Origin of the sequence: Lentilactobacillus sunkii DSM 19904 (assembly GCF_001435575.1) — a bacterium.
Lineage (GTDB): Bacteria > Bacillota > Bacilli > Lactobacillales > Lactobacillaceae > Lentilactobacillus > Lentilactobacillus sunkii.
Genome location: NZ_AZEA01000002.1, coordinates 230,685 through 274,422, shown reverse-complemented (window position 1 = coordinate 274,422; position 43,738 = coordinate 230,685). Strand labels below are relative to the sequence as shown.

The window sequence follows — 43,738 nt, the reverse complement described above, 5'->3', positions numbered from 1 at the left end:
TCTTTGTCTAACTTTTCTGTTGCACTTCATTCTGGAATGATTGATTTGGGCTCTTAAATGTCCGGGATCAGCCGATTATTGCACGTTTCACCTAAATAATGGGGAAGCGCAAAAAAGAAGGAAGTGTGCCAAAAGGCGATTTTGCTTCCGTGGCATAACCTAGGATAACTTTTTGAGCTGAAAGCTCAGGAAGTTATTCGTAGTTGTGCATAGGAAGCGGCCTTTTGGCACACGTTATGACTGTATAACAGGAGAAATTCAAAGGGGCTGTGAGCAAAACGTTCGTTTTGTCACAGCCCCATCATCTTGAGGGTAATAAAAAGGATCCAGCTAAAACTGAAATTCAAACAGTTTTAACTGGATCTAATCTTAAATTGTTTCATGATTATTTACTTTCGACCTTCATTAAATGATTCAAGACCCTCACTGGCAATAAAGTATACCAAGATTAGGGCAAAGACCGAATCAGCCCACCACCAGTTGAACAGGGCGGTTAATAATCCACCGACCAGAACGGTTCCGGCCATGTATGCACAGGTGATGTTACACATACCGTCTTCAACCAGTGCATCGGAATGAAGTGCCTTACCCAAAGAGCGTTTTCTAAGGGTTAGCATTGGCATCAAAATGATTGACGCAATGGCAATGGCAATCCCGGAATAACTGGTATCAGCCGCCGAATGGGTGAACAGGTTGAACACGGAAACGCCAGTCACGTAAACTGACAAGAGCAGCAGGACGGACCCGACGATCAACGATGAGCGTTTTTCTGCCCGTTCAATTTCGTCGGAGCTTGCACCATTATTCTCCTTACGCAGCCGCCAGATCAGCGTACTGCCGGAAATGATTTCCAAGAAACTGTCCAGACCAAATGCAATTAAAAGGATTGAACCGGCTTTGAGCCCTGAATAAAGGCCAACGGCAAATTCAAAGGCCATCCAAGCAGTTGAAAAATATTCAGTACGTAAGCTGCGATCGATTAATATTTGTGAACTTGTGTTACTGGCCATGCTTTTTACCTCGGATAACGTGATCGGCATGCTCGAGCATTTCATTGATAACATCGAGAATGTGGGGATCGTCTAATTGATAGTAGTTGGATTTACCTTCGCGGTGGGATGACACTAGCTGATGCTTCCTTAATAATGCAAGTTGGTGGGAAACGTAAGATTGTTCCAGGCTCAATAAATTGCCGATTTGAGTGACGTTTAATTCCTGCTGTTCCAAAATCTGCAGCATCTGCAGACGGTTGGGATTGCTCAACAGCTTAAAAATGCGTTCTGATTCTGCTAAATGTTTATCGTCAATCAACGTAATTGATCTTTGAGAAAGTGGCGAGTCAACCATGTATGTCATTCCTTTCATATGAATATAATAACATATGTTTCTCAAAATACAAAAAACTGGAACTCGGATTCGAGTTCCAGCTGGATCGTCATTCTTGAATTTAAAGTGATGGATCAATCATAATCTTAACTTGCGATTTATCAGTTGAAAGTGCCTTGATTCCTTCTTCAAGGGCATTGTCCAGGCTGACTTTCTTAGTGACAACTTTTGCAAAGAGGTCTTTGTTGTTGTCGATAATTCCCAAAACGTTAGGGAATGAGTTGTTGTAGCAAAGGGTTGTGATAACGTCTTTACCCTGCATAATCAAGTCGTCGGTCATGTTCATGGTAACTGGCTTTGCATAGAGGGCAACGACTTGGATGATACCTGTCCGTTTGGTTACCTTGAGAGCTGAATCAAAGGTTGCCTGAACTCCAGCGCAGTCAAAGGTAATATCAACGCCATTTGGCAAATCTTTCTTGATGATTGCTTCAACGTCGTCTTTAGATGGATCCAAAACGTTTTCAATGCCGAGTTCCTTGGCTTTAGCTAAACGAACCTTTGAAACATCAACGATATAAACGTGGTTGGCACCAGCAATTTTTGCTAAAACAGCTTGGAGCAATCCGATTGGGCCGGCACCCATAACAGCAACGTTTTGGCCTTCACGTAAATGACTCTTCTTGATAGCTTCATAAACAACTGCTGTAGGTTCAGCCAATGCACCCAATTCAAAGTCCATGTCATCGGGCATCTTGTGGGCAAATACACCTTGAACATTGGCAAATTCGGCCATTCCGCCATCTTCTGAGAAGCCGAGGAAGTTTCCAGCACCATCGGTTGAAACAGCTCTGTTACAGAAGTTGTAGTTCCCTGCGCGACAGTTTTCACATTTTCCACAGGCAAGAAGTGGTTCTACAGCTACGTGGTCACCAACTTTGAGGTCATCAACGTCTTTTCCGACTTTGACAACTTCACCTGAGAACTCATGACCTAAAGTGATTGGAACAGTCTTACCGGTTAGTGGATAAGGAACGGTTGGTAAGCCCCAGCCTTCAAGGTAGGCGTGTAAATCACTCCCACAAATTCCACAATATTTAACTTTTAATTGAACTTGATCATCCTTTGGTTCTGGGATCTCTACATCTTCAACACGGATATCTTTTTCACCATAAATACGTACTGCTTTCATGTTATGACCTCCTAGAATGTAAATCTAATATCATCAACACCATTAGTTTACACCGTTATGAAATCGCTTACAATCCTAAAAGAAAAAAATTAAAATTTAGTTCACAAGCCAGACAACTGGGCATGAAAATGCTTGCCATTCTGGGGATGAAAAGGGTATCATTATATGTGTATATTATATAACAAGGCGCTAAAAATCCGTTTGTTTGGAGGATATTATGATCGAAACAATTAAGTGTGCAGACACCAGGTCAATTCACGAGAGTTACGTGTTCCCAGCTCAATTGAATAACAGTCAAATTCAGTTTGGCGGCGAAACTCTGCGGATTTTGGATGCCAATGCCGGCTTGGCAGGGGTGAAATTTCTTCCAGGAAATTTATCCTTTGTGACTGCTGGGTATGATCACGTGCAGTTCCTGTCACCGGCACAACCCAATGACATATTAACCTGCATTTCGTATGTGACCGGAAGCAGCCAACGGGCAGTCGAAGTCTTCACCAAATTTCTGACCACGGACACCAAGACAAAAGAGGTCAAAGTCGCCTTTTTGGCTTTCTGTACTTTGATCGTTACCGATAAAATTGATGAAATTCATTTTCCAAAGTTGATTGCGGAATCCGATGAAGAAAAGTATCTCTTGGAAACTTATGAAGAGCGTCTAAAGGCCCGTCATTCAGAGTTGGCTGATAACAAGACGATTTTGGGCCATTTGAATTTGAAATAGCCTCTCAGGACTAGATTCATGTATATTCATTCACACAATGGTAAGATAAAATTGGATAGATAATTATGGAGGTGTTGGATATGTATGAAACAATTTTGGTACCTGTTGATGGTAGTGATAACGCAAAGAAAGCTGTTGAAGAAGCAGCTAATCTGGCCAAGGCCTTTGACTCCACTCTACAGATTGTGTCAGTGGCAAGTGATCAACGCTATGTTCAGTACGGCGTCACTTTGGGCCAGGACGTCATGGAATCATTCCGTGATCGAGCTGAAGAAATCTTAAGTGATGCAAAAGATATTGCAGAGAAAAAGGACGTCAAGGCAGAAACCCACTTCGTAGTCGGCGTTCCCAAAATTCAAATTTCAAAGGAACTTCCTGAGAAGTATGGTGCTTCGTTAATCGTAATCGGAAAATCAGGAGTAAACGGCATATCCAGGGCAATCCTGGGATCTACCACCGCTTATGTTGTACGACATTCGACGGTGAATGTGATGGTGGTATAGTGTGCGACGAGGCTCGGGTGATCCTGGAGTCCTAACTGAAAAGATCTGGTAGGGAACGATCCTGGGTTCCCTGCCAGATCTTTTTGGTTAGGTGCAAGGATCAGAGCCGTCGGAGCATAGCTCAAAAGCCGAAGGGAGCTGTAAGTAAGATAACAATCACAATCCCTGTAGCATCAATACAAATGAACATGCGGTTGTCATTATACTTTTCCCAGGTTAACAACGATTTCAGAATGTTTGTTCTGATACTCTAATCAGCCATAAAAGCCAATAGTATTCATGCCGGTTAATTGATAAAGCGCTTACGTTATTATACAATTAACTTGTACTTATAGATAAGTGTTTTGGATTTTAGGGGAAAGGAAGATAACAATGACTGATTTATTAAAGGGCAAAGTCGCAATCGTCACTGGAGCAGGTTCTGGAATGGGGCGTCAGATTTCAGAATTATTTGTAAGTGAAGGTGCCAAAGTCATGTTGGCTGATATCAATCCGGATGGTTTGAAGGAAACTGCTGATCAAATTGACCCTTCTGGAAATTCGACCAGTTCCGTAATCTGTAACGTTGCCAAAGAAGCAGATATTGTTAACATGGTGAAAGAAACCATTGATATTTATTCAAAAATTGATGTACTTGTTAACAATGCAGGAATTGTCGACAACATCAAGACGGTTGAGAATATGACTGATGATATGTGGGACAGGGTCCTTGCAATCAATTTGACCGGACCATTCAAAGCTTCCCGGGAAGTCATTAAGTATATGAAGGACCAAAAAGATGGTGGAAATATTATTAATATGGCATCCGTTGGTGGCTTGTTTGGCTCTCGAGGTGGAGCTGCCTACACTGCAACTAAACACGGTATTATCGGCTTAACTAAGAACATTGCGGCAACCTACGGAATTTATCATAATATCCGTGCTAATGCGATTGCGCCGGGAAATATCGCAACCAACATCCAAAAGACAATCAACGACCCAGATGAATTAGGGATGAAAGCAATGAGTGCTGTTGGTGGAATGACTGCACCAGTCGGTAAGCCAGAACAAATTGCCCGAGTTGCATTGTTCCTGGCATCAGATCAATCGAATTTCATTAATGGAGCAGTTATTACTGCCGATGGTGGTTGGACATCCATGTAACAATCTTTGAAATTTCGGAAAAATGAATATTGTTAATGTTGAGCTGAAATTCATATGGTGGCTCAGCATTTTTTTGGGCACAAATCGGAGCCAGTAGGCAGATCTTCTCTTGAACCTTTCACTTTCCTAACGATTGAAGCAAAATCCATAATTCCATTTCCACAAATGTTACAATAATTCTAAAATTAATCTGAAAAGATGTGCGATATGGACACTAAATTGAGGAGTAAAATGACTTGGCTTCAGATTTTGCTGGTGGTGGCCTTTTGTTTCTTGGCCGCCTTTTTCTGCCAACACAACGATGCTTTGTATCATCAAACAATTTATCGGGTGGACCGGGTTCAAAATGGTAAGGCTGTCAAGATGACCGACGAATTTCAAAACGTTGACCATTACCACAATCAAAAGTTGTTCGGCACAATTACCAACGGCAAACATGCTGGGGACAAGTTACAAATTAAAAATTCATACTCTGATTCCCACGCGATGGATCACCAATATACCAAAGGACAAAAATTATTCATTACACTGCATACCCAGCCAAAACTCCACGCAACGGTGAAGGATATTAAACGGGATGCGCCAATTGCTTTTCTATTCGCAATCGCAATCAGTCTGCTTTTTGTGATTCTCAAGCTAAGGGGAGTCACAGTTATTTCCAGTATTTTGATCAACACAATTCTGTTTTGGATTGCCGTCAAGATTGATCATGCGAATAATGGTGCGGCAGTTATCTGGATTTTTAGTGTGTTGGCAGTTATTTTTTGCTTTGTTACACTACTGTTGGTTATGGGATGGAGCAAAAAGATGCTGGTTACCTTATCGGCGGTGCTCTGCGCAACGGCTGCGACAATTCTAATTACCCTAATTGTCTTCGGTCTTACAAATGAACGGGGTATTTATTATGAATCAATGCAGTACGTGACCCAGTTACCCAAGCCGTTATTCATTGCTGAGGTCCTGATTGGGGTTCTTGGTGCTGTTATGGATGAGGCTACCGACATTGTGGCTTCCCTGGCGACTTTGAAGCAGGAGCGACCACAGTTGAGCCGGATGGACATTTTCAAATCCGGCCGCCAAATTGGTAAATCGATTATGGGACCGCTGATTAACGTCTTGTTCTTTATTTTTATGGCCGAAACTTTGGCAATGACCTTACTGTATTTGAAAAATGGCAATACCTGGCACTATTCATTTTCGATGAATATGTCTTTGGGGATGACGTCCAGCCTGATTAGCGGGATTGGAATTGTCCTGACGGTTATTTTGTCGAGTGTCTTTGCCGGACTTTGGATTAAAGGGGATGAACGCTAATGGGTTCAATTACCGCACTTGGGTTGGTTCTTCTTGTGTTGATGATTATTGTTGGCGGCAGGCAGGGAATTACTTCGTTTTTGAGTCTGGTCGTTAATTTTGGCATTCTTTTCTTTACGATTGTGTTGATTGCCTTTCATCTGCCGCCAATTATCGTCACAATTGTTTCCAGTGTTATTTTATTATCGATTACGATCTTTTGGAGCAGTGCCAGTGACAATGCTTCAACGACGGCTTTTCAGGCATCGGTTATCGTTTTAATCCTGATTGTGATTATCATTATCCCGATTGAATACTGGGCGCAAGTTGGGGGCTTTGGCCTGGAAGACAGTGAAGAACTCGAAGGCTTATCAACCTATGTGGGCATTAACTTCACAAAGATTGCCATTGCCACCGCCATTTTGAGTTCTCTGGGAGCTGTCGCGGAAGCTTCGATTGCGATTGCGTCGGGGCTTGATGAAATTGTCTCGCAACACACGGAAATTAAAAGCAGTCAGTTATTTATTGACGGGACAGTGATTGGCAAACAAATCATTGGAACAGCCGTCAATACACTGTTTTTCGGCTTCTTTGGCAGTTCTTTAGCGCTGTTTATCTGGTTCTACGGCCTTGATTATTCATTTGGCGAAATTTTAAATGACAAAGTTTTTGCGGCTGAATTGATTGCCATTGTGGTTTCCTTGATCGGCGTGGTCACGACTATTCCGATTACCACATGGATCATGAGTTTTAGGTTGAAACGTCTCCATAAATCCCAACTAAAGGAATAAGTTGTGTTAACTTGTCAAAATGATTATATTTAAACCACCAGGTATTTCATGAGGTGATTACTAATGATTGAATTTTCCAACGTCACGAAAAAATTTGACGGCCAGTTTGCCTTAAAAGACTTAAATCTCACTATTGATGATGGTGAGTTTTTTGTGTTGGTCGGACCTTCAGGAAGTGGAAAAACAACCCTTTTGAAGACGATTAACCGATTGGTTGTACCGACTAGCGGGACGGTCAAAATCGACGGCCAGGACGTTGCTGACAGCCATCTGCAGAAGCTGCGGCGACATATCGGGTATGTGCTGCAAACCGGTGCGTTATTTCCCAATATGACAATCGAGCAGAATGCATCAATCCAATTGGATAATTTGGGTTGGGAACCTCAGAAAAAACACGAGCGGATTGCTGAATTGATGGCCAAAGTTAATTTGGACCCGGATCAGTTTTTAAACCGCATGCCCAGTGAATTGTCGGGTGGGGAAGCGCAACGAGTCGGCATTGTTCGCGCGTTGGCAGCCAGACCCAAATTGGTGTTGATGGATGAACCATTCAGCGCACTGGATCCCGTATCTCGACGTCAATTACAAAAAATTATTTTAAATCTCCATAAACAAATCGATACTACGATTGTCTTTGTGACCCATGATATGCACGAAGCATTTTTGCTGGCAGACCGACTGGCAGTGATTCACAATGGGGTTATCCTCCAAGAGGGTGAGCCGGATTATATGATGGCCAACCCTGCAGATGACTTCGTGAAGCGGTTCTTTGACGTGGATAATTCGAGTACCCGTTTATTAAAACAGGTCCTCACATCCGGTCTTGGTCGCCGTTTAACCAAGAATGACCAAGTGATCCGACTTCAGAATAGTCAAACGGTCTATGAGTGGGCCGGCCTTTTAGAGAAAAATCCGACTCAGCTCATCGCTGTTGACGGCGAAGTTTTAAGCCAAAGCGACCTGATTTCCTACGTTGCTGATCTGGGGAAGGAGTCGTCATATGATTGATTCTGTTATGGCATATGCCAGTAAAAATGCCGGCGCAATCATGCAGGCCCTCTGGCAGCATGTGGAAATATCATTAATTGCCATTATTATTACGATTATCATTGCGATTCCACTTGCGATTGCCCTGGTCAACCGCCCAAAGATTGGTGAGCTGATTTCACAGCTTGCCGGGATTATTCAAACCATCCCAAGCTTGGCTGTTTTGGGTATTTTGATTCCATTTGTCGGCATCGGCACAGTTCCAGCCATTATTGCGCTGGTGCTGTACGCAATCATGCCAATCTTTCAGAATACATATGCGGGGTTAACCAATATTGATCCGGTACTGCTGGAGGCGGCTGATGCTCTGGGCGTTACTTATCGGTTCAAATTATTTCGAATTGAGCTGCCGCTTGCGATGCCGATGATTCTGTCTGGAATCCGGATTGCGACGGTATTAGTCATCGGAACTGCCACTTTGGCAGCCTTGATTGGTGGCGGTGGCCTTGGAACCTATATCTTGTTGGGAATTCAAACCAACAATAACGATGCTCTGGTTGTCGGAGCTGTGCTCTCAGCCGTGCTAGCATTGCTGGCCAGTTGGCTGATCAAAGTCCTTTCCAAAGTTTCATTTAAAAAACTTGGAATTGGTATTTTGGTTATCCTCGTTTTGGGTGGTGGGGCTTTGGGTTGGTCACTGTTTACCAAGCCGGCTCAAACTATCACGATTGCTGGGAAAATGGGTGGCGAACCCGAAATTCTGATTAATATGTATAAAGATTTGATTGAACAGGATAATCCAAGAGCAAAGGTTGAACTTAAACCTAATTTTGGTGGGACCAGTTTCTTGTTCAAGGCATTAAAAAGTGGTCAAATTGATGTCTACCCTGAGTTCACCGGTACCGTTCTGCAGTCGCTGGTGCGCTCCTCACAAAAGGTGAACTCAGATCCGAAGTTGGCTTATCAAGACGCAAAAAATGACCTGAACAAACAATTTAATATGCATTATCTGAAACCAATGGCGTATCAAAACGGGTATGCAATTACTGTTAGAAAGTCGACTGCCACGAAGTATCACTTAAGAACAATTGCCGATCTTCAAAGAGTTGGCAACAAGCTTAATGGTGCGTTTGATCCCGACTTTTATCAACAGTCGGATGGTTATCCCGGCTTGCAGAAGGCTTATCATTTCAAGCTGAAATCAGCTCGGACTATGGAGCCGTCATTGCGTTACGTGGCGTTGCATGATGGCCGGGTGGACGTGACCGATGCTTACACCACGGATCCTCAAATCCGCGAGTATCACTTGGTTGTCCTGAAAGATTCCAAGCGATTCTTCCCACCTTATCAGGGTGCCCCAATGATGACCAATCAGTTTGCCAAGGATCACCCTAATGTTGTTCGTTCCCTGAAGGCTTTATCAGGTAAGATTACTACCCGTGATATGCAAGAAATGAATTATCAGGTCACGGTTAAGCATCGGAGTGCGGCAAGTGTCGCAAAGAATTATTTACAACAGCATCAATTACTAAAAAAGTAATCAAAAAAATAGCGTTCAACAATCAACTTGATTGTCGGACGTTATTATTTTTTGAACAATTTTATCTTGATATGAATTTATGCTCTCGTCTGACCATTCCCACGAATAACATACTTGGTAGTCGTGAGTTCGTTCAATCCCATTGGTCCTCTGGCATGCAGTTTTTGCGTGCTAATACCAATTTCAGCACCAAAGCCGAACTCAAATCCGTCGGTAAATCTGGTTGAAGCATTTACATAAACACAGGCGGAATCAATTGTGTTCAGAAATTCTTGACCGCTTTGATAATTGTCGGAGATGATAACTTCTGAATGACCGGTAGAGTATTCGTTGATATGATTGATTGCCTGCTCTTCATCATCAACAACTTTGACAGCCATGATCAAATCATTGTATTCCGTCGACCAATCCTCTTCAGTTGCTGGAACAATTGATGACACGATTTTCCGGCTGGCATCATCGCCGCGGAGTTCAACGCCATGATCTTCGAGAGCTTGGGCAATGGCTGGCAGCATATTTTCTGCTACGTCCTTGTGAATCAACAGCTTTTCAGCGGCGTTACATACTGATGGCCGCTGAACCTTGGCGTTAACTACGATGTCAATTGCCATCTGAAGTTCGGCATCTTTGTCCACGTAAATATGACAGTTGCCGGCTCCAGTCTCGATAACCGGAACGGTGGAATTTTTGACAACCGCATTGATTAAGCCGGCGCCGCCACGAGGAATGAGGACATCAACGTACTTGTTCAAATGCATCAAATCATTAGCAGTTTCGTGGCTGGTATCATGCAAGATTTGAATTGAGTTTTCATCCAAGCCATTTTCTTTTAGGACGTTTCGCAGAACTTCTGCGAGAGCAAGATTACTGTTTAGCGCTTCCTTGCCGCCACGGAGAATAACGGCGTTGCCACTCTTAAACGTCAGTGCAGAAGCATCCACAGTGACGTTTGGCCGGGCTTCAAAAATCATCGCAATTACACCTAATGGGACCCGCTTTTTTTCGATGTTCAAGCCGGCATCGTTCTGCCAACCCTTATCGATGTTTCCAATGGGGTCAGCAAGGGCGGCAACATGGCGTAAACCTTCCGCCATGTCGTTAATGCGCTGTTCGCTTAGCTTCAAACGATCGGTGAACTTCGCAGGCATGTCTGTGGCATTTTCCAGATCCTTATGGTTGGCAGCTAAAATAGTCTCGACATTTTCGGTTAGCGCTTTTGCGAATGCGTTTAAAATCTTATTTTTAGTGACAGTGTCCAGCAAGTTTAATTTATATGAAGCGGCCTTGGCATTCTTGCCGATTTCAATTAGGGTTTCATTCATGAGTTACACTCTCCTTTTGGAAGATCGTTCCTACGTTCTTACCAGCCAAAATCTTGAAAATAATTCGGGGGTCCGCACCATTTGCCAAAACCATCATGCGATTTTCATCCAGCATGCGTTTGGCAGCCAGCAGTTTGGTCTGCATGCCACCAGTCCCAAAACGGCTGCCGGAGCCACCAGCAACGCCAAATTCGTTCTCGTTGATTTGACTAACGGTGCTGATGAGGTTGGCGTCGGCGTATTTGTGAGGATTCTGATCATAAAAGCCGTCAACGTCCGACAAGACAATTAGTAGATCCGCATTAACGTGACTGGCAACAATCGCTGAGAGTTGGTCGTTATCACCAAAAGTGGTCTTATGATCCAACTCGTCGGTGGCTACCGTATCGTTCTCGTTGACGATGGGGATGACATTATCCCGCAGCAGACAGTCAAAGGTGTTCAAAACAAATTTGTTGCTCTTGGGAAAGTCAAAGATGTCGTGGGTCAGAAGAACTTGGGCAATATCAGTCAGGTAATGGTCAAATCTTTGGGTAAACAGCGTCATTAATTCTGACTGACCAATTGCCGCAAGTGCTTGTTGGGCACCAATCTCGGTTGGCCGTTTCTTGAGGTGCATTTTGTTCAAGCCGACACCAATTGCACCGGAGGAAACCAGAATCAATTCTTTTCCTTGATTGTTCAAGGCACTCAAGGTGTACGCCAATTCGTCGAATGTCTTCAAATTCACCGCACCATTTGGGTGGATGAGACTGCTGGTTCCAACCTTTACCACGATTCGATTTGCATTAATAATTCGTTTATCCATCTCATTCACCCCATATTTTTGTATAAAAAAAGCCTACTTTGAATTGAGACACCCATGACGGGCGGTACCATTCTCATTCAAAGCTAGGCTTCACACTTTTGTTTTATAACGGAAAAATCCGTGCCTGATTAGGGCAATCGTATTGAAGATAGGATTCGTGTTCTTAAACGTCTTTCAGCAGATTGACATTTTCTCTGGGTTCACACTACTTGGTCTTCTAAATTGAAACAATCATATATTAATTCCTAAATATTGTCAATAAGTTAGATCGAGCGCTTTTTCGTAGACCCAGTATTTCTTTGCGCCGGTGTCGGTTGAGAAGGTAATTCGATACCAGTCATGACCGTTGGACTTGGTACCAATGTTATCAATATAGACTTTGGTACCTTTGTCGACGTCAACTGATGACCACGAATATGATTTCACGCCGGAACGTGAGTTTTTAACGTGGTTGTACAACCTGTAAGACTTGTAATTCTCTCCTAATGACGCCTGTGAATCTGCTTTGACATATGTGACCTTGTCATATGTCTTTTTTGCTGATGAAGCTGTTAATGAACCGTGAGCTGCACCATCCGATGCCAAATTATCATAAGTGGTTTTCACCAGTTGATAGAATTGGGCGAATGTGTAGCTGGAACCGAAGTATTTCTTACCTGCTGATGCATAATAGCCTGCTGGATCGGTGTGATTGGTACCACCCAGATATTTGGAAACACCCCCGTGTGACCAAACAGTTCCTTTGCCATCATAAGCTGCATCGTTAGGCTTCAATCCGTATTTGTTCAAAATATAAGCCGTGTAGTAAGCTGCGTTGGCAACTTCACTGGCAAATGCGGATTTGCTGTGAACTTCAACCTGCTCAAACTGAACAAACCTGGCATTAGCCGGATAACCGGCTCCCCAAGACAGATAGTTGGTGTTGGCAATGTTAATGATTCTGCTGGCATCAACGAAAGTGTGCACGAAAGCATTGTTGTAGTTCTTCTTCATGTAGGCAATTTCATTGTAAATTGTTGAGTTTGGGTTTGCGGTTTCGTGAACCACGACGCCCTCAGGCTTACCGACACCTTTTCGGTAGGCATTCTTTGGAAAGCCGCCCCATACAGATGAGGTGACGTTGGCATACGAAATGTTGTTGTTCGCAATATAATCATTTACACTGCTTGCCCCGGCCGCATTGCTTAGTCCTAACATACCAACTGCTGCAAATGTCAGTGAGCAGAGGGCAGTTATAATCGCTCTTTTTTTCAAATTAATTATTCCCTTCAGAATTTTCGATAATTTTTAAAGTTTCATTTTTAATGTTTATTATATTTTTACATAAGTGGTAATTAGCTACGGTCATTAATATAAACGATTTGCATCATACAAATCAACCGGACAAAAAGCCCACGGACAGCGATTTAACGCATGCCCATGGGCTTTGTGGTACTAATTGTCAATCATATTAAGAGTTCTTGACAAAATCCTTAAGTTTGTTGGCCTATGACTGATATATCAACGGTTTAAGGCTGTAACAATCATTTGTTGGAGAGTTTTGCAAGATGTAATTTGCGCTGGCAGTCAGGGCAGATTCCGGTGACTTCCAGTTGGGTGCCGGTCACGAGAAAATCAGTCTTTTCGCGAGTGGTTTGTTGGACATGTTTAACTAATTCCGGATAGTCATCGTCGAAAATATCGACAATTTTACCGCAGTTCTCACAAATTGCGTGATAGTGGGGAACCCCGAAATAATCGTAGCGAATGCCACCATCATTATTTGGAAGTTCAATAACCAGACCATTATCGACCAACATCTTTAACGTGTTGTAAATGGTGGCGACACTTAAGTTAGGCAGCTTGCTGTCGATCCCGTCGCGAATCGTTTCGACGTCTGGATGATTGTGGTGGGTAATTAAATAATCCAGGATGACTTCACGTTGCGGGGTGATCCGAATACCCTGTTTTTTGAGTTGCCCCAAAGAATGTTTGAGAGTTTTATTTGTCATTTATTGCACCTCCATGAGGAGCGGGTTAGTAAGATTGTTTTTCTATACTTATTATAAATCATCATATACTTTAGAACAATTCTAATATAAGAAAGAAAATAAAGCAATTTTTTTGAAACGTGTCAGGATACTTCGTGATGATTCAGTCATATCATTCAGGTGGTATTTCAGTAGTTAAATCAAATATTTACAGTAAACTGATTCTTGGAACTTTCCTCAAATCCGATTCCCGTCAGTGCTGAACGCGTTTGATCCGATGCATCACTAAATGTCACCGTGATCTGCTTGAAATCAAAATGATCTTTGGCAAACTGCACGGTTCTTTGGACCGCTTCTGCGAGGTACCCACGATGACTTTGATCGATAATGAATTCAATTGATCCAGTATTTCCGGCTTCTTCAAATCCACGAAGGCTGACGATCCCAACAAAGGCTTGAGAATTGGAATCGGTCATTCCCCAAGTCAGCTCCTTTCCGTTCATGACAAGTCGCATGATGTGATTAATGTTCTTAACGGTGTCCAGAATTTCGCTGGGCATTTTTTCTGCCTTGGCAGTTGTGATGCTTGGCTTGGAAAACAAGTCGTCAATTGACTTGACGGGGGTTTGAGTTAACCAATCCAAAGTCAGGTGGGCAGTCAATACTGGATGAAACTTTTCAAAAGATAGCATAAATCCGGTTCCTTTCGTGAAAAAGCTTTCAAAGTTGTTTTTGTTCGGTTTTATCTGTGGCATAATGAACATATAAACTTATTTTGGAGGGAAAATCTTGATAGAAAAATACTTACTTGGAACATATACCAGAAGAATCAGTAAAGGTGTTTATCAATTAGAATTGGATACGGACAATCAAAAATTACAAAATTTGAAATTTGTCGGCAGCGCCATTGATCCGACCTATGTAGCAGAATCAAATAAAAAGCGCATCTATGCGATCACCAAAGTTAAAGACGATCAGGAAAACGTTACCGGTGGTTTCGTTGAATGGGATGGCTCAAGTGATGATTTCCCATTAAAGCCAATTGCTTCCATTCATGATCAGGAAACTTCCCCGGCTTATATTTCAGTTGATGAAGACAAACAGCTTGTGTTCACAGCCAACTATCATGCCGGCACTGTCAACTCTTATAAGATTGCTGCCGATGGTTCCATTTCCAAAGCAGATCGAATCATGGACAAAGGTACGCTTGGATTCCGTAAAGAACAACAGGACGGGCCTCATCCACATTATATCAATTTAACTCCTGAAGGCAGAATTGTTGCTGTTGATTTGGGTGTCGACAAGGTCTTTATTTACGACTTGGAAGACAGCGGTAAGCTGGTTCCGGTTAGTGAATTACAAATGCCGGATGGTTACGGTCCTCGCCACATTTACTTTGATGCCAAGAAGAAGGTTGCTTATCTGGTCGGCGAATTGAGCAGTAACGTTGCCGTTGTAGACTATGACGCCGACAAAGGTGTCTTGTCATTGCGCGATATTAACTCGACGATTCCTGATGATTGGACAGAACATAATGGAGCCGCTGCCATTCGGGTTTCCAAAGATGGTCGATTTGTGTATGTTTCAAATCGTGGTAACAATTCTCTTGCCGTCTTTAGCTCCGATGAAAAGGGTAATCTGTCATTGATTCAACGGATCTCAACGGAAGGCGACTTCCCAAGAGACTTCAACCTCAGTGACGACGAATCATTTATCATTGCTTTGAACCAAAACTCAGACAATGCCACATTGTACACGCGTGACAGCGAGTCTGGCAAATTGACAATGATTCAAAAAGACTTTACGGTTCCCGAAGGTGTCTCTATCCTTAGAAAAAAGTAGTCCGGATATCTCTTGGTCATCGAAAAGCTTTAATAAAAATGACTGTTTAATAAACACATTCTCAAAACTAACAAAGCTGGAGCTAAATCACAACGATTTAGCTCCAGCTTTTTGTGTTTGAATGTATTGGTTGAATAGAAGTTTGACGGTCAAAAAACTACTTGCACACTTTTTAGTTAACGTGTGTTGTAATTGTTCCCAATCCATCGATGTCACTGGTAAATACGTCACCCGACTTCAAGAAGATTTGCGGATCGCGGCCGACTCCGGTTCCGCTTGGGGTACCGGTAAAGATTAAGTCGCCTGGATATAATTCGATGACATTTGAAATGTAAGAGATTAGGGTTTGGATATCAAAAATCATTTTATCAATCGTTGCCTGCTGCATGATTTCACCATTCACTTTAGTGACGACATTTTTTGAGACAATATCATCAACACCGGCAATCGTTGTTATGTAAGGGCCGATTGGTGAATAATTTTTGAATGATTTTCCGAGATCAAATTGAGTACTTGGACCATCGATTGATTGAACCGTTCGATCGGAAATGTCTTGACCAACCATATAACCGGCGATGGCATCTTCGGCATCCTCACGGCTAATATTGCGGCCGCCGTTACCGATTACGACAACGAGTTCGGATTCCCAGTCAACTGTTTTTCCACTCAAGTGAATGGCGTTTTGTGGGCCTGCTAGTGAACTGACAAACTTGTTGAAGACGTTTGGCCGCTTAGGCTTAACGATATCCATTTCTTTCATATGGTCAAGATAGTTAAACCCAATTGCAGGTAACTGACGTGGGTGCTGAACAGGTTGTTCGAACTTCTCTGGGTCGAGTTGTTCTGCCTGGTCGTTATCGATAATTTTATCGTCATTGATATTAATTAATACATTGGACACAAAATTCTGCCAATCATTTAGAATCTCGTCGATTGAGTCGTAACCAGTAATTGGCACACCCCAGAATTGATCGTTTTGGAGTGCGACAAATGTTGGCTGATTATTATACATTGCTAATTTCATTATTACCCCTCCTGGCTTTAATTCAATTAACGAACAGCGATATTAGTATACACCCAATCATAAAAATTGTAACGAGAACACTTAACGATTCCCATTTTTCCAAAAATTGTGAAGGATGTTTTTAAGTTGAGTGGCGTTATTAGACACTTTAATGTTTGTCCAATTTTGCGGAAAGATTTGTCGATATCGGGTCTGGTTGAATCGCTGATCCATCAATACGATGACGCCCTTGTCGGTATCAGTTCGAATGACCCGTCCCGCAGCCTGACTGACATTATTGAAGCCGGGAAGCTGGTAGGCAAATGAGAATCCCTGACCATTTAAAGAATCGAAATAGTCGCGAATCAGGTCGGATTCTTTATTCATGCCCGGAAGGCCGACACTGATAACCCCGACGCCAATTAATTGATCATTTTTCAAATCAATACCTTCTGAGAAAATCCCACCGAGTAGGGCAAATCCGACTTTGGTTTGGCCGTCAGCGGTTCGAAATTCATCAAGGAATGCTGTTCTGGCGGCGTTGTCCATTTCCGGCTTTTGATTAATCACGGCGATTTCCGGGTGCAGTTCGACAAATTTGCTTAACGTGGCATTTAAATAAGCCATTGATGGGAAGAACATCATGTAATGGCCGGCTTTCTGGGCGATCATCGTAAAGATCATTTCACAAATTGGCTTGAGGCTGTTCTCTCGGTTCGCATACAGGGTATTGATGTTGTTAGCGATGACAACCTGGCAGTTTTCCTGTGGAAATGATGAGTGGGAAATCATGCTGAGACTGTCATCCTCATTGCCCAAGACCTGTTGGTAATAAGTAATTGGACTGAGGGTTGCCGAGAAGAGAATGGCGGCCCGGCCCAAATTGAGACTGGCTTTGAGCTGTTTACTGGGATCCATACAGAACTGGCGGAAGATGATTGTATGATCACCGATGATGATTCGAGTCCGGTAAGTTTCATCGTAGAATGTGCTGATCAGGTAATAACGCCGACATTGCAGATAGTAGTCCACCATGGCGTCAACCGTGTCGCTTGGGGTCTGAGTTGCCAGCCATTGATGAATGGTTTCAATCAGATTCTCAAGGGTGTTATTAAAATTATCCAGTGGCGCCAACTGTGAAATCTGTTTGTCAACGACTTCAGCAGCCGGCTTGCTGTAACGTTTGAAAGACCGCTTCAATGATTCCAACCGTTTAATGACTTTTTGGTTGGCAGCCTTGTGTTTAACCAGCTGTTCCAATAATGGATTGATCGGTGATGATTCCAAAGTGGCGGAATACATTTCCCGGGAACGCTGAACCAGGTTATGAACTTCATCGACCAGAAAACAGTTACCGGGATCTGGAAATGAGAAGAATCGTTGGAGATGAACTTGAGGATCAAAAAGATAATTGTAGTCACAGATGATGACATCACAAAACAAGCTGACGTCGAGAGAAAATTCAAACGGGTCAACTTTGTGCTTTTCAGCGTATTCTTGAACGGTTGCTTTGGTAATTTGGTCCTCGTTTTGAATAATATCTTTGATAGCCGGCCGGACGCGGTCATAATAACCGACCATGTAGGGATTTTTTTCAGGTGGAACATCTTTTTCAGCTGGGAAGGTGATTTTATCTTTGGCTGTTAATGTGATGCTTTTCAGGGTTAAACCCTGCTTGGCCATAATTGAAATCGTGTTTTCGGCGACATGGCGGGTACTCTGTTTGGCAGTAAAATAAAAGATTCGGTTGATCAGCTGTTCACCCATGGATTTTATGGCAGGAAAGAGGGTTGAAATCGTCTTGCCGGTTCCAGTCGGGGCTTCCACAAAGAGATGCTTTTCCAGCAAAATTGTCTTATAAACGTTGGTTGCCAGCTTGTGTTGGCCGGGACGATAGTCTGAGAATGGAAATTCCAATTTCTTGGCGGAAGCAATTCGGCGTTCATCGAGGTCGTGGCGCAGCTTGATCCATTGTTCAAATTCAGTTACCAGGGCCGTGAAAAACAGTTCTGATTCGGTCTTAGTGATGGTCTGAGTCTTGGTCGTGATCTTCTCGTCAGGTGTTTGGACGTATGTGAGCTGGAGGTCGACGGACTTAATGTCATCTTGGTGCATGACGATGTACGAGTACACTTTTACCTGGCCCCAATAAAGCTGAAGGGTGGAATCTGGAACGGATTTAAACTCCAAGTCAGAGGTTTTGATTTCCTCAATCAAGGGTTTGCCGTCCCGTTCGTCGATGCCGTCAGCTCGGCCACTGATGACATATTCATCATCCATGTACTGGATGGATGTTTTTAGTGCGACTTCGGATTGATAAGATGCCGGCCGGCTGTGCTGGATTTTGCGGTGAATCCGGCTGCCTTCCTGAGCAGTATTTTCACTGCTGAGAGCGGGGCTAAGATCGCCGGTGCGCAGCAAAAATTCCACTAATTCTCTGATGCCGACCTGATGCACAGTCATCCTTAACCCCTCCCTTTCATTTCGATTTGTCTATCGTCTATTATACAAAATTATTGAACGTATGTTTGGAAAATCCTGCCTTTGAAAAAATCGCCAAGTAAAGTAAAATTATGAGTATGAGTCATCACGAAAGGAAGGGTCATCATGACGCCAAAATTCGGCGAGGTTTATCGAACCAAACACGATACATATTTTGCGGTGGGCGAAGTGGTTACCCACAATCCGCAACTGATTTTGGATAATGTGAACTACATCGGCAAAAAGAACTTTGTTATTCATATCAAGTTCGGTCAGGGAATTGCCAGAAAGGCGGTTTTGATGGTCAAAATGAGTAGTGATCAACTGCCCAAATATTTGGATCAGACTGACATCAAGTTATTTGCCGATGCCGTGAGCAGCCAAGAACTTCAGCTGATGAATGTCGATGCCGACGAACTCAGCACCTTTAAATTCCGTGAAGAGCTGGAGATTGAGGATCCTGAGGATGAAAAGATTGCTTATGTTGCCAGTATTCGTGAGAACACGATTCAACTGGTGAAAGATTACTTGAAAACTCTACAGGCAAAAATCGACAAACTTTCTCAACGCAAAGCCAACCATTACTTTTCCAGTAAAGCCCACTATGAGGACGTTAAAGATTTTCTACTATCTGTCGCCCCATACATGGATTTACGGTTGACAGAAAATCAGGTTCGTCAAGACGAGTGGCGGCTGAAATTACGACTGGGAGGCCAGTAGGATGATGAACGAAGATAAGCTTCGAGCGATTGTTGAAACGTTTGCGAACTATAACATTGGCATTCAAACGGAAGGGATGCACATTGTTGGAATCAATGGGCAGGCGGCTGACTTTGACGCCAACACATTCATGCAGGATCAGCTGATTGAGATGATTTGTAAGGTCATGGCTAATCAATTGATCCACGAAACATGGTTACGAGAGCAAAATAAAAAATGATTCGGCAAATTTTGCTGAATCATTTTTTGATTTATTTAACTGATTGACTCTTGAGTCCTTCAACAAACTTCAAATAATCGGTCTGCTCACCGGTTTCGGTGATTTGGGCGTGATCCAATTCATTGGCATGAAGGTCAGTTTCTGGAATTTCAATTTTGTGAGTAAAGGTTGCGTTCCCAATGAGATCGATTGAGAAGGTATCATCTCGGCTGTGAACGCGTGTCTTAACCATTCCACCCGGGTTATAGACTGAAATGAGTTCATCGAAGTCCGCCATTTCTGGATGGTTCAAGCAAAACGCCAAGCTGGTTGCAGACATTCCGGTTCCACAAGCATTGGTGAATCCAACGCCGCGCTCGTACGTGCGGACAAACAACGTGTTATGGTCCAGAATTTGGGCAAAGCTGACATTCACACCGTCTGGGAAGTAAGCGTTTGGCTCATTGAGCATCTTGCCAAGCTGTCCCAAAGTCTTTGAGTGCATGGTTGCTTCATCGACGAAGCTGATCAGATGTGGATTGGGAACCGCAATTGCGGTGAACTTCAGGCCGGGGGCGAACTGAGGAACTTCTTTGTTAATCAAGGTATCAGTGCCCAAGTTGTCGAAGGGCAGGCTTTCTTTTGCGAAAGTGACTGGCGAAATTTCAACGCTGAAAGTTGGCACGTTATCAGCGAGATCGGCTTCACGGTGAACGTGAAGATCGCTGTCCATCGTTTCAACTTTGAAAGCATCCTTTTCGAACTTATCCGACAGGTAACGGGAAACGGTTCGTAAACCGTTGCCACACATTGACGCAATGCTGCCGTCGGTGTTGATCACCTGCATGCTGCCCAAGGCGCCATCGTGATCAGAAGCATCAATCACCAAGAGGCCATCGGCACCGTCAAGGAGTCCATGTTCAGGTTCGGTGATGTGTTTGGCCAAAGCCACCAATTCATCTTGAGATAATTTAGCTTTTAATGCCGTTTGGTCCAGAATAAAAAACTTGTTCTGTGAACCGTGGACTTTTAATAATTCCACCATGACGCTCCTCCTTTAGACTTCCGTCTGATATTCAAGTTGGTTAACGGAAGGATTTTCTTTAAAAAAATGTTGGTAAATGTATTTAACTGCTGCGTCGGCATCTGACTGCCGGGTGCCTAACATGATTGAAATTCGTGAAGCACCCTGGTTGATCATGTGAACGGGAATGTTGTGTTCGGCAAGCGGTCGGATGATGTTCTCAATGGTCCCTACCCGCGCCCGCATACCTTCTCCAACGACCATAATGATTGCATAATCATCGATCCAGTCTAATGTATCAGGGTTGAGTTGAGCCTGGATGTCATGACACATTTTTTTAATTGTATCACTGTCCAGTTGACTGCGGTCAAATATGATCGTCAAATCATCAATTCCTGAAGGCATATGTTCGTATGAGACACCGTATTTGTACAGGATTTGTAAGATTTTAAGGGTAAAGCCGACTTCCTTGTTCAGCAGGTATCTGTGCAGATAAAGTGCGGCAAATCGGTTGGAACCGGCGATTCCAGTAACCGGTCGTTTGGATGTGAAATCTTTTTCGGGAACGATCAGGGTACCCGGCAGATCCGGGTTGTTGGTATTTTTGACGTTAATGGGAACCTGACCTTGAATTGCGGGAATAATGGCTTCATCGTTAAATACCGAGAAGCCGGCGTAAGATAATTCACGCATTTCTCTAAAAGTAAGTTTGTGAATCGGCTGCGCGTCGGGAACAATCTTGGGATTGGCTGCGTAAATCGCATCAACGTCGGTAAAGTTCTCATAAAGCGAAGCGTGGAGTCCGCGGGCCAGGATGGAGCCGGTAATGTCTGAACCACCCCGGGCAAACGTGGCAATCCGGCCGGCTTCGGTAAAGCCAAAGAAACCGGGGAATACCAATCGTTCATCACCATATTTTAGATGGGCCAGGTTATCGTATGTCTTTTCCAGAACTGTCGCACTATTCGGATCATCGCTTAATAAGATTCCGGCTTCGCTTGGATCAACGAATCGGGCTTTGGTTCCAGCTTCAGTTAAGCAGGCGGCAAACAGTTCCGCGTTTAAACGTTCACCGTGGGCTTTGAAAGCAGCCATGAGATAATCGTCATTTGGGTAGGGTTGATTTGGCAGGTTGGCTAATTTTGATTGGATATCATCCAAAACTGCCTGTGGCACTTTGAACCCATTGCCGATTTTTTGATAACGGCTAAAGATGTCTGACACAATTTGTTTTGAATCAGTCCGATCAATGATTGCGTTCGCGTATTTGATCAGCAGATCGGTTACTTTGATGTCGCCGGAAAATCTTTTTCCCGGAGCAGAGGTCACAACCACTTTTCGCTCCGGATCACTTTGAACAATGTTGATCACTTTTTGCACATGGGCTGCATCAGCTAACGAACTGCCCCCAAACTTAACGACTTTCATAACTTTTGATCACTCCCTGGATATTCCCATTAATTAACAATTCGGTTAGAGATTGTTAAAACGAATTTTAGCAGTTTTGAATTTATTTGCAAGAGGCAAGCTGTTTTGGACTCATGTCTGCATAAATTTGCAAAACAACCTGTAAAAGTATTGACACTTTATGAGAATCATTATAAACTTATCACAATTAAATCATTAGAGGTTGCAACCAACATCAGTAATTAGTGGAGTCCCTACCTGGACTTTGAAGCTAATGAAAGGGGCGGTTGCCGAAGCACCATGTGAGGTAGCACTTGGCGCGCTGGGACTTGGCTTAATAGGCTTTGGACTGTCGCGGCGGATAAGTCGGCTGCGGGGCGCTAACGACAAATGATACGGAATTATGTAAATAATCAATTCTGAGTCTCTTTGTTTAGCGCACAGCTAAATAAAGAGATTTTTTTATTTCCAGTACCAAACATCACAGCAAACATTTGGAGGAGAAGACATGACGAATCAAATCGACCAATTATCAACGAACCAGGCGGGACACTTACAAATCGGGGGAGTGGATTCACTGGATTTGGTCAAACAATATAAAACACCATTAGTGGTTTACGATGTGAAAGCCATCCGCGACCAGATCCACCATTTCCAAAAGGTGTTCCAGGATAACGGTGTTGATTTTGCGGTTAGTTATGCAAGCAAGGCATTTGCCTGCATCGCCATGTTTCAGTTAATCAACCAAGAAGATGGCCACATTGATGTTGTTTCCGGCGGGGAATTGTACACGGCAATCAAAGCCGGCTTCCCAATGGAGCGGGTCAGCTTCCACGGTAATGACAAATCCCGCGAAGAATTGGAGATGGCGGTTGATCACCAAATTGGTGTGATTATCCTGGACAACTTCCATGAAATTGATTTGCTCAAGGAGGTCTTGGATGACCGTCAATCCCATATCAACGTGATGTTGAGAGTGACCCCGGGAATTTCCGCTCATACCCATGAGTACGATCAGACCGGCCAAGTTGACAGCAAGTTTGGTTTTGACATTCAAAGTGGTCAAGCCAGAAAAGCACTTGGCTTGGTCCTTGAAGATGACCGGATGAATATGCTTGGTATCCATTGTCATATTGGGTCACAGATCTTTGAAGTTAAAGGATTTGAAATGGCAGCCGTTAAGCTGATTGATACATTGGCAGAGTGGAACAAGGAAATCGGTTATGTTGCCAAAGTGGTCAACGTTGGCGGTGGATTTGGAATCAAATACACTGAAGAAGATGATCCAATTGCACCTGAGATGTTCGTGGATGCAATTGTTAAAGCAATTAAGAAGCGGACTGAAGAAACCAATATGCCAATGCCGGCTGTTTGGATCGAGCCGGGTCGATCAATTGCCGGACCTGCCGGATACAATTTATATACGGTCGGCAGTCGGAAAGACGTTCCGGGAATCCGATCATACGTCACGGTAGACGGCGGCATGGGCGATAACATTCGACCAGCCCTCTATCAAGCAAAGTATGAAGCAGTGTTAGCTAAGGATCCAAGCGCACCAATTAAGGAAACTGTTCGGGTTGCCGGCAAGTATTGTGAATCCGGCGACATCCTGATTCAAAAACAGGATTTGCCGGAAACCAAGCCGGGCGATGTCTTGGCAATGCTGGACACCGGTGCTTACGGATACGCAATGGCATCCAACTACAACCGTAATCCACGACCTGCAGTTGTCTTTGTTGAAAACGGCAAGTCCCAGGTCGCCATCAAGCGAGAAACCTTTGAAGATTTGGTTTCACTTGACGAACCTTTTGATTAAATAGAAAAATGAGTGAATAAAAAACACTAAATAGGAGAATGATAATGGAACAACTAAGTGCACGCGAAATCATTGATTTTATTGGCAATGCAAAGAAGAAAACGCCAGTAAAAGTTTACCTTAAGGGATCAATTAAGAACATCAAATTCCCCAAGTCAATCAAGGCATTTGCCGAGAAACACACAGCGACATTTTTTGGTGACTGGGAAGATGTCAAACATTTTCTCAAGAAGAACAAAGCTGAAATTGATGATTACGAAATTGAAGCAGATTCCAGAAACTCAGCTGTTCCATTATTAGATATTAAAGATATTAATGCCCGGATTGAACCGGGTGCCATCATCCGTGACCACGTTACAATAGGAAACAACGCAGTGATCATGATGGGCGCAATCATCAATATCGGTGCCGAAATCGGCGATGACACCATGATCGACATGGGCGTTGTTTTAGGCGGCCGGGCGATTGTTGGAAAGCATTCCCACATTGGTGCCGGGGCCGTCTTGGCAGGGGTTGTTGAACCAGCCTCAGCCAAACCGGTTCAAGTTGACGACAACGTGTTGGTTGGTGCAAACGCCGTGGTAATCGAAGGCGTTCACGTTGGAGAAGGTGCGGTTGTCGCTGCAGGTTCAATCGTGACCAAAGATGTTGCACCCCACACAGTGGTTGCCGGCGTGCCTGCCCGAAAAGTCAAAGATGTTGACGAAAAGACCACCTCAGAGACTGGACTTGAAGACGATTTAAGAAAGTTGTGATTCAATGAGTCAACTTAATAAGGAAGATTTAATTCAAATTCGCAGACATTTACACGAATATCCCGAGTTGGCAATGCATGAAACGGCCACTCACGATTACCTGCTGAAGACGATTGAATCTTTTAATCAAGAATACATTGAAATAAAAGAGATTCCGGATTTACCAACTGCCCTTCTGGTATACGTTAATGGTTCCGATCCCAAGCGAACGATTGGTTATCGGACCGACATTGATGCACTGCCAGTCACTGAGCAGACCGGGCTTCCGTTCTCATCCAAGAATGCCGGTGTGATGCATGCTTGTGGGCATGATATTCACATGACCGTGGCTTTGGGGGTTCTGAATTGGTTCACGGAACATCAGCCTAGAGATAATATGATCTTTTTCTTCCAGCCTGCCGAAGAAAGCGAAAACGGCGGTAAGGTTGCTTACGAACTGGGCGTGTTTAAAGGTAAATGGCGACCCGATGAATTCTATGGGCTCCATGATAATCCTGGCCTACCAGCCGGTGCGATTGGCTGTCGGATGGGTACGTTGTTTGCCGGTACCACCGAAGTCAACGTCGATTTGATTGGTAAGAGCGGCCATGCTGCATACCCGCAAAATGCGAACGACATGGTGGTTGCCGCGGCTGAGTTTATCGGTCAGGTTCAGACGATTGTTTCCAGAAGTGTTGATCCAATTGAAGGTGGTGTAATCACCTTTGGTAAATTAGATGCCGGCACGATTCGTAATGTGATTGCCGGAAAGGCCCGCATCGAAGGAACAATTCGGGGTCTAACTCAAAAGATGATCGAACATATCGTTGATCGACTGAAAATGGTCGCCAATGGAGTGGCAACCAGTTATGGCGCCGAGGTCAACATTCAATTTAACCAAGGCGGTTATTTACCAGTCGAAAACAACGATGAGTTGACCAAACGTTTCATTGAGTTTGCCAAACAGGATCCGGAAACCGAATTTGTGGAAACTGAACCGGCAATGACCGGAGAAGATTTTGGCTATCTCTTATCAAAGATTCCAGGCACCATGTTTTGGCTGGGTGTGGATGATACTTCACAGCTTCATTCAGCCACATTGAACCCGAAGGAATCTTCCATTCCAAAGGGCATCAACTCAATTACCAGATTTCTTGAATATAGGATGAACAATTAAACCAATAAAAAGAAAGTAGGGATTTTTATGATTAGTGCAGATATTATGACAGCGATTGTGACACCATTTGGCGAAGACGGGAACATCAACTTTGAAGGTTTGGAAAAATTGACCAATCATTTGATCGAAACAGGCAGCCGAGGCTTTGTTATCGGCGGAACCACTGGTGAAACGCCAACTTTAAGCCATGATGAGAAGATTGAATTATACACGCGGTTTGCCCAAATCGTGGACGGCCGTGGGACCATCATCGCCGGAACAGGCAGCAACAACACTGCCGAAACAGTTCAATTGACCGCTGAAGTTGGCAGCATTCCCGGCATTGATTACGCATTGGTCGTTGTGCCATACTATAACAAACCAAATCAACGCGGGATGATCGCTCATTACACGGCAGTTGCCGAACAGTCACCAATTCCATTGATCATCTATAATATCCCAGGCAGAACCGGCGTTACCATGGCCAATGATACGGTTGTTGAATTATCACACAACGAAAACATTGCCGGGGTTAAGCAGTGTACTTCATTAGAAGATTTGGAATATCTGGTTCAAAATACACCGGATGACTTCAATGTCTACACCGGTGAAGATGCTCAGGCATTATCTGCCAAAGCAGTTGGTGCCAACGGTGTCATTTCCGTTACCAGCCATATCTATGGTAGAGAAATGCGGAAAATGTACGATGCCCTTGAATCCGGCGATGTTGAAACTGCAGGAGATTTGATGCGTTTCTTAACCCCTAAAGTTCAAGCCTTGTTCATGTACCCATCACCATCATGCATCAAAGCAATTTTGAATGTTCAGGGCTTCGGTGCCGGTGACTGCCGTCTGCCAATCGTTTCATTAAACGATGAGGAAAAAGCAACCCTGGCTGCCAAGTTAGGTGTAAAGAGCCTCGAAGATATTCCTGTTGACGGAACTGAAATGGCACAAAGCTAATTTCAGATGATTTGGAATCATTTATATAGATAAACGAAGGAGTTTTCTCAATGATTAAAGTTTTAGTGGCCGGCTTTATGGGATCGATGGGGCAAAAAACGGTTCAGATGGTCAATCAGAATGATGAATTTGAAATGGTTGGTGCCTATAATCCTGGAATTGACACGGTTCATCTCAAAGGGATGGGCATGGATGACAGCGTGAAGTTGTTCGCCAGCTTGGACGACATCCAAACTGACGCTGATGTTTGGATCGATTTTACGGTTCCGACAGCAGCTTTTGACAACGCCAAGTTTGCCATTCAACACGGCATCCACCCAGTGATTGGAACATCGGGGATGACCGATGACCAAGTCGATGAGTTGATCAAGTTAGCAGATGAAACCCACGTTGGTGGGATTCTCGCACCCAACTTTGGTATCTCAGCCGTTCTCTTGATGAAATTCGCCAAGGAAGCTGCCAAGTATATGCCCGGTGTTGAAATCATTGAAATGCACCACGACGACAAACTTGATGCGCCGTCAGGAACCGCATTGGCCACTGCAAAGATGATCGATGAAGTCCGAGGCAAGAAGCCGGCTCCGGCGACCGAAGAAACGTTAAAAGGTGTTCGTGGCGGTGATTATGACGGTATTAAGATTCATTCGGTTCGTTTGCCCGGATACGTTGCCCATGAACAAGTTCTCTTCGGCAGTAAGGGTGAAGCTTTGACCATCAGGCAGGATTCGTTTGACCGCGGCTCATTTATGAGCGGTGTTGAACTGGCCGTCCCAGCAGCAGCCAAAGCAACCAAGTTAATCGTTGGCCTAGAAAATATTATGTAATTAAAATCAGGAGGAAAACATGCCACAGTTAGATAGCAAACTTTCAGATGTTATTAATGAAAATGTGAAATCAGTAGGGCCTTCAGGAATTCGTGAATTTGATCAGGAAATTTCATCAATTCCCGGGATCGTCAAATTAACCATTGGTGAACCGGATTTTGATGTTCCGGAACACGCCAAACAGGCGGCCATTAAGAGTATTGAAGAAAATAAATCTCATTATTCCGCTCAAAAAGGAATTCCGGAATTGCGAAGTGGAATTAGCAATTACCTCAAGCAGCGAACCGGATTGGATTATGATCCGGATACTGAAATTGTGGTCACTGTCGGTGCAACTGAAGCCATCTATTCATCATTGACCGCAATTCTTAATCCAGGTGACAAGGTCATCGTGCCAACCCCTGCCTTTGCGTTGTATTTCCCTATTATCAAGGTGGCCGGCGCTGAACTGATCACAATTGATACGTCTGATGACGGTTTTGTTTTAACTCCTGAAAAGCTTCAAAAAGCGCTCGATGAAAATGGTGATAGCGTTAAAGCCATTATTTTGAACTATCCATCAAATCCAACTGGTGTTGAATACACCGCGGAGCAGTTAAAAGCCCTCGCTGATATTATTTCTCAACACAAAATGTTTGTGTTGGCCGATGAAATCTATAGTGAATTGACTTACGGTGTTGAACATCATTCAATCGCCACGATGATTCCCGGACAAACAATCTTAATTAATGGTCTCTCAAAATCCCATGCGATGACCGGTTATCGAATCGGCTACATTGCAGCTCCAAAGGATTTTGTTACCAACGCCTCCAAGATGCATGCATTTGTGGTAACTGCACCATCCAATCCAGCCCAATATGCGGCTGCCGAAGCCTTGAATAATGGGCTGGAAGATCCAGTCCCAATGCGGGCTGCCTACCACAAACGCCGGGACTATATTGCCGATCGGTTGGAGAAAATGGGGATGCATATTGTCATGCCTCAAGGCGCATTTTACATTTTTGCCAAGATTCCTGATACAATAAACGAAACATCAGTTGAATTTTCAACTCATTTGGCAAAGGACGCCAAAGTCGGCGTCACCCCCGGATCAGCATTTGGTCCCGGTGGTGAAGGCTGGATTCGGATGTCTTACGCTGCTTCTGATGATGACATCAAGTTGGCCATGGATCGCATGAACGATTATTTACTTGCATTAACGAAATAACGAAAAGGGGATTAGTTAGATGAAAGAGTTTAACGTCGCAATTTTAGGTGCTACGGGAGCTGTTGGAACCCGCATGATTCAACAATTAGAGCAGTCAACCATTCCGGTTAAGAGTGTTAAGCTGTTGGCCTCATCACGTTCAGCGGGCAAGGTATTGCAATTCCGTGGTGAAGATCACACGGTTGAAGAAACCACACCGGACTCATTCAACGGGATTGATTTGGTTTTGTCTTCAGCTGGTGGTTCAACTTCCAAGAAGTTTTTACCGGAAGCTGTTAAACGCGGGGCTGTCTGTGTTGATAATACCAGTGCCTTCCGAATGGAAAAAGAAGTTCCGTTGGTTATCCCCGAAGTTAACGAAAAGGCGCTTTACAATCATCGCGGCATTATTGCCAACCCCAACTGTTCAACCATTCAAATGGTGGTCTGTCTTGAACCTATTTACAAGAAGTATGGTTTGAAGCAGGTCATTGTTTCGACTTATCAGGCCGTTTCGGGTGCCGGTCAATCAGCATTGAACGAATTGATGGAAGAATCTCAACAAGTCTTGAATGGTGAACCAACTGATCCAAAGATTCTGCCAACTAAAGGTGACAAGAAGCACTATCAAATGGCCTTTAACCTCTTACCACAAATTGACGTCTTTGAATCAGACGGTTACTACACTCACGAAGAGTGGAAGATGATCCATGAAACCAAGAAGATCATGTTGGATGACATGGATGCCAAGGACATCAAGGTTACTGCAACTTGTGTCCGGGTGCCAATTCGGATTGCCCATGGTGAGTCAGTCTACTTTGAAGTTGCTGATAAGAATGCCACAGCCGATCAAATCAAGGCTGCTTTGGATGGCGCAGATGGCGTTGTCTTACAAGATGACACTGCCCACCAAATCTATCCTCAATCTATCGAAGCTGAAGGCAAGCGCGAAACCTTTGTCGGCCGTGTTCGTCCCGACTTTGAAAACGAAGGAGCATTCAACATGTGGGTTGTTTCCGATAACCTCTTGAAGGGTGCTGCTTGGAATGCTGTCCAGATTGCTGAGCGCTTGGTTGCTGACGATTTGGTTCGCGTACCTGATAATCCTTACCTCGGTTAATATTAAATAAATATTGTTTGTAAGCCTGTCGGCCTGGTCGATAGGCTTTTTTGATACCTGAATATGGTCAGATGCTCTCAAACCCTGATACAATGGACTAAACATAATCATTTGATTCAAATAAAGGGGGCTTTTTATGATCGTTTTATTAAACGAAATAATGACTTCATTTCTGCAATTGATCTTATTTTCATTATTCCCTCTCATTTGGTGGTTATTCACTGACAAAAAGGTGTCCTTTTTCCAGTGGATCGGACTCAAAAAAGTTGTTGGAGATCGATCAAAAATCTGGGGGATGGGGGTTATTGTGTTTGCGGTTTTAGTTGCCCTTGGGCTTTTGTTGATCATATTTGTGACAGGCACTAAGAACCTTGCCAACACTCAGTTTGCCAAAGCAACTCCAGCCGCCATGATTGCGATGCTGTTTTATGCGTTTATTCAAACCGCCTTGGCTGAAGAGATTCTGTTTCGGGGGTTCCTTGGTAAACGGTTGATCAGCTACTTTGGATTCTTGGTGGGGAATTTAGCACAGGCAGCCTGTTTCGCCACGATTCATGTATTTGGAATCGTAAGTTCCTCAGGTATCTTCACCATTCTCGGCGTATTTATCTTCACTGGTCTCGTTGGATATTTGATGGGTTACATCAACGAACAATTAGCCGGTGGGTCAATCCTCCCAAGTTGGATCATTCACGGTTGTTCAAATGTTGCCAGCACAGTCTTTTTAATGTTCTATCTGTAGACAAGAAAACCGGGAAGTCACGATTAAAGTCGTGATTTTCCGGTTTTGATTTTAATGATTATTCGAATGATATGACTAGCCTTTTATGAACTGCACGGCCAATCTTTTCCAAGTTTTTTATGGTGATATTGCCATTTCCGGCTTCCCAACGGGCAACAGTCGGCTGTGGAACGCCAATCTTATCGGCAAGCTGCTGTTGAGTTAATCCGGATTCTTTTCTCAAATCAATGATCGCCATTGCATAGTTGAATTGTTCATCGTGGACAGCAATTTTTTCCTTTAATCCAGGATGAGTTTTACTGAGATCTTTGATTAGGTTCTCTGTTTCTGTCATTAAATTTCCTCCTGCGATGGCGAGCTTTCTTTAGCTCAGATTGAGGTGTCTTTTGAGTCTTCTTGATAAATGAATTGCTGATTACGTAGTTCCCTTCCACGGACTTGAAGTAGATGGATCTACTGATATCATGTGATAAATAAATTCTAATTTCATACAAATTTGGTTCCAGTTTTTTGATGAACTGATATTTCATAGCTGAAACAATACCAATCCTTTCAGCCATTCTGATTTTTGAAAGGATAATTGACATATCTTCTTCAGAAAGGTTATCAAGGAACTTCCGGAACTCTTTATAATCATAGTAGTGAAACTTCATTTTGTTTACCTCTACCATCTGTCTATATCATAAATGATATAATCAAATGAATCAATCTATTTTTGATTTGTGTCTGATTACTAATTACGTAAATTAGTGATAGATGATTTATTAATAATGAATTTTTTAAGATGATCAGATATTGTCGATGAAATGACTCTGTGAGATACAATAAAAGAAAATAATATAATATTTGGAAGAAGGCTAACCATGCGCATCGGATTTGTGTCGGATTTACATACGGACTTTAACCGCCAATATGATTTCGTGACTGTTCTGCAGCAGCTGATCAAGGATGAACGATTAGACCAATTAGTGATTATGGGTGATTCGGCAAATGGTCTCCAGCGGAATCTGCTGTTTTATGAACGGCTGGAAGACAATATTTCAATTCCGTTTTACACGCTGGTTGGTAATCATGACTTATATGTTGATCATCCACGCGAAAAGACCGTGCATGAGATCCAGCAGGCTTCAAGAAATGCCTACCATGACCTGGATAACCTGCCGATGTCGTTGACCAAGCATCCAATTGAAACCGATCATTGGGTAATCACCGGCATCAACGGCTGGTATGATTACACATTCGCAAACGGCTTTTCGGAAGCTAAAGGATCGCGTTACGCTGACAATTTTGTCGCCAAGCATGTTTGGCCTGACCAAATGTATATTAATGGCAATCAAATCAGCTATCGTCGTGATCGGCTTTGGGTAACTCAACAGATTTTTGACTGGCAGCACCAAATCAATCAGATGAATGTCGTCGGCAAGAAGTTGCTGGTGGCAAGTCACATGCTGCCAACTAAGAAGTTGGCCCGCCAGATGCCAATCCCATTTTACGATCGTTTTATGTATCAGTTAGGCAGTGACCGTTATCGACAAATTTTCGAGCACAACCATGTCAGCTTGTCGTTAAGCGGCCATTCACACATGCCTAACAGCGTGCTGGAAAGCGGTATTCGCTACCGAAACCTATCGCTGGGCTATGATTTTCAGTGGCAGAATCCCGGGGATGCATTGAATGAACTGAAACGCGTCATGTATGTATTGGAGGACTGACGATGAAAGAAATTGAAACCTTGTATTGTGACCTGGCTTATTTTCTAGCAAAGTATCTCCACGTTCACCGGTCAAAACATTATTAGCACAAAGCTCCCATCAAGAAAGATGATGGGGGCATTTATTAATGAACCATTTATACAAAATGATTTTAATATAAATTCTGTCTATATCAAAATAAAATATCACAATGCTTAAACCATTGAATTATCAGTCATGCAGGCATACAATAAACTTGTAATTTGATTTGGACCGGTCCAATAATCAAATTGGTAATAACGTTACTGTTAAATTCAGGAGGTTACTAATATGACGAACTTCGATTCCGATGAATACCTGCAAAAAGTCAACATGTACTGGAAAGCTGCCAACTACTTATCCGTTGGACAATTGTTCCTGCGAGACAATCCGTTGCTCAAACGTGATTTGACCGCTGACGACGTTAAAATCAAGCCGATTGGCCATTGGGGCACGATTGCTTCACAGAACTTTATGTATGCCCACTTAAATCGGGTTATTAAAAAATATAATTTGAACATGTTTTACATCGAAGGTTCCGGTCACGGTGGTCAGGTCATGGTTTCCAATTCATATCTTGACGGCAGTTACAGTGAAATTTATCCAAAGATTGCCCAGAATGAAACTGGTCTTCAAAGACTGTTCAAACAATTCTCGTTCCCAGGTGGCGTTGCTTCTCATGCGGCTCCAGAAACACCAGGTTCAATGCATGAAGGCGGCGAGTTGGGTTACTCCATCGCCCACGGTACCGGAGCAATTTTAGACAACCCCGACGTTATTGCCGCAGTTGAAATTGGTGATGGTGAAGCCGAAACCGGCCCATTAGCTGCATCATGGTTCTCCAACAAATTTATCAACCCGATCCATGACGGTGCCATCCTGCCAATGTTGAACCTGAACGGATTCAAGATTTCCAATCCAACCATTCTGTCCCGGATGAGCGATGCCGACTTGACCAAGTACTTTGAAGGCATGGGCTGGGAGCCATACTTTGTTGAGACCAAAGGCGATCCTGAAGATTATGCTCGAGTTCATCAGACAATGGCCAAGACAATGGATGCAATTATCACTGAAATCAAGAGCATTCAAAAGAACGCCCGTGACAACAATGACGACACTTTACCACACTGGCCAATGCTGGTTCTTCGCTCACCAAAGGGTTGGACAGGTCCCAAGTTTGACCTTGATGGCAATCCAATCGCCGGCTCGTTCCGAGCTCACCAAGTACCGATTCCTGTCAGTGCCGGTCAAATGGAACATAAAGATTTACTCATTAACTGGCTCAAATCATATGAACCTGAAAAACTATTTAACAGCAATGGTTCTGTTAAGGCAGAAATCAAAGCAACCACTCCTGAAGGCGATCAACGCATGGCGATGAACCCAATCGTCAACGGCGGTATCAACCCCAAAAAGTTGGATATGCCTGATCCAGCAGACTATGCCTTGAAGATTGACAAGCCAGGTGACAAGGAAGCGCAAGATACTGAAGTATTATCCAACTTCTACACCGAAATTATGAAGCGCAACGGCAAGTCATTCAGAGCATTTGGCCCAGACGAAACCAAATCCAACAAGTTCTTCTCAATGCTTGATTACGGTAAACGTCAATGGGAAGAACCAATCAAGAGCCCTAATGACGAAAACATGGCTCCTGAAGGCCGGGTTATTGACTCACAGCTTTCAGAACACCAAGCTGAAGGCTGGCTTGAAGGATACGTATTAAGCGGTCGTCACGGATTCTTTGCTTCATATGAAGCATTTACCCGGGTTATTGATTCAATGCTCACTCAGCACTACAAGTGGCTCAGAAAGGCCAACGAACAGTCATGGCGTCATGATTATCCTTCATTGAACATCATGAACGTTTCCCACGCTTTCCAGCAAGATCACAATGGTTATACCCATCAAGATCCAGGAATGCTTGGTCATTTGGCTGAAAAAGGTCATGAACTTGTAAATGAGTACGTTCCAGCCGATGCCAATTCATTGTTGGCTGTTATGAATACAGCATTACAAACCCGTGAGAAGATCAACTTGATCGTTGCTTCCAAGCATCCACGCCCACAATGGTTCTCAATGGATGAAGCTACCAAGCTGGTTAACGACGGCTTAGGCATCATTCCTTGGGCATCAAATGACGAAGGCGACCCTGACATTATCTTTGCCACTGCCGGAACTGAAGCCACAATGGAAAGTTTAGCTGCCATTGATATGCTTCATGAAACATTCCCACAGCTGAAAGTTCGCTTTATCAACGTTATCGACATCTTGAGATTACGTCCAAGCAACGAAGATCAGGACAGTCGCGGCTTAACTCAAGCTGAATTTGACAAGTACTTTACCACTGATAAACCAGTTATCTTTGCATTCCACGGCTTTGAAAATACCTTCCGTGGCTTGGTATATAACCGGCACAATCACAACATCAGCTTCCACGGTTACCGTGAGAACGGTGATATTACCACACCATTTGATATGCGGGTCTTGAACGAACTTGACCGTTACCATTTGGCTAAGGATGCGATTGGCAGAACCAAATTTGCTGATGAGGCCGATGACTTTGTGGCCAAGATGGATCAAATGCTTCAAAAGCACCACGATTACATCCGCGAAAACGGAACCGATATTCCAGAAGTTAAAAATTGGAAATGGTCTGGTAATCTGACTAACAAGGTAACAACTGAATAACAAACTTTCTTCTTCGATTGAAAATAGGTTCATTGCCCGAAAATGAGGGTGATGAGCTTATTTTTTTGTATTAATGGTATGATGAATTTGATTAAAAAGGTTGTTGGGGAGGGCGTCAAATGAAGTTAAATGTTGAAATCAACGAAAGCTCTACAGTCATCGAGTTACCGAAGGGCCAAGGTAAAATTTTGATTACCAGCGAGAATTTGTCGAATCCTGGCACAGTCAACCTGTATTTGAAGAACGGCAAATTGGTCAGTGTCCAAGATGAACCGGTTGACAAGAAGTTCGACGGGGTGATTGTCATTGAACCAGCATGGGACTTGGAAACTGATTACCTGGCGAAGAGCTTTTCTGAATATGCGCTGGAACAGGGAATGACTAAAGCTGATCAACTGGAGAATATCAAGCTTCCTGGCAGTCAGAGGCCAACGGTTGAGAAGTTTCGGGATTTAATCTTAACTGTCTTAAATGGCCTCGGGTTCAGATCCATATTCATGCCGAAGAAGAAGTTTAAGGGCAAGCCCCGTCACCGATTTACGAAGCAGGTTAGTCAGATTCCATTTCATGTTGATCATGACGGTGCCAAAGCCACAGTTTATTGGCAGAAACGTAATGAGATGTTGATTAAAGCAGGAGCAGTCATGAAGCCTGATCCTGAGCTTAATAAAGACGGCTCGCTTGGCTTTTCAGCCCGATTTGCGGAACGCTTACGTGCTGAACATGCTGATAGCTTTGATGATTTTACGACCACTGAGGATATCGTTTTGAAGTCGGTTAATGAGGTTGGACTGTTCCTGTATTTTGGCGGTACCAACAGCTGGCTGGTCTTGAAGGATGATTCCGGCAAGTCAATTAACGAATGGACCGTTGTCAAAGAATAGAGTCGAATGAACAGCTGATGGCATCGGCTGTTTTTTGTTGCAAATATTAAATTATTGACTGAAAGATTTTTATTTACCAAAAAGGGTGTGGGATATATTATAATACTCTTAACAACAATCTTATTTTTATAAAAGGAAAGGTGATACATTAAATGGCAGACAATATGAACGAGGTTCCTCCCGATCAAAAGTTGTGGCAGAACAGCACGGACGAGTTGGTTAAGAAGTATCAGACCGACGCGGAAGACGGTATAACTGAACAAGAGGCAGGTAAGCGGTTGGCTCGGGATGGCTACAATGAATTAACGGCCAAGAAGAAGAGCAAGCTGCTGCAGTTTTTACTTCAATTTAACAACAGCATCATTTACATTTTGATTGCTGCTGCCGTCATCACACTGTTTATGCACCATTATTCAGACTCAGCGGTTATTGGGATCGTTATTATTGCCAACGCATTTATTGGATTTTTCCAGGAAATGCAGGCTGACAATGCGTTAAGTAAGATTAAAGAGCTGCTGGTCAGCCAGAACTATGTGATTCGTGAGGGGCACAAGATTGAAGTGCCGGCACGGGAATTGGTTGTGGGTGATCTGGTTAATTTGGAAGCCGGGGATGCAGTTCCTGCCGACTTAAGATTAATTTCCGCCGATAACATGCGGGCACAGGAATCAACGTTAACTGGTGAAAGCAATTCCGTTGAAAAGACCGAAGATCCGATTAATAAGGATTCGGTGCCGTTGGCAGAGCGTTCAAATATGGCATTTGCGTCAACCGCGGTTACTCAAGGATCCGGTGTCGGAATTGTGATTGCAACTGGGAAAGATACCCAAATCGGTCAGATTCAGCAGAGTGTTGCCGAGGTTAAGTCTCAGGTCACACCGTTGATGAAAAATCTGAACAAGTTAGGCGTGAACCTGTCACTCTTTATTGTGGCAATCGCGGTCCTGTTGTTTGTTCTTGGACTGTACACTAAAATTTATAGTTTACCAACCCTGACGATTGCGATTATCACAATGGTTGTGGGTTCAATTCCTGAAGGGCTGCCGGCATCAACTTCGGTTGTCCTGGCTCGTGGTGTTCAGGTAATGACTAAAAAGGGTGCGATTGTCAAAACTCTTCCGGCCGTTGAAACCCTTGGTGCCGTGGATATTGTCGATACAGATAAGACCGGTACTTTGACGAAAAATGAAATGACGGTTACCGACGTAATTACGGCTGAACATCATTATGAAGTTACTGGAATTGGCTTTGTTAACAACGACAAAGGCGTTGACGGTGATGTGCTGTTGGATGGTCAGAAATATGACTGGAAGAATGATCAACATTTCCGTGATTTGGTTGATATTGCCGGAACAACCACTGATGCCGAGTTGGTTCAGACTGACGGCGAATGGCAGTTAAACGGTGAACCGACCGATGGTGCGTTGACCACTTTATTCCATAAGCTGATCGGTCGTGAGCCGGAAGTGGACGAACTGGATACGCTGCCATTTGACTCGGCCTACCGATACAGTGCTCGGTTGATTAAAGAAACTGACCATAATGAATTGATGGTCAAGGGCGCTCCCGGAACCATTTTCGATATGGCAAAGGAAAGTGACCCAAGCTTTGATGACAAGACTTGGTATGCCAGAGTGGCCGAGCTGACTGAGCAGGGCCTTCGGGTGGTTGCTCTGGGATACAAAGATGTCCCGGCCAACGTTGATGAAATTGATCAGGAAAAGATTTCTGATGGCATTAAGTTGAGCGGGGTTGTCGGGATCATTGATCCACCTCGTGAAGAAGTAATTCCTTCCATTCAAAGCCTTCGCCGTGCGGGCGTTAAAGTTAACATGATCACCGGCGATCATCCGGATACTGCTTCGGCAATTGCCCGCAAGCTTGATTTGGATGAAAGTATTCATGCGATTACTGGACCTGAAGTTGATGAAATGTCCGATGAAGAGTTGGTCAAGAATATTGGCCGTTATAACGTCTTTGCCAGAACAACTCCGGCCAATAAACTGCGAATTGTCAAAGCTCAACAAGCTAACAGCAAGATCGTTGCCATGACCGGTGACGGTGTTAACGATGCGGCTGCTTTAAAGCAAGCCAACATCGGAATTGCCATGGGGATCAAAGGAACCGCCGTTGCCAAAGAGGCGGCCGATATGGTCTTGGTTAATGACAGCTTTACAACCATTGTTTCGGCGGTTGCGGAAGGCCGACACGTCTTTGACAACATTCAAAAGACAATTCGATTCTTGCTGCCAACCAGTTTTGCTGAAGGTTTGGTTGTCTTGATTAGTATGATCATGGGCCAGGAACTACCACTTTTCCCGACTCAATTGCTGTGGATTAACACGGTTTCAGCGCTGACAATTCAGTTCGCGTTTATTTTTGAACCGGCCGAAGAGTCAATCATGGTCCGGGGGCCTCGTGATGTTAGGAAAGGGATTCTCGGCAAGATGGATGTCTTTGAGATTACCTATGTCTCAATTATGATTGCCGCCTTGGGTATCTTTACCTTCGATCGATTCGTCGATTCAGGTGTCCTGACGGCCGTTCTGGGTAGTACCATGGCTGTCAACATCATTATCTTTGGTAAGATTTTCTACCTGTTCAATATCCGAAACTCATATCCAATCATTTCGAAGCATTTCTTCGAAAACAAGATGGCGTTTATCATCATCGGCATCTTGCTGGCACTGCAAGCTGCAATGTTCTACATTCCATTTATGCAGGACGTCTTCCACACCGGCAGCATCAACTTCTTCTATGGCTGGGTAGTTCCAACCATTGCCGGATTTATCGTGCTGGTGATCACGGAAATCATCAAGCTTGGACGGATTGAATATCGGAAACGAAAAGGGCAAGCAACAACAATTAAAGAATAATAAAAAACAGAGAATCGGATTTTTCCGATTCTCTGTTTTACTTTGTGTTGTACTATTTTAAATCGCCAGGTTTAACTGTTCGTCCCTGCATGACTGACAGTCCCAGGGCGCCAAGAATAATGACCAGCGATACTGCAAATGCGATATGCATACCAAAGATGAAGACTTCCGGCTGCTGTGGCAGATAATTAGTTACATGGAACCCGGCCTTGATGCTCATGGCGATAAACAAGGCACTTGTAGAAAGAGCAGTTCCTGAAATCATACCGACATTTCGGGCGAGGGCATTTAAACTTCCGGCACTCCCCAACGAATCTTTTGGAACGACCGACATGACAATATCACTGTTCGGCGACTGGAACAGCCCGGTTCCAAAGGCCATGATAATCGTGATCACGACATAGACCCACATTGGACTGGTTAAGGTCAAGAAGATGTACATTGCCTGGGCCACCGCTACGATTAACAAGCCAATCGAGGCAATCCGGGCAGGTGAAAAATGATCGGCCAGCCAACCGCCAAACGGTCCTGAAAAGACCATTATGATGGGGAAAATGATTAACAAGGCACCGGCCTGACCGGCAGTGAGTCTGCGCGCATCTTCGAGGTAGAAGGGCACGATAACAACAGTGAAGAAGTTGGATAGGAAAATCAATACCGCAGCCCCAAGGCCGTATGAAAATGGCTTGATTTTGAATAAAGATAGTGGCATCAGTGGATTCTTAGCCCGCTTCTCAGCGTGGAGGAATCCCCAGAGCGTCACGATTCCCAATGCAAATAATGCCAGTGGGACAGGCTTCGTGTATCCAATTTCCTGGCCAATGAAGACCCCCAGGAACAGGCCGATAATCATCAGTGAGAAGTTGATAAACCCCAACCAGTCAATTGTCCCTGGAACTGTTTGATAAGCCTTCGGCATGACAATTGCGCCCAAAATGATGGCGATGATTCCAATTGGCAGGTTGACCCAGAAAATGTATCCCCAGGATAACTGGGATAAAATCAGACCACCAAGTCCGGGTCCGGCGATTGCACCCAGGGCAACGAAAGTGCCGACAAATCCCATTGCCCGGCCACGTTCCTTGATGCCAAAAGTGGAAGTCGTGATGCCGTAAGTGTTTGAAAGAGTCATGGCAGCCCCGGTTCCCTGAATGAACCGACCAACCAGTAGAAACGGAAAATTCATTTGCAGGCCTGATAGGAAGGATCCGAGAAGAAAGACGACTGTCCCAATTCTGAAAACTTTGACTTTACCATAGATGTCCCCTAATTTACCGAAAAATAGCAATAACGCTGTTAGGACGATCAGGTATGAGGAAACCACCCATTCGATTTGATTCATTGGTACATGGAGCTGCTTTGCCATGATCGGCATGGCAATGTTGACAATACTTGAATCCAAGTTGGACATGAAAGCAAACATGCCGATTGATACTAGGATCCACCAACCGTTCTTTTGGGTTGTTGTTTGTGCAGGTGCGTTGTTCATTTTGGATGACCTCCTTGTAGAGTTGTGTACAACTTAAACAGGTCTATTATGATACAAAGTTGGGGGAAGTTGGTGGAAAAAGCTTGCGGATTTGGGTGCAAAATAGCCGTCCCACTGGATGTTGTGTATCCAGTGGGACGGCTGTTTTTGTTTGGTATTCTGAATTTCTTTTGGGGATTGTTGGCTGTTATCTAGTGGAAACGTGTTCCGACGGCCGGCTGAAAGCCTGCCTAACCTACATGGCCCAAGAGGCAACAGCTTTTCGCTTGTTTTCAGGTCCAGGCTGCTTCTGAAATACGCTCCGACGCAACTGAGGCTTACTTCTAAGTGCACTTTAACTAAAACCCAAAACCGGGGTTTCAGTCAAAGCACTCTTAGAAACCGCCTCACCCGTTGCTCGTCGCGCTCTAAACGTGTTCCGATACCCCTGACCCCTACTGTGTAAGTCAAAAATATCAACGATGAACAAGGACCGTTCATCATTGATATTTTCGTCTTACACTCCGGGGTCACCCGGGGCTTGTCACACTCTCTAGTCTGTTCTCCAGTTCTCAAAGAAGTCGGTGTGCTTTCCTAAGTACTCGATGGCTTCTTGGGCTAATTGGTCACCTTGCTTTTCTGCTTCTTCGGCGTCCAAGTTGAGTGCATCTCTCAGATAGCCTCGGCCGATGTTAAGAAACTTGTTTTTTCTTCCGAATCCTTGATCGTGGAACAAGTCGTCCCACTTTGTGATATCTTCTTTTGCTGTGTCGTACACCAATTTTGAAAGATTTTCATTTGGATCCAACAGTGTTGCTGCGTATGTGACGATGAATTCGTCCATATCGATAATGATCTCTTGTCGCATGTTTTTCTTTGCCATTATTTTCACCTCGTAATAAGTTTAATGCATTTCGGGTATAAAGACCAATTAAGAATGATTAACCAGTGTTAATGGTGCATCTTGAATTCCAAATACAAGTCATTATACTCCTGCACTTTTTGTGGGCTGAGGTTGCTGTAAACCTGCAGTCGGTCAAGCACCTGTTGATCCGGATAGAACTGTTTGTCGTCTCTGACGTTCTTTGGCAACAGCTTATATGCTGCCATGTTTGGTGTTGAATAACCAATATATTCAGCATTTTGAGCGGCATTTTCCGGTTTGTTCATGAAGTTCAAAAAGGCATAAATTGCTTTGAAATGCTTGGCGGTCTTTGGGATGGCCAAATCATCGAACCACATGTTACTGCCTTCTGTCGGTACAACGTAATGCAAATGCGAGTTCTGCGACATCATTTCTGACGCCTCACCCGACCAGTCAACGGCAACCGGGGCTTCACCTTCAGCCATGTACATCTTAATTTCATCGGCAACCACTGCTTTGACGTTGGGAGATAGTCGATTCAACTTGTTTTTGGCTGCGACCAGTTCGGTCGAGTTGGTTGTATTCACCGAATGTCCCATTGAAATCAACGAGAATCCCAGGATATCACGAGATGAATCAATCAACATAATATCATTGCGGTACTTCTTGCTCCAAAGCTGATTCCAGTGGGTAAGCGAACCGGGTTTAACCGACTGATCATTGTAAATAATGCCAAGTGTTCCCCAGAAGTAGGGGATTGAATACTTGTTACCGGGGTCAAAGGACTTGTTCATAAATGAAGAACCATAGTTGTTCATGCCCTTAAGCTTGGATTTATCCAGTGGGATCAGCATGTGGTCAGCTTTCATTTTTTGAACCATGTAATCACTAGGAACGGTGATGTCATAACTGGTGCCGCCTTGCTTGATTTTCGTATACATGGCTTCATTGCTGTCGAAAGTTTCAACGTTGACGTGATAACCGGTTTCCTTTTGAAATTTGGTCAGGAGGGCCGGGTCGATATAATCGCCCCAATTGTAGAGGTTAAGAACTTTATTGCCGGTATCGCCGGTTGATTTGGTTAACTGATTACTGCCATAGGCCAAGCCGGCACAGATCGCCAGGATTGCAATGAATGCTGCGAGAAATTTCTTCATCGATCAGTCACCTCCACAATGTTCTTCTTATCACCATTGCCGGTATTGTGGGTTTCGATCACATAGTAAACGCCGACCAAAATCAACGAGAAGATGAACATGATGCCAGCAAGTGCGTTGATTTCCAAGCTGATTCCCTGACGGGCCCGTGAGTAAATTTCAACTGACAGGGTGGTGAAGCCGTTACCAGTGACGAAGAAGGTAACTGCAAAATCATCCAGTGAATAGGTGATCGCCATGAAGAAGCCGGCAATGATTCCCGGCTGGATATACGGCAGGATAATCTTGCTCAGAATCTGTGACGGACTGGCGCCCAAATCCATGGCTGCGTTGGTCATTGACGGGCTCATTTCGTCCAATCGTGGCAAGACCAACAGAAGCACAATGGGGATTTCAAAGGCAATGTGGCTTAGGAGCACTGACCAAAATCCCAGCGGCAGCTTCAATGCGGTAAAGAAGATCAGGAAGCTGGCACCGATGATAACGTCGGGTGAAACCAACAGGATACTGTTCAGTGACAGCAAGGTTTCCCTTTCGTGACGGCGTTTGGCATTATGTACAGCCAAAGCACCCATAGTTCCGATGATGGTTGAACAAACGGATGATAGAAGGGCAATTAAAATCGTGTTTAGAAAGATTGCCAGCATGCGTTTGTCGGCGAAAAGTTCTCCATAATGTTTTAAAGAGAAACCCTGAAAATTGGTCATGGTGGTGCCTTTGCTGAATGAGTACAGGATCAGATAAACAATTGGAATATATAATAGCAAAAAGACGATTGTGATATAAATTTTACCGGTTTTGGAGGCTTTGTTTTCCATTATGCCCGCCTCCTTTTACGCTTGGTGTTGGTCAGCAGCATGACGATGACCATTGAAATGATCAGGACCACACCAATGGTTGAGCCCATGCCCCAGTTCATTGTCGTGAGAAAATGCTCCTCAACGGCAGTTCCTAGAGTGATGACCTTGTTACCACCGATCAGGCGTGAAAGCATGAAGAGTGATAGCGAAGGGATGAAGACAATTTGAATGCCGGATTTAATCCCAGGCATCGTCATTGGGATGATGACTTTGGTTAACGTCTGCCATTTGGTAGCGCCTAAATCGCGACTGGCACGAATATAAGAATCACTGATGTCGGTTAATGAATTAAAGATTGGCAGAATCATAAATGGAATTTGAATATAGGCGGCAACCAGAATGAAGCTGGCATCCGTAAACAGCATGTGTTGAACCGGGAGCCCAAAGAATT

At 43.9% G+C, this 43,738-nt stretch carries 41 protein-coding genes and 1 riboswitch (1 of these 42 running past the window's edge); of the genes, 22 read left to right on the top strand and 19 right to left on the bottom strand.

Features of this window, described 5'->3' with window-relative positions; translation table 11 throughout:
* Positions 1-389: 389 nt before the first annotated feature.
* From FD17_RS03300 to FD17_RS03290, 3 genes are all read right to left on the bottom strand, one after another.
* On the bottom strand, positions 390-1,010 hold the full coding sequence (locus FD17_RS03300) for a cation efflux transmembrane domain-containing protein (RefSeq protein WP_057823559.1): 621 nt from the start codon (positions 1,008-1,010) through the stop codon (positions 390-392).
* Entirely contained in the window at positions 1,000-1,347 is a 348-nt protein-coding gene (locus tag FD17_RS03295; RefSeq protein WP_057823557.1) for an ArsR/SmtB family transcription factor, read from the bottom strand. The genes FD17_RS03300 and FD17_RS03295 overlap by 11 nt, the downstream gene beginning before the upstream one ends.
* Before the next feature lie 100 nt (positions 1,348-1,447).
* Positions 1,448-2,518, bottom strand: coding sequence for a 2,3-butanediol dehydrogenase (locus tag FD17_RS03290; RefSeq protein WP_057823555.1), 1,071 nt, complete (start codon positions 2,516-2,518; stop codon positions 1,448-1,450).
* A 217-nt stretch (positions 2,519-2,735) separates the two neighbouring features.
* On the opposite strand from FD17_RS03290, the gene FD17_RS03285 reads away from it, so the two are divergent.
* The 7 genes from FD17_RS03285 (at position 2,736) to FD17_RS03255 (ending at position 9,499) form a co-directional block, all read left to right on the top strand.
* Entirely contained in the window at positions 2,736-3,242 is a 507-nt protein-coding gene (locus FD17_RS03285) for an acyl-CoA thioesterase (RefSeq protein WP_082617114.1), read from the top strand.
* Between the two features lie 80 nt (positions 3,243-3,322).
* Complete coding sequence (locus FD17_RS03280; RefSeq protein WP_057823553.1) at positions 3,323-3,745, top strand: universal stress protein; 423 nt, start codon at positions 3,323-3,325, stop codon at positions 3,743-3,745.
* A gap of 372 nt (positions 3,746-4,117) precedes the next feature.
* Positions 4,118-4,888, top strand: a complete 771-nt coding sequence (locus tag FD17_RS03275) for an SDR family oxidoreductase (RefSeq protein WP_057823551.1) — start codon at positions 4,118-4,120, stop codon at positions 4,886-4,888.
* A 198-nt stretch (positions 4,889-5,086) separates the two neighbouring features.
* Positions 5,087-6,202 carry a YibE/F family protein gene (locus tag FD17_RS03270; RefSeq protein WP_057823549.1) on the top strand — a complete coding sequence of 372 codons (1,116 nt, stop codon included), beginning with the start codon at positions 5,087-5,089 and terminating at the stop codon, positions 6,200-6,202.
* Positions 6,202-6,972 (top strand): YibE/F family protein, encoded by a 771-nt coding sequence (locus tag FD17_RS03265; protein WP_057823547.1) that lies wholly within the window; start codon positions 6,202-6,204, stop codon positions 6,970-6,972. The genes FD17_RS03270 and FD17_RS03265 overlap by 1 nt, the downstream gene beginning before the upstream one ends.
* 63 nt (positions 6,973-7,035) lie before the next feature.
* The gene (locus FD17_RS03260) at positions 7,036-7,980 is read left to right on the top strand and encodes an ABC transporter ATP-binding protein (RefSeq protein ID WP_057823545.1); all 945 of its coding nucleotides are present in this window, start codon (positions 7,036-7,038) and stop codon (positions 7,978-7,980) included.
* The gene (locus FD17_RS03255; RefSeq protein WP_057823543.1) at positions 7,973-9,499 is read left to right on the top strand and encodes an ABC transporter permease/substrate-binding protein; all 1,527 of its coding nucleotides are present in this window, start codon (positions 7,973-7,975) and stop codon (positions 9,497-9,499) included. The genes FD17_RS03260 and FD17_RS03255 overlap by 8 nt, the downstream gene beginning before the upstream one ends.
* 77 nt (positions 9,500-9,576) lie before the next feature.
* Here FD17_RS03255 and FD17_RS03250 read toward each other — a convergent pair whose 3' ends face one another.
* The 5 genes from FD17_RS03250 to FD17_RS03230 form a co-directional block, all read right to left on the bottom strand.
* Positions 9,577-10,821, bottom strand: coding sequence for a glutamate-5-semialdehyde dehydrogenase (locus FD17_RS03250; RefSeq protein WP_057823542.1), 1,245 nt, complete (start codon positions 10,819-10,821; stop codon positions 9,577-9,579).
* Entirely contained in the window at positions 10,814-11,629 is an 816-nt protein-coding gene (gene proB, locus FD17_RS03245; RefSeq protein ID WP_057823540.1) for a glutamate 5-kinase, read from the bottom strand. Before proB ends, FD17_RS03250 begins: the two co-directional genes overlap by 8 nt.
* Positions 11,630-11,884: 255 nt before the next feature.
* Positions 11,885-12,883 carry a peptidoglycan recognition protein family protein gene (locus FD17_RS03240; RefSeq protein ID WP_057823538.1) on the bottom strand — a complete coding sequence of 333 codons (999 nt, stop codon included), beginning with the start codon at positions 12,881-12,883 and terminating at the stop codon, positions 11,885-11,887.
* Between the two features lie 269 nt (positions 12,884-13,152).
* Positions 13,153-13,620 (bottom strand): Fur family transcriptional regulator, encoded by a 468-nt coding sequence (locus FD17_RS03235; protein ID WP_057823536.1) that lies wholly within the window; start codon positions 13,618-13,620, stop codon positions 13,153-13,155.
* Between the two features lie 179 nt (positions 13,621-13,799).
* Positions 13,800-14,291: a GNAT family N-acetyltransferase gene (locus FD17_RS03230; RefSeq protein WP_057823535.1), complete on the bottom strand. Its 492-nt coding sequence runs from the start codon at positions 14,289-14,291 to the stop codon at positions 13,800-13,802.
* Between the two features lie 97 nt (positions 14,292-14,388).
* Here FD17_RS03230 and FD17_RS03225 point away from each other — a divergent pair, with 97 nt between their 5' ends.
* Positions 14,389-15,441 (top strand): lactonase family protein, encoded by a 1,053-nt coding sequence (locus tag FD17_RS03225; RefSeq protein WP_057823531.1) that lies wholly within the window; start codon positions 14,389-14,391, stop codon positions 15,439-15,441.
* A gap of 172 nt (positions 15,442-15,613) precedes the next feature.
* Here the strand turns inward: FD17_RS03225 and FD17_RS03220 are convergent, their stop codons facing one another.
* Entirely contained in the window at positions 15,614-16,465 is an 852-nt protein-coding gene (locus FD17_RS03220) for a fumarylacetoacetate hydrolase family protein (RefSeq protein WP_057823529.1), read from the bottom strand.
* Positions 16,466-16,546: 81 nt separating this feature from the next.
* Positions 16,547-18,907, bottom strand: a complete 2,361-nt coding sequence (locus FD17_RS03215) for an ATP-dependent DNA helicase (protein ID WP_057823528.1) — start codon at positions 18,905-18,907, stop codon at positions 16,547-16,549.
* Positions 18,908-19,051: 144 nt separating this feature from the next.
* Between FD17_RS03215 and FD17_RS03210 the strand changes: the two genes are divergently transcribed.
* On the top strand, positions 19,052-19,645 hold the full coding sequence (locus FD17_RS03210) for a hypothetical protein (RefSeq protein ID WP_057823526.1): 594 nt from the start codon (positions 19,052-19,054) through the stop codon (positions 19,643-19,645).
* 1 nt (position 19,646) lies between these two features.
* Entirely contained in the window at positions 19,647-19,865 is a 219-nt protein-coding gene (locus tag FD17_RS03205) for a hypothetical protein (RefSeq protein ID WP_057823524.1), read from the top strand.
* A gap of 31 nt (positions 19,866-19,896) precedes the next feature.
* On the opposite strand, the gene dapF is transcribed toward FD17_RS03205, so the two are convergent.
* Both dapF and FD17_RS03195 read right to left on the bottom strand, forming a co-directional pair.
* On the bottom strand, positions 19,897-20,889 hold the full coding sequence (dapF, locus tag FD17_RS03200) for a diaminopimelate epimerase (protein ID WP_057823522.1): 993 nt from the start codon (positions 20,887-20,889) through the stop codon (positions 19,897-19,899).
* Positions 20,890-20,901: 12 nt separating this feature from the next.
* Positions 20,902-22,296: an aspartate kinase gene (locus FD17_RS03195; RefSeq protein WP_057823520.1), complete on the bottom strand. Its 1,395-nt coding sequence runs from the start codon at positions 22,294-22,296 to the stop codon at positions 20,902-20,904.
* Positions 22,297-22,484: 188 nt separating this feature from the next.
* A riboswitch (Lysine riboswitch) is annotated at positions 22,485-22,666 on the top strand.
* A 117-nt stretch (positions 22,667-22,783) separates the two neighbouring features.
* Between FD17_RS03195 and lysA the strand changes: the two genes are divergently transcribed.
* The 8 genes from lysA (at position 22,784) to FD17_RS03155 (ending at position 30,816) form a co-directional block, all read left to right on the top strand.
* Positions 22,784-24,091 carry a diaminopimelate decarboxylase gene (gene lysA / locus FD17_RS03190; RefSeq protein WP_057823518.1) on the top strand — a complete coding sequence of 436 codons (1,308 nt, stop codon included), beginning with the start codon at positions 22,784-22,786 and terminating at the stop codon, positions 24,089-24,091.
* A gap of 44 nt (positions 24,092-24,135) precedes the next feature.
* The gene (gene dapD, locus FD17_RS03185) at positions 24,136-24,846 is read left to right on the top strand and encodes a 2,3,4,5-tetrahydropyridine-2,6-dicarboxylate N-acetyltransferase (protein ID WP_057823517.1); all 711 of its coding nucleotides are present in this window, start codon (positions 24,136-24,138) and stop codon (positions 24,844-24,846) included.
* Between the two features lie 4 nt (positions 24,847-24,850).
* Complete coding sequence (locus FD17_RS03180) at positions 24,851-26,002, top strand: N-acetyldiaminopimelate deacetylase (protein WP_057823515.1); 1,152 nt, start codon at positions 24,851-24,853, stop codon at positions 26,000-26,002.
* A gap of 27 nt (positions 26,003-26,029) precedes the next feature.
* Entirely contained in the window at positions 26,030-26,944 is a 915-nt protein-coding gene (dapA, locus tag FD17_RS03175) for a 4-hydroxy-tetrahydrodipicolinate synthase (protein WP_057823513.1), read from the top strand.
* A 50-nt stretch (positions 26,945-26,994) separates the two neighbouring features.
* Positions 26,995-27,768, top strand: coding sequence for a 4-hydroxy-tetrahydrodipicolinate reductase (gene dapB / locus FD17_RS03170; RefSeq protein WP_057823511.1), 774 nt, complete (start codon positions 26,995-26,997; stop codon positions 27,766-27,768).
* A gap of 19 nt (positions 27,769-27,787) precedes the next feature.
* Positions 27,788-28,975, top strand: coding sequence for an aminotransferase class I/II-fold pyridoxal phosphate-dependent enzyme (locus FD17_RS03165; protein ID WP_057823509.1), 1,188 nt, complete (start codon positions 27,788-27,790; stop codon positions 28,973-28,975).
* A 19-nt stretch (positions 28,976-28,994) separates the two neighbouring features.
* Positions 28,995-30,074, top strand: a complete 1,080-nt coding sequence (locus FD17_RS03160) for an aspartate-semialdehyde dehydrogenase (protein ID WP_057823507.1) — start codon at positions 28,995-28,997, stop codon at positions 30,072-30,074.
* 136 nt (positions 30,075-30,210) lie between these two features.
* Positions 30,211-30,816: a CPBP family intramembrane glutamic endopeptidase gene (locus FD17_RS03155; RefSeq protein WP_057823501.1), complete on the top strand. Its 606-nt coding sequence runs from the start codon at positions 30,211-30,213 to the stop codon at positions 30,814-30,816.
* A gap of 58 nt (positions 30,817-30,874) precedes the next feature.
* On the opposite strand, the gene FD17_RS03150 is transcribed toward FD17_RS03155, so the two are convergent.
* Complete coding sequence (locus FD17_RS03150; RefSeq protein ID WP_057823499.1) at positions 30,875-31,150, bottom strand: helix-turn-helix transcriptional regulator; 276 nt, start codon at positions 31,148-31,150, stop codon at positions 30,875-30,877.
* A complete protein-coding gene (locus tag FD17_RS13560; RefSeq protein ID WP_057823498.1) occupies positions 31,113-31,469 on the bottom strand; it encodes a type II toxin-antitoxin system RelE/ParE family toxin in 357 nt (118 codons plus the stop codon). The genes FD17_RS03150 and FD17_RS13560 overlap by 38 nt, the downstream gene beginning before the upstream one ends.
* Positions 31,470-31,679: 210 nt before the next feature.
* Here FD17_RS13560 and FD17_RS03140 point away from each other — a divergent pair, with 210 nt between their 5' ends.
* The 4 genes from FD17_RS03140 (at position 31,680) to FD17_RS03125 (ending at position 38,997) form a co-directional block, all read left to right on the top strand.
* Positions 31,680-32,528, top strand: coding sequence for a metallophosphoesterase (locus FD17_RS03140; protein ID WP_057823497.1), 849 nt, complete (start codon positions 31,680-31,682; stop codon positions 32,526-32,528).
* 309 nt (positions 32,529-32,837) lie between these two features.
* Positions 32,838-35,237, top strand: a complete 2,400-nt coding sequence (locus FD17_RS03135) for a phosphoketolase family protein (protein WP_057823496.1) — start codon at positions 32,838-32,840, stop codon at positions 35,235-35,237.
* A 119-nt stretch (positions 35,238-35,356) separates the two neighbouring features.
* Positions 35,357-36,121 (top strand): hypothetical protein, encoded by a 765-nt coding sequence (locus tag FD17_RS03130; protein WP_057823495.1) that lies wholly within the window; start codon positions 35,357-35,359, stop codon positions 36,119-36,121.
* Between the two features lie 152 nt (positions 36,122-36,273).
* Positions 36,274-38,997 (top strand): HAD-IC family P-type ATPase, encoded by a 2,724-nt coding sequence (locus tag FD17_RS03125; RefSeq protein ID WP_057823494.1) that lies wholly within the window; start codon positions 36,274-36,276, stop codon positions 38,995-38,997.
* A 52-nt stretch (positions 38,998-39,049) separates the two neighbouring features.
* Here the strand turns inward: FD17_RS03125 and FD17_RS03120 are convergent, their stop codons facing one another.
* The 5 genes from FD17_RS03120 to FD17_RS03100 all read right to left on the bottom strand — a co-directional run.
* Positions 39,050-40,486 (bottom strand): MFS transporter, encoded by a 1,437-nt coding sequence (locus FD17_RS03120; RefSeq protein WP_057823492.1) that lies wholly within the window; start codon positions 40,484-40,486, stop codon positions 39,050-39,052.
* 532 nt (positions 40,487-41,018) lie between these two features.
* Positions 41,019-41,348 carry a hypothetical protein gene (locus FD17_RS03115; RefSeq protein WP_057823491.1) on the bottom strand — a complete coding sequence of 110 codons (330 nt, stop codon included), beginning with the start codon at positions 41,346-41,348 and terminating at the stop codon, positions 41,019-41,021.
* A 68-nt stretch (positions 41,349-41,416) separates the two neighbouring features.
* On the bottom strand, positions 41,417-42,487 hold the full coding sequence (locus FD17_RS03110) for an ABC transporter substrate-binding protein (protein ID WP_057823490.1): 1,071 nt from the start codon (positions 42,485-42,487) through the stop codon (positions 41,417-41,419).
* Positions 42,484-43,305 (bottom strand): ABC transporter permease, encoded by an 822-nt coding sequence (locus tag FD17_RS03105; protein ID WP_057823489.1) that lies wholly within the window; start codon positions 43,303-43,305, stop codon positions 42,484-42,486. Before FD17_RS03105 ends, FD17_RS03110 begins: the two co-directional genes overlap by 4 nt.
* Positions 43,305-43,738, bottom strand: the 3' portion of a protein-coding gene (locus FD17_RS03100) for an ABC transporter permease (RefSeq protein WP_057823488.1). 376 nt of this gene lie beyond the right edge of the window; the window shows 434 of its 810 coding nt (coding positions 377-810); its start codon lies off the right edge, out of view; the stop codon is at positions 43,305-43,307. The genes FD17_RS03105 and FD17_RS03100 overlap by 1 nt, the downstream gene beginning before the upstream one ends.

Bases quoted from the DNA above. Each gene is read 5' to 3' on its own strand.
- lysA (WP_057823518.1), top strand. From the start codon at position 22,784: ATGACGAATCAAATCGACCAATTATCAACGAACCAGGCGGGACACTTA.
- FD17_RS03135 (WP_057823496.1), top strand. From the start codon at position 32,838: ATGACGAACTTCGATTCCGATGAATACCTGCAAAAAGTCAACATGTAC.
- FD17_RS03160 (WP_057823507.1), top strand. From the start codon at position 28,995: ATGAAAGAGTTTAACGTCGCAATTTTAGGTGCTACGGGAGCTGTTGGA.
- FD17_RS03290 (WP_057823555.1), bottom strand. From the start codon at position 2,518: ATGAAAGCAGTACGTATTTATGGTGAAAAAGATATCCGTGTTGAAGAT.
- FD17_RS03210 (WP_057823526.1), top strand. From the start codon at position 19,052: ATGACGCCAAAATTCGGCGAGGTTTATCGAACCAAACACGATACATAT.
- FD17_RS03275 (WP_057823551.1), top strand. From the start codon at position 4,118: ATGACTGATTTATTAAAGGGCAAAGTCGCAATCGTCACTGGAGCAGGT.
- FD17_RS13560 (WP_057823498.1), bottom strand. From the start codon at position 31,469: ATGAAGTTTCACTACTATGATTATAAAGAGTTCCGGAAGTTCCTTGAT.
- FD17_RS03105 (WP_057823489.1), bottom strand. From the start codon at position 43,305: ATGGAAAACAAAGCCTCCAAAACCGGTAAAATTTATATCACAATCGTC.
- FD17_RS03280 (WP_057823553.1), top strand. From the start codon at position 3,323: ATGTATGAAACAATTTTGGTACCTGTTGATGGTAGTGATAACGCAAAG.
- dapA (WP_057823513.1), top strand. From the start codon at position 26,030: ATGATTAGTGCAGATATTATGACAGCGATTGTGACACCATTTGGCGAA.
- FD17_RS03155 (WP_057823501.1), top strand. From the start codon at position 30,211: ATGATCGTTTTATTAAACGAAATAATGACTTCATTTCTGCAATTGATC.
- FD17_RS03250 (WP_057823542.1), bottom strand. From the start codon at position 10,821: ATGAATGAAACCCTAATTGAAATCGGCAAGAATGCCAAGGCCGCTTCA.
- FD17_RS03120 (WP_057823492.1), bottom strand. From the start codon at position 40,486: ATGAACAACGCACCTGCACAAACAACAACCCAAAAGAACGGTTGGTGG.
- FD17_RS03115 (WP_057823491.1), bottom strand. From the start codon at position 41,348: ATGGCAAAGAAAAACATGCGACAAGAGATCATTATCGATATGGACGAA.
- FD17_RS03215 (WP_057823528.1), bottom strand. From the start codon at position 18,907: ATGACTGTGCATCAGGTCGGCATCAGAGAATTAGTGGAATTTTTGCTG.
- FD17_RS03125 (WP_057823494.1), top strand. From the start codon at position 36,274: ATGGCAGACAATATGAACGAGGTTCCTCCCGATCAAAAGTTGTGGCAG.
- FD17_RS03110 (WP_057823490.1), bottom strand. From the start codon at position 42,487: ATGAAGAAATTTCTCGCAGCATTCATTGCAATCCTGGCGATCTGTGCC.
- dapB (WP_057823511.1), top strand. From the start codon at position 26,995: ATGATTAAAGTTTTAGTGGCCGGCTTTATGGGATCGATGGGGCAAAAA.
- FD17_RS03260 (WP_057823545.1), top strand. From the start codon at position 7,036: ATGATTGAATTTTCCAACGTCACGAAAAAATTTGACGGCCAGTTTGCC.
- FD17_RS03130 (WP_057823495.1), top strand. From the start codon at position 35,357: ATGAAGTTAAATGTTGAAATCAACGAAAGCTCTACAGTCATCGAGTTA.
- FD17_RS03285 (WP_082617114.1), top strand. From the start codon at position 2,736: ATGATCGAAACAATTAAGTGTGCAGACACCAGGTCAATTCACGAGAGT.
- FD17_RS03140 (WP_057823497.1), top strand. From the start codon at position 31,680: ATGCGCATCGGATTTGTGTCGGATTTACATACGGACTTTAACCGCCAA.
- FD17_RS03270 (WP_057823549.1), top strand. From the start codon at position 5,087: ATGTGCGATATGGACACTAAATTGAGGAGTAAAATGACTTGGCTTCAG.
- FD17_RS03230 (WP_057823535.1), bottom strand. From the start codon at position 14,291: ATGCTATCTTTTGAAAAGTTTCATCCAGTATTGACTGCCCACCTGACT.
- FD17_RS03300 (WP_057823559.1), bottom strand. From the start codon at position 1,010: ATGGCCAGTAACACAAGTTCACAAATATTAATCGATCGCAGCTTACGT.
- FD17_RS03180 (WP_057823515.1), top strand. From the start codon at position 24,851: ATGAGTCAACTTAATAAGGAAGATTTAATTCAAATTCGCAGACATTTA.
- FD17_RS03255 (WP_057823543.1), top strand. From the start codon at position 7,973: ATGATTGATTCTGTTATGGCATATGCCAGTAAAAATGCCGGCGCAATC.
- proB (WP_057823540.1), bottom strand. From the start codon at position 11,629: ATGGATAAACGAATTATTAATGCAAATCGAATCGTGGTAAAGGTTGGA.
- FD17_RS03235 (WP_057823536.1), bottom strand. From the start codon at position 13,620: ATGACAAATAAAACTCTCAAACATTCTTTGGGGCAACTCAAAAAACAG.
- FD17_RS03150 (WP_057823499.1), bottom strand. From the start codon at position 31,150: ATGACAGAAACAGAGAACCTAATCAAAGATCTCAGTAAAACTCATCCT.
- FD17_RS03165 (WP_057823509.1), top strand. From the start codon at position 27,788: ATGCCACAGTTAGATAGCAAACTTTCAGATGTTATTAATGAAAATGTG.
- dapD (WP_057823517.1), top strand. From the start codon at position 24,136: ATGGAACAACTAAGTGCACGCGAAATCATTGATTTTATTGGCAATGCA.
- dapF (WP_057823522.1), bottom strand. From the start codon at position 20,889: ATGGTGGAATTATTAAAAGTCCACGGTTCACAGAACAAGTTTTTTATT.
- FD17_RS03195 (WP_057823520.1), bottom strand. From the start codon at position 22,296: ATGAAAGTCGTTAAGTTTGGGGGCAGTTCGTTAGCTGATGCAGCCCAT.
- FD17_RS03265 (WP_057823547.1), top strand. From the start codon at position 6,202: ATGGGTTCAATTACCGCACTTGGGTTGGTTCTTCTTGTGTTGATGATT.
- FD17_RS03220 (WP_057823529.1), bottom strand. From the start codon at position 16,465: ATGAAATTAGCAATGTATAATAATCAGCCAACATTTGTCGCACTCCAA.
- FD17_RS03205 (WP_057823524.1), top strand. From the start codon at position 19,647: ATGATGAACGAAGATAAGCTTCGAGCGATTGTTGAAACGTTTGCGAAC.
- FD17_RS03295 (WP_057823557.1), bottom strand. From the start codon at position 1,347: ATGGTTGACTCGCCACTTTCTCAAAGATCAATTACGTTGATTGACGAT.